At 70.5% G+C, this 41,281-nt stretch carries 42 protein-coding genes (1 of these 42 cut by a window edge); 17 read left to right on the top strand and 25 right to left on the bottom strand.

The window, feature by feature from the left end; translation table 11 throughout:
- Positions 1-353: 353 nt before the first annotated feature.
- The gene (locus tag ACWIHY_RS20095; protein ID WP_454376987.1) at positions 354-995 is read right to left on the bottom strand and encodes a DNA-3-methyladenine glycosylase; all 642 of its coding nucleotides are present in this window, start codon (positions 993-995) and stop codon (positions 354-356) included.
- A 143-nt stretch (positions 996-1,138) separates the two neighbouring features.
- On the opposite strand from ACWIHY_RS20095, the gene ACWIHY_RS20090 reads away from it, so the two are divergent.
- From ACWIHY_RS20090 to ACWIHY_RS20080, 3 genes are all read left to right on the top strand, one after another.
- Positions 1,139-1,921 carry a sporulation protein gene (locus tag ACWIHY_RS20090; RefSeq protein WP_454376986.1) on the top strand — a complete coding sequence of 261 codons (783 nt, stop codon included), beginning with the start codon at positions 1,139-1,141 and terminating at the stop codon, positions 1,919-1,921.
- Between the two features lie 43 nt (positions 1,922-1,964).
- On the top strand, positions 1,965-2,501 hold the full coding sequence (locus ACWIHY_RS20085) for a YbhB/YbcL family Raf kinase inhibitor-like protein (RefSeq protein ID WP_454376985.1): 537 nt from the start codon (positions 1,965-1,967) through the stop codon (positions 2,499-2,501).
- Positions 2,502-2,645: 144 nt separating this feature from the next.
- Positions 2,646-3,149, top strand: coding sequence for an HNH endonuclease (locus ACWIHY_RS20080; RefSeq protein WP_454376984.1), 504 nt, complete (start codon positions 2,646-2,648; stop codon positions 3,147-3,149).
- 54 nt (positions 3,150-3,203) lie between these two features.
- Here ACWIHY_RS20080 and ACWIHY_RS20075 read toward each other — a convergent pair whose 3' ends face one another.
- The 4 genes from ACWIHY_RS20075 to ACWIHY_RS20060 form a co-directional block, all read right to left on the bottom strand.
- On the bottom strand, positions 3,204-3,971 hold the full coding sequence (locus ACWIHY_RS20075; RefSeq protein ID WP_454377002.1) for a sulfite exporter TauE/SafE family protein: 768 nt from the start codon (positions 3,969-3,971) through the stop codon (positions 3,204-3,206).
- A 74-nt stretch (positions 3,972-4,045) separates the two neighbouring features.
- Entirely contained in the window at positions 4,046-4,975 is a 930-nt protein-coding gene (locus tag ACWIHY_RS20070; RefSeq protein WP_138905376.1) for an SPFH domain-containing protein, read from the bottom strand.
- Between the two features lie 124 nt (positions 4,976-5,099).
- Positions 5,100-5,528 carry an NfeD family protein gene (locus tag ACWIHY_RS20065; RefSeq protein WP_454376983.1) on the bottom strand — a complete coding sequence of 143 codons (429 nt, stop codon included), beginning with the start codon at positions 5,526-5,528 and terminating at the stop codon, positions 5,100-5,102.
- Between the two features lie 55 nt (positions 5,529-5,583).
- Positions 5,584-6,381: an ABC transporter ATP-binding protein gene (locus ACWIHY_RS20060; RefSeq protein WP_454376982.1), complete on the bottom strand. Its 798-nt coding sequence runs from the start codon at positions 6,379-6,381 to the stop codon at positions 5,584-5,586.
- A 124-nt stretch (positions 6,382-6,505) separates the two neighbouring features.
- Here ACWIHY_RS20060 and ACWIHY_RS20055 point away from each other — a divergent pair, with 124 nt between their 5' ends.
- Positions 6,506-7,294 (top strand): hypothetical protein, encoded by a 789-nt coding sequence (locus tag ACWIHY_RS20055; protein ID WP_454376981.1) that lies wholly within the window; start codon positions 6,506-6,508, stop codon positions 7,292-7,294.
- A gap of 106 nt (positions 7,295-7,400) precedes the next feature.
- Here the strand turns inward: ACWIHY_RS20055 and ACWIHY_RS20050 are convergent, their stop codons facing one another.
- From ACWIHY_RS20050 to ACWIHY_RS20040, 3 genes are all read right to left on the bottom strand, one after another.
- Positions 7,401-7,649 (bottom strand): chaplin, encoded by a 249-nt coding sequence (locus tag ACWIHY_RS20050; RefSeq protein WP_454376980.1) that lies wholly within the window; start codon positions 7,647-7,649, stop codon positions 7,401-7,403.
- Positions 7,650-7,785: 136 nt separating this feature from the next.
- Positions 7,786-8,451, bottom strand: coding sequence for a response regulator (locus tag ACWIHY_RS20045; protein WP_454376979.1), 666 nt, complete (start codon positions 8,449-8,451; stop codon positions 7,786-7,788).
- Positions 8,444-9,607 (bottom strand): GAF domain-containing sensor histidine kinase, encoded by a 1,164-nt coding sequence (locus ACWIHY_RS20040; protein ID WP_454376978.1) that lies wholly within the window; start codon positions 9,605-9,607, stop codon positions 8,444-8,446. Before ACWIHY_RS20040 ends, ACWIHY_RS20045 begins: the two co-directional genes overlap by 8 nt.
- 211 nt (positions 9,608-9,818) lie before the next feature.
- On the opposite strand from ACWIHY_RS20040, the gene ACWIHY_RS20035 reads away from it, so the two are divergent.
- The 3 genes from ACWIHY_RS20035 to ACWIHY_RS20025 all read left to right on the top strand — a co-directional run bounded on the left by ACWIHY_RS20035 (position 9,819) and on the right by ACWIHY_RS20025 (position 12,821).
- A complete protein-coding gene (locus ACWIHY_RS20035; RefSeq protein ID WP_454376977.1) occupies positions 9,819-10,538 on the top strand; it encodes an SDR family NAD(P)-dependent oxidoreductase in 720 nt (239 codons plus the stop codon).
- On the top strand, positions 10,535-11,830 hold the full coding sequence (locus ACWIHY_RS20030; protein ID WP_454376976.1) for an S-adenosylmethionine:tRNA ribosyltransferase-isomerase: 1,296 nt from the start codon (positions 10,535-10,537) through the stop codon (positions 11,828-11,830). The genes ACWIHY_RS20035 and ACWIHY_RS20030 overlap by 4 nt, the downstream gene beginning before the upstream one ends.
- Positions 11,831-12,092: 262 nt before the next feature.
- Positions 12,093-12,821: a transglycosylase SLT domain-containing protein gene (locus tag ACWIHY_RS20025; RefSeq protein WP_454376975.1), complete on the top strand. Its 729-nt coding sequence runs from the start codon at positions 12,093-12,095 to the stop codon at positions 12,819-12,821.
- Between the two features lie 92 nt (positions 12,822-12,913).
- On the opposite strand, the gene ACWIHY_RS20020 is transcribed toward ACWIHY_RS20025, so the two are convergent.
- Positions 12,914-15,463: an FHA domain-containing protein gene (locus ACWIHY_RS20020; protein ID WP_454376974.1), complete on the bottom strand. Its 2,550-nt coding sequence runs from the start codon at positions 15,461-15,463 to the stop codon at positions 12,914-12,916.
- 244 nt (positions 15,464-15,707) lie between these two features.
- Between ACWIHY_RS20020 and ACWIHY_RS20015 the strand changes: the two genes are divergently transcribed.
- Positions 15,708-17,390 carry a streptophobe family protein gene (locus ACWIHY_RS20015; RefSeq protein WP_454377001.1) on the top strand — a complete coding sequence of 561 codons (1,683 nt, stop codon included), beginning with the start codon at positions 15,708-15,710 and terminating at the stop codon, positions 17,388-17,390.
- A 296-nt stretch (positions 17,391-17,686) separates the two neighbouring features.
- Complete coding sequence (gene serB, locus ACWIHY_RS20010) at positions 17,687-18,913, top strand: phosphoserine phosphatase SerB (RefSeq protein ID WP_454376973.1); 1,227 nt, start codon at positions 17,687-17,689, stop codon at positions 18,911-18,913.
- A gap of 88 nt (positions 18,914-19,001) precedes the next feature.
- Here serB and ACWIHY_RS20005 read toward each other — a convergent pair whose 3' ends face one another.
- The 4 genes from ACWIHY_RS20005 to ACWIHY_RS19990 all read right to left on the bottom strand — a co-directional run bounded on the left by ACWIHY_RS20005 (position 19,002) and on the right by ACWIHY_RS19990 (position 21,424).
- Positions 19,002-19,520: a SixA phosphatase family protein gene (locus ACWIHY_RS20005; protein WP_454376972.1), complete on the bottom strand. Its 519-nt coding sequence runs from the start codon at positions 19,518-19,520 to the stop codon at positions 19,002-19,004.
- 83 nt (positions 19,521-19,603) lie between these two features.
- Positions 19,604-19,807, bottom strand: coding sequence for a hypothetical protein (locus ACWIHY_RS20000; RefSeq protein WP_454376971.1), 204 nt, complete (start codon positions 19,805-19,807; stop codon positions 19,604-19,606).
- A 162-nt stretch (positions 19,808-19,969) separates the two neighbouring features.
- Positions 19,970-20,086: an SGM_5486 family transporter-associated protein gene (locus ACWIHY_RS19995; RefSeq protein WP_454376970.1), complete on the bottom strand. Its 117-nt coding sequence runs from the start codon at positions 20,084-20,086 to the stop codon at positions 19,970-19,972.
- A 42-nt stretch (positions 20,087-20,128) separates the two neighbouring features.
- Positions 20,129-21,424 carry a CynX/NimT family MFS transporter gene (locus tag ACWIHY_RS19990; RefSeq protein WP_454376969.1) on the bottom strand — a complete coding sequence of 432 codons (1,296 nt, stop codon included), beginning with the start codon at positions 21,422-21,424 and terminating at the stop codon, positions 20,129-20,131.
- Between the two features lie 56 nt (positions 21,425-21,480).
- On the opposite strand from ACWIHY_RS19990, the gene ACWIHY_RS19985 reads away from it, so the two are divergent.
- Positions 21,481-22,155: a FadR/GntR family transcriptional regulator gene (locus tag ACWIHY_RS19985; protein ID WP_454376968.1), complete on the top strand. Its 675-nt coding sequence runs from the start codon at positions 21,481-21,483 to the stop codon at positions 22,153-22,155.
- A gap of 45 nt (positions 22,156-22,200) precedes the next feature.
- Here the strand turns inward: ACWIHY_RS19985 and ACWIHY_RS19980 are convergent, their stop codons facing one another.
- From ACWIHY_RS19980 to fabG, 3 genes are all read right to left on the bottom strand, one after another.
- Positions 22,201-22,581 (bottom strand): hypothetical protein, encoded by a 381-nt coding sequence (locus tag ACWIHY_RS19980; protein WP_454376967.1) that lies wholly within the window; start codon positions 22,579-22,581, stop codon positions 22,201-22,203.
- Positions 22,582-22,756: 175 nt separating this feature from the next.
- Positions 22,757-23,524 carry an enoyl-ACP reductase FabI gene (fabI, locus tag ACWIHY_RS19975; protein ID WP_454376966.1) on the bottom strand — a complete coding sequence of 256 codons (768 nt, stop codon included), beginning with the start codon at positions 23,522-23,524 and terminating at the stop codon, positions 22,757-22,759.
- 4 nt (positions 23,525-23,528) lie between these two features.
- Positions 23,529-24,248 (bottom strand): 3-oxoacyl-[acyl-carrier-protein] reductase, encoded by a 720-nt coding sequence (gene fabG, locus ACWIHY_RS19970; RefSeq protein WP_454376965.1) that lies wholly within the window; start codon positions 24,246-24,248, stop codon positions 23,529-23,531.
- 183 nt (positions 24,249-24,431) lie between these two features.
- Here fabG and ACWIHY_RS19965 point away from each other — a divergent pair, with 183 nt between their 5' ends.
- From ACWIHY_RS19965 to tyrS, 3 genes are all read left to right on the top strand, one after another.
- Positions 24,432-25,955 carry a TldD/PmbA family protein gene (locus tag ACWIHY_RS19965; protein ID WP_454376964.1) on the top strand — a complete coding sequence of 508 codons (1,524 nt, stop codon included), beginning with the start codon at positions 24,432-24,434 and terminating at the stop codon, positions 25,953-25,955.
- Positions 25,952-27,343, top strand: coding sequence for a metallopeptidase TldD-related protein (locus ACWIHY_RS19960; RefSeq protein WP_454376963.1), 1,392 nt, complete (start codon positions 25,952-25,954; stop codon positions 27,341-27,343). The genes ACWIHY_RS19965 and ACWIHY_RS19960 overlap by 4 nt, the downstream gene beginning before the upstream one ends.
- A gap of 72 nt (positions 27,344-27,415) precedes the next feature.
- The gene (gene tyrS, locus ACWIHY_RS19955) at positions 27,416-28,684 is read left to right on the top strand and encodes a tyrosine--tRNA ligase (RefSeq protein ID WP_454376962.1); all 1,269 of its coding nucleotides are present in this window, start codon (positions 27,416-27,418) and stop codon (positions 28,682-28,684) included.
- Positions 28,685-28,789: 105 nt separating this feature from the next.
- Here the strand turns inward: tyrS and ACWIHY_RS19950 are convergent, their stop codons facing one another.
- Positions 28,790-29,065, bottom strand: a complete 276-nt coding sequence (locus ACWIHY_RS19950; protein WP_454376961.1) for a GlsB/YeaQ/YmgE family stress response membrane protein — start codon at positions 29,063-29,065, stop codon at positions 28,790-28,792.
- Positions 29,066-29,272: 207 nt separating this feature from the next.
- Between ACWIHY_RS19950 and ACWIHY_RS19945 the strand changes: the two genes are divergently transcribed.
- Positions 29,273-29,650 (top strand): DUF3099 domain-containing protein, encoded by a 378-nt coding sequence (locus tag ACWIHY_RS19945; RefSeq protein WP_454376960.1) that lies wholly within the window; start codon positions 29,273-29,275, stop codon positions 29,648-29,650.
- 184 nt (positions 29,651-29,834) lie between these two features.
- Entirely contained in the window at positions 29,835-30,095 is a 261-nt protein-coding gene (locus ACWIHY_RS19940) for a hypothetical protein (RefSeq protein ID WP_454376959.1), read from the top strand.
- Here the strand turns inward: ACWIHY_RS19940 and moaA are convergent.
- The 3 genes from moaA to ACWIHY_RS19925 form a co-directional block, all read right to left on the bottom strand.
- A complete protein-coding gene (gene moaA, locus ACWIHY_RS19935; protein ID WP_454376958.1) occupies positions 30,078-31,067 on the bottom strand; it encodes a GTP 3',8-cyclase MoaA in 990 nt (329 codons plus the stop codon). The two genes, ACWIHY_RS19940 and moaA, sit on opposite strands and share 18 nt — an antisense overlap.
- Positions 31,068-31,247: 180 nt before the next feature.
- Positions 31,248-32,891 carry a solute symporter family protein gene (locus ACWIHY_RS19930; RefSeq protein ID WP_454376957.1) on the bottom strand — a complete coding sequence of 548 codons (1,644 nt, stop codon included), beginning with the start codon at positions 32,889-32,891 and terminating at the stop codon, positions 31,248-31,250.
- Positions 32,888-33,253: a DUF485 domain-containing protein gene (locus ACWIHY_RS19925; RefSeq protein ID WP_454376956.1), complete on the bottom strand. Its 366-nt coding sequence runs from the start codon at positions 33,251-33,253 to the stop codon at positions 32,888-32,890. Before ACWIHY_RS19925 ends, ACWIHY_RS19930 begins: the two co-directional genes overlap by 4 nt.
- Before the next feature lie 240 nt (positions 33,254-33,493).
- Here ACWIHY_RS19925 and ACWIHY_RS19920 point away from each other — a divergent pair, with 240 nt between their 5' ends.
- Together ACWIHY_RS19920 and ACWIHY_RS19915 are read left to right on the top strand one after the other, a co-directional pair.
- Entirely contained in the window at positions 33,494-35,032 is a 1,539-nt protein-coding gene (locus ACWIHY_RS19920) for a S8 family peptidase (protein ID WP_454376955.1), read from the top strand.
- Positions 35,033-35,072: 40 nt separating this feature from the next.
- Entirely contained in the window at positions 35,073-36,626 is a 1,554-nt protein-coding gene (locus tag ACWIHY_RS19915) for a S8 family peptidase (RefSeq protein WP_454376954.1), read from the top strand.
- A 63-nt stretch (positions 36,627-36,689) separates the two neighbouring features.
- Here the strand turns inward: ACWIHY_RS19915 and ACWIHY_RS19910 are convergent, their stop codons facing one another.
- The 5 genes from ACWIHY_RS19910 to ACWIHY_RS19890 all read right to left on the bottom strand — a co-directional run.
- A complete protein-coding gene (locus tag ACWIHY_RS19910; protein WP_454376953.1) occupies positions 36,690-37,733 on the bottom strand; it encodes a zinc-dependent alcohol dehydrogenase family protein in 1,044 nt (347 codons plus the stop codon).
- A gap of 18 nt (positions 37,734-37,751) precedes the next feature.
- On the bottom strand, positions 37,752-38,471 hold the full coding sequence (locus ACWIHY_RS19905; RefSeq protein WP_454376952.1) for a lysoplasmalogenase: 720 nt from the start codon (positions 38,469-38,471) through the stop codon (positions 37,752-37,754).
- Complete coding sequence (locus ACWIHY_RS19900; protein WP_454376951.1) at positions 38,468-39,355, bottom strand: sterol desaturase family protein; 888 nt, start codon at positions 39,353-39,355, stop codon at positions 38,468-38,470. Before ACWIHY_RS19900 ends, ACWIHY_RS19905 begins: the two co-directional genes overlap by 4 nt.
- Positions 39,356-39,484: 129 nt before the next feature.
- Positions 39,485-40,195 (bottom strand): VIT1/CCC1 transporter family protein, encoded by a 711-nt coding sequence (locus ACWIHY_RS19895; protein WP_454376950.1) that lies wholly within the window; start codon positions 40,193-40,195, stop codon positions 39,485-39,487.
- 24 nt (positions 40,196-40,219) lie between these two features.
- On the bottom strand, positions 40,220-41,281 hold the 3' portion of the coding sequence (locus ACWIHY_RS19890; RefSeq protein WP_454376949.1) for an amidohydrolase family protein. It continues 174 nt past the right edge of the window; 1,062 of the gene's 1,236 nt are visible here — the last part of the coding sequence; its start codon lies off the right edge, out of view; the stop codon is at positions 40,220-40,222.

Genomic DNA, 41,281 nt, shown 5'->3' with positions numbered 1-41,281 from the left:
CGGACGCTTCCTTTGTACTCACCCTCGCGGGCTTTCCTCCGGGCTTTCGTTCGGCATTTCGTGTTTCCGACTCTATCAGACTCTTTCGTGTCCGATTCCCCGTCGGCGGGGTTGCTTTCAGGTTTTCGCTTTCGCGTTTCCCTTTCGGCGTGGTCACTACTTTAGCGGATTTCCCTTGCGGCTCATAATCGAGCCGGTGGGCAAGAATTCGGGCATGCCGAAATCGAACCCGTCAGGGAAATCGTAATAGTGGTTGGCCGCCTCGAGGTGCTCCGGTTGGCTCGAAAGCCCGTACCGACAGCAGTGCCCGTGTCAAGCGGCTCGGGCTACATTAGGCGTCCGCCGGGGCCACGTCAACTTCGTCGGCGGCGTGGCGTGTGGGCCCTGAAAGGGCTGACCGTGGGGTCCCCGTCGATCCAGAAACGCCAGGGGTGGTCCGCGCCCTCGCCGCCCACGCCGGTGCGTGGACCGTTCTGCACCAGGTCAGCGGGGGCGGGGGCGCCGTGCAGTACAGCGAGAGGGGAGTCGGGGCCGGCGCAGAGGTCGGTGCCGTCGAGGGTGCGGTCGATGGCGAGGCCGGTGGCGAGGCGTGCGGGGCCTTTGGCCAGTTCCTTGTCACTTCGGGCCGAGAGTCGACGTTCGCGCACCAGCTCCTGGCCCCGCGTTACCTCTCCCCCGCGCAGGAGGACTCCGCTCGCGGTGCGCTCCTGGCCGCAGACCAGGTTGAGGCTGAACCACATGCCGTAGATGAAGTAGACGTACGCATGCCCGGGCGGGCCGAACATCGATGCGTTGCGCTGAGTCCTTCCCCGGTACGCATGCGACCCGGGGTCGCCTGCGCCGTCGTAGGCCTCGACCTCGGTGATGCGGAGTTCGATCGGTCCCTCGTCGGTCAGTCGTACGAGGGTGCGCCCGAGCAGGTCGGGGGCGACCTCCAGTACGGGGCGGTCGAAGAACATCCTGGGGAGCGGCGTACGGTCGGGGTCCGTGATCATGCCCTCCGAGCGTAGTGGAAGTCGCCCGTTCGGGTAGCTGGCCTTGAGGCGCGTGCTTTGCCAGGGTGGGGGCCGCGGAACCGGGCGTGGTCCTTCCGCGTTCGTACTGGTCAGAGTCAGAACCAAAAGATCTGGGAGAAGTCATGGGCTTCAAGAAGTTGCTTGCGAGCTTGGGTGCCGGTGGCGCGTCGGTGGAGACGGTGCTGACCGAGGCGAACGTCGTGCCCGGCGGTGTAGTGCAGGGCGAGGTGCGTATCCAGGGCGGCTCGGTCGACCAGCAGATCGAGGGGCTTTCCGTCGGTCTGCAGGCACGCGTCGAGGTCGAGGGCGGTGACCAGGAGGTCAAGCAGGACATCGAATTCACGAAGCAGCGGCTCGGTGGTGCCTTCGAGGTGAAGGCGGGCGCGGTGCACGTGGTGCCGTTCGGGCTGGAGATTCCCTGGGAGACGCCGATCACCAGCATCGCCGGTCAGCAGCTGCGCGGCATGAACATCGGTGTCACGACCGAGCTGGAGATCGCGCGCGCCGTGGACTCCGGCGACCTCGACCCGATCAACGTGCACCCGCTGCCGGCGCAGCAGGCGATTCTGGATGCCTTCGTACAGCTGGGCTTCCGGTTCAAGAGCGCCGACATGGAGCGCGGCCACATCCGGGGGACGCGTCAGCGGCTGCCGTTCTACCAGGAGATCGAGTTCCTGCCGCCGCAGCAGTACCGCGGGCTGAACCAGGTCGAGCTGACCTTCGTCGCGGACGACCGCGAGATGGATGTCGTGCTGGAGATGGACAAGAAGCCGGGGCTCTTCAGTGAGAGCAGCGACTCGTACCGGGCCTTCAAGGTCGGGCTGAACGACTTCCAGGGAACCGACTGGGTGGCTTACCTCAACCAGTGGCTCGCCCAGGTCGGCGGCCAGCGCAACTGGCTCTAGGCTCGGCAGCCGTCAAGTAGCAAGTCCAATCGGAGGTTCAGACGTGTCCGAGGCGAAGAGGCCGCCGCTTCCTCATGACTTCCATCCGCCGGTGCCCTCGTTCACTGTGGTGAGCGAGGACATCGCGGACGGCGCGGTGTTGCGGGACGCTCAGGTGTACGCGGCCGGCAATACCTCGCCGCACTTGCGGTGGGAAGGATTTCCCGCCGGGACGAAGAGCTTTGCCGTGACGTGCTTCGATCCCGACGCGCCGACCGGCAGTGGGTTCTGGCACTGGACCGTGTTCGACATTCCCGCGTCGGTGACGGAGTTGCCGGCCGGAGCGGGCAGCGGGAAGTTCGAGGGGTTGCCGCAGGGCGCGATTCAGGCCCGTAACGACTACGGGTCGAAGGACTTCGGCGGGGCGGCGCCCCCTGCGGGCGAGAAGCACCGGTATGTCTTCACCGTGTACGCGGTGGACACGGAGAAGCTCGGGCCCGACGCCGACACCTCCCCCGCCGCGGTGGGATTCAACCTGCGGTTCCACACGCTCGGGCGTGCGCAGCTGGTCGCCGAATACGAGGCTCCTGCGGCGAGTTGACCGTTCACTTTCTGTTTGCCCGTCCCTGGTCTTGGAAGAGATCAGGGACGGGCATCTTTTTATTGCGTTGTCCATCTCGGTGTGCCCGGTCAGAGTTGATCCAAGCCCGCCACGGGGTGGGCCGGCGCAGGGAGGGTGGGCGGGATGCGGGACACGCTGGTACTGAACGCGAGCTTCGAGCCGCTGTCTACGGTGACGTTGAACCGGGCGGTGGTGCTCGTCCTGACGGACAAGGCCGTCGTCGAACAGGCCCACCCCGGACTGCGGATGCGGGCGGCCGCCGTGGAGCTTCCGGTGCCGCAGGTGATCAGGCTGTGCCGCTATGTCCGGGTGCCTTTCCGAAGACAGGCACCGTGGTCGCGGCGCGGTGTGCTGATACGGGACCAGCACCGGTGCGCGTACTGCGGGCGGCGGGCCACCACCGTCGACCACGTGGTGCCCAAGGCCCAGGGTGGCGGGGACGGCTGGCTGAATACGGTGGCGTCCTGCGCGGAGGACAACCACCGCAAAGCCGACCGTACGCCGGACGAGGCGGGGATGCCGCTGCTGCGCCGGCCGTTCGTGCCGTCGCCCGCCGACGCGATGCTGCTGGCGCTCGGAGCGGACGAGCGGTCGGCGCTGCCGGAGTGGCTGGCGCAGTCCGCCTAGCCCGCATCACGCGTGAGCCCGCCTTCGTGGGGAGGCGGGCTTCTGCGCGTCGCGTCAGCGCAGCAGCAGTTGGACGATCGCGACCGTGCCGACGGCCACGATCAGGGCGCGCAGGGCGGTGGGGGGCAGGCGGCGGCCGATCTTGGCGCCGAGCTGGCCGCCGAGGGTCGAGCCGACTGCGATGAGGGCTACGGCCGTCCAGTCGAATTCCGCGGCGAAGAGGAAGAAGGTCGCGGCGACGGTGTTGACGATCGCGGCGAGGACGTTCTTGGTGGCGTTCAGTCGTTGCAGGGTGTCGGTGAGCAGCATGCCCATGAGCGCGACGTAGATGATTCCCTGCGCCGCGGTGAAGTAGCCGCCGTACACGCTGGCAAGCAGCAGGCCGGTGATGAGGAGCGGGCCGCCGTCGGCGTCGGTGCGGGTGCCGTTTCGCTCGCGGCGGGCCTGGACGGCCTTGGTGATGCGGGGTTGCAGCACCACCAGGACGAGGGCGAGGGCGACAAGCACCGGGACGATCGTCTCGAAGGCGGTCGGTGGGAGTGCGAGGAGCAGTGCGGCTCCGCAGATGCCTCCGGCGGCGGCGGCCGCACCCAGGCGCAGGATACGGCGGCGCTGGCCGGTGAGTTCCTTGCGGTAGCCGATGGCGCCGCTGATCGAGCCGGGGATCAGCCCGAGGGCGTTGGAGACGGTCGCGGTCACCGGCGGCAGGCCGGTGGCGAGCAGGACCGGGAAGGTGATGAGGGTGCCGGAACCGACGATGGTGTTGATGGTCCCGGCGCCCACGCCCGCGGCGAAGACGGCGAGCATCTCCCAGATGGTCACGGTGTGCCCTTCGTGCATGATCGTTGCTTGATGCACCGATCATGCACGACGGTGGGCCCGCTTCGGTCGGCAGGTCAGTCGATGGGGGGTTCCTGGCGGCGTTCCTGGCCCGTGTTGAAGCCGGGGCCACCGCCGCTGAAATTGCCGAAGGCGCCGCTGAGGCCCTTGAGTGCGTCGCCGATCTCGCTGGGGACGATCCAGAGCTTGTTGGCGTCGCCCTCGGCGATCTTGGGGAGCATCTGGAGGTACTGGTACGAGAGGAGCTTCTGGTCCGGGTCGCCCGCGTGGATGGACTCGAAGACCGTACGGATGGCCTGCGCCTCGCCCTCGGCGCGCAGTGCGGACGCCTTGGCCTCACCTTCGGCGCGCAGGATCGCGGACTGCTTCTCGCCTTCGGCGGTGAGGATCGCGGACTGCCTGATTCCCTCGGCCGTGAGGATGGCGGCGCGCTTGTCGCGGTCGGCGCGCATCTGCTTCTCCATCGAGTCCTGGATGGAGGTGGGCGGCTCGATCGCCTTGAGCTCGACGCGGTTGACGCGGATGCCCCACTTGCCCGTGGCCTCGTCGAGGACGCCGCGCAGCGCCGCGTTGATCTCCTCGCGGGAGGTCAGGGTCCGCTCCAGGTCCATGCCGCCGATGATGTTGCGGAGCGTAGTGACCGTGAGCTGCTCGATCGCCTGGATGTAGCTGGCGACTTCGTACGTCGCGGCCCGGGCGTCGGTGACCTGGTAGTAGATGACCGTGTCGATGTTGACGACCAGGTTGTCCTGGGTGATCACCGGCTGGGGCGGGAAGGGCACGACCTGTTCGCGGAGGTCGATCCGGTTGCGGATCGAGTCGATGAACGGGACGACGATGTTCAGGCCGGCGTTGAGCGTGCGGGTGTAGCGGCCGAAGCGCTCCACGATGGCGGCGCTGGCCTGCGGGATGACCTGGATCGTCTTGATCAGGGCGATGAATACCAGCACCACCAGAATGATCAGGACGATGATGACGGATGACATCGCGTTTCCCGTGCCCTTCGTGTCGTGCTTCTCGGGAGACCGGCCAGGCCGTGCGCGGACGATCTGATGATCAATCTTCCCAGAACGCGGGCCGGTGTGCGGGGTGTTCGGCTTACCTGGCCGGTCACATCACTACGGCCGTGGCTCCGTCGATCTCGACAACGTCGACCTGCCGGCCGGGTTCGAAGCTCTGTTCCGCGTCGAGGGAGCGTGCGGACCACACCTCGCCGGCGAGTTTGATCCGGCCGCCGCTGCCGTCGACCCGTTCGAGCACCACTGCCTGACGCCCTCTCAGCGCGTCGATGCCGGTGGCGTGTTGGGGCCGTTCGGAGCGGTGGCGGGCGGCTATCGGACGTACGACCGCGATCAGGGCGACCGAGACGGCGGCGAAGACCAGCACCTGGGCGACCATCCCGCCGCCCAGGCTCGCGGTCACGGCGCCGGCGACCGCTCCTGCCGACAGCATTCCGAACTCGGGCATCGCGGTCACCACGAGCGGAATTCCCAGCCCGACGGCGCCGATCAGCCACCACACCCATGCGTCGATGTCCACATGGTCATGGTAGGTGCGGGCGGTCTTCGCGGACAGGGTGCGGGCATGGCCCCGGTCAGGTGAGCGGCAGGCCCTGGGCGGTCCAGCGGTCGGCCCGGCGCTCGACGACGAGCGGGAGGCCGAAGCACAAGGAGAGGTTGCGGGAGGTCAGTTCGGTCTCCACGGGGCCCGCGGCGAGGACCTTGCCCTGCCGGATCATCAGGACGTGGGTGAAGCCGGGAGCGATCTCCTCGACGTGGTGGGTCACCATGATCATCGAGGGGGCGTACGGGTCGCGGGCCAGGCGGCCGAGGCGGCGGACGAGGTCTTCGCGGCCCCCGAGGTCCAGCCCGGCGGCGGGCTCGTCGAGGAGCAGCAGCTCGGGGTCGGTCATCATCGCGCGGGCGATCATCGTGCGCTTGCGCTCGCCCTCGGAGAGCGTGCCGAACTTGCGGTCCAGGTACTCCGTCATACCGAGGCGGTCGAGGAAGGCGCGGGCGCGCTGCTCGTCGACCTCGTCGTAGTTCTCGTGCCAGGTGGCGGTCATGCCGTACGCCGCGGTGAGCACCGTCTGGAGGACGGTCTGGCGCCGGGGCAGCTTGTCGGCCAGCGCGATGCCGGCCATGCCGATGCGCGGGCGGAGCTCGAACACGTCGGTGCCGGGGCTGCCGAGCGTCTCGCCGAGGATCTTGGTGCTGCCGGTGGACGGGAAGAGGTAGCTGGAGGCGACGTTCAGCAGGGTGGTCTTGCCGGCGCCGTTCGGGCCGAGGATCACCCAGCGCTCGCCCTCCTTGACCGACCAGGAGACGTCGTCCACCAGAGCGCGTCCGTCGCGGACCACGGATACGTCCACCAGCTCCAGTACATCGCTCATGAGCGCGTTGTCTCCCCATGCAGTCTCGAGAATGTCGGGTGTGCCTGTGGGCACAGCTCCAGGGGAAAACCTACGCCACCGCTCGAGTGGTCCGGCTGCTAGGTCCATTCCCTAGGCTGGGGCCATGCTTTCCGAACCTCGCTCAGGACGACTGGCCGCATGGGGAAATGCCCTTTTGGCCGGACTTGCTTCGCCGGATCACGTAGCGCTCGCCATTGTCGGGGAGGACGCGGTGCACCGGGTGGACGGTGTACCCGGGGAGGTGGGGCCCGTCGGGCTCACGCTGGCCCTGGGGCGGTTGCGGGCGCTCGGGGCCACCGGATTCCGGGTGGCGCTGCCTGCGTCGGGTCATCCGCTGGGCCTCAGCGGACCGCCGGAGTTCAACGCGCGGGCACTGGAGGCGGAGGAGGCGGTGGTCTGCTCGGGAGCGGCGCTGGGGCTGGTGCCGGAGGTGTACGAGGTGGGGCCGGCCGGAGATGTGCGGGTCGAGGTGACGTGGCACTGCCTGACCGTGCGGGAGGCTCCGCCCGCCGATGTGCCCTCGCTCGGGGAGGCCGAGCGGGAGCTCGCGGAGGCACTGCGCGATGCGACGGCGGTCCTGTCGCGGCTCGATGTGGCGGGGTCGGGTCCGGTGGCCGAGGCGGCGATCGACGCGTACCGGGCTCGGGTGGAGGTTGGCGGCGGTGAGGTGCTCGCTCCCGGCTATCCGCCGCGGGCGGTACGCGTGCTTGAGCTGGCGCAGCGGGTGGGGCTGCTCATCTCGGTGGCGTGCGAGAACGGGCACGGCGGCGCGGTGAGCGCTTCGGAGATGGCGGCGCGCGGGGAGGCGCTGCGGCCGGTGGAGCGGGTCGCGCGGCGGGCCCAGGTGGCGGCGTACAACGCGTGGGTGGAGGAGCGGGAGCGGGGGCGCTGAGGGATGCGGGCCGGGGGCCCGGCCCGGGTCGGTGCGGGCCCCCGGCACGCGACCGGCCCCAGGCGTGTGTGCCTGGGGGCCGGTGGCACCGCTCGACCGGGGTGGGTCAGCGGTTGATGCCGTCGTTCCCGAAGGCCGGGTTGAGGGCGCCGATGACGTTGACGGTGTTGCCGACGGCGTTCACCGGGACGTGGACCGGGACCTGGACCAGGTTGCCGGAACCGACGCCCGGCGAGTGGACGGCCTTGCCCTGGGCCTGCGCACCGCTGTCGGTGGCGGAGGCAGCACCGGCTCCGGCGGCGATGAGGCCACCCGCGACCATGGTGACGGCAGCGGCCTTCTTCAGGTTCTTCACTTCAGGATCCTCCTAGACGTCGCTGCGGCCAGCGCCGCAGCACGCCATGAAGAACGGTCCCCGGCCGATCTGGATGCGCCATTCGGGGGACATACACCCGACGGTATGAATCTCGGACTGGATGTAGACCGTCCGATTAACCCGTAATCCCATGCCGGACGGCCCACAGCGCCGCCTGGGTGCGGTCGGACAGATCCAGCTTCATCAGGATGTTCGAAACATGTGTCTTGACGGTCTTCTCCGAGAGGACCAGGGCGCGGGCGATCTCCCGATTGGAGCGGCCGTCGGCGATCAGTGTCAGCACTTCCCGCTCGCGTTCGGTGAGCGTGGTCCCCCGGCCCGTGCCGCCGTTGCCCTCGTCCTGGGCGAGCAGGGCGCCCGCGACCTCCGGCTGGAGGAGGACATGGCCCGCGTGTACGGAGCGGATCGCGCCGGCCAGGGCATCCGGGTCCACGTCCTTGTAGACGTAGCCCGAGGCGCCGGCCCGCAGGGCGGGGACCACGGTCCGCTGCTCGGTGAAGCTGGTGACGATGAGCACCTTGGCCGGGTTGGCCAGTTCACGGAGTTTGCGCAGGGCGTCGATGCCGTCCGTGCCCGGCATCTTGATGTCCATCAGTACGACGTCGGGGCGCAGCTCCTCGGCGCGGGCGACTCCCTCCGCCCCGTCCGCGGCCTCCCCGACGACTTCGATGTCGTCCTGGACCTCCAGGAACGTGCGCAGGCCTCGGCGCACCACCTGGTGGTCGTCGACCAGCAGGACGCGGATCCCGTTCTCCGTCGGTCGTGCTTGGGCCTCAGCCACCGGGGACCTCCATCTCGATCATGGTGCCCTTGCCGGGCGCCGATTCCACGGTGAGCCTGCCGCCCGCGCCGCCCGCGCGGTCGCGCATCGAGACCAGGCCGAGGTGGCGGCCCGCTCTGCGTACGGTCTTCGGATCGAAGCCGCTGCCGTCGTCCGTGACCCGCAGCCGGGCGCCCTGGCCGTGCTTTTCGAGTACGACGTCGACGTGGGCGGCGCCGGAGTGGCGCAGCGCGTTGTGCAGTGCCTCCTGGGCGACCCGCAGGAGGGCTTCCTCCTGGGCGGCGGGGAGGGCCCGTACACCGATGCTGTGGAAGGTGACCCGGGCGGCGTGGGCGCGGTCCATGACCTGGATCTGGGTGCGCAGGGTGGCGATCAGGCCGTCCTCGTCGAGGGCGGCGGGGCGCAGCTCGACGACTGCGGCGCGCAGTTCGTCGGCCGCCTCGGCGGCCAGCGCGGCCACCTGCTGGAGCTCGCCCTTGGCGCGGGCCGGGTCGCGGTCGACGAGGGCGGCGGCGGCCTGGGCGGTGAGGCGCAGGGAGAAGAGCTTCTGACTCACGGCGTCGTGGAGCTCGTGTGCAAGGCGGGAGCGTTCCTCGGCGATGGTCAGCTCACGGCTGCGCTCGTAGAGGCGGGCGTTGGTGAGGGCGATCGCGGCGTGCTGGGCGAGCATGCCGAGCAGTTCCTCGTCGTCCTCGGTGAAACCGCAGGCTCCGTCGGGCTTGTCGCAGCGCTTGTTGGCGAGGAAGAGGGCGCCGATGACCTCGTCGCCGTCGCGGATGGGCAGGCCGAGGAAATCGGACATGTCCGGGTGTGCGGACGGCCAGCCCTCGAAGCGCGGGTCCTTGCGTACGTCGGCGAGACGCTCGGTCTCGGCGCCGTGCAGCATCGCGGCGAGGATGCCGTGCTGGCGGGGCAGCGGGCCGATGGCCTTCCACTGCTCGTCGCTGACGCCGTCGACCACGAACTGGGCGAAGCCGCCGTGGTCGTCGGGGACGCCCAGGGCGGCGTACTCGGCGTCGAGGAGCTCGCGTGCGGAGGCGACGATCGTCTTGAGAACGTCGCGCACTTCCAGGTGCCGGCTCATGGCGAGCAGTGCGGTGCTCACGGCGGTGAGGCCGGAGCGGGGGGATGCGGTCTCCCCTGCTCGAAGGGTCATGTGGTCACCGTACCGGCGGGGTGCGGTGGCCGTATCGGACCTGCGGAGGCCCGAACCCAGGGCGCAGGACGTAGGTCGAAATGCCTGGTGCGGTGGGCGTAGGCCGAAGTGCCCCCGCGGGATGGGGCCCGAGCACGAGGCGCCGGGCGGGCGCCGGTTCCTACGGTGAAGGCACGGATGCGGTGAAGGTGCGACTAAGGGGACGGTTGTCATGCCGGTTGCGGTCGTCACGGGGGCTTCGAAGGGGCTGGGGAGGGCGCTGGCGACAGCGCTCGCCGAGCGGGGCTGGGACCTGGTGCTGGATGCCAGGACCGGCGCCGTACTGGAGGGCGCGGCGCGGGAGGCGCGCGGGTACGGGACGCGGGTGGTGGCCGTGGCCGGGGATGTCACCGACGCGGCGCACCGGGAGGAGCTGGTGGCCGCCGCGCGGGGGCTCGGCGGGCTGGATCTGCTGGTGAACAACGCGAGCGCGCTGGGTGCGGAGCCGCTCGTACGGCTGGAGGCGTTGCCGCTGGATGGGCTGCGGGCCGCGCTGGAGACGAATGTGGTGGCGGCGCTCGGGCTCGTGCGGGAAGCGCTGCCGCTGCTGCGGGCGGCGGCCGGCCGGGACGGGGAGGGCGGCGCGGTGATCTCGGTGAGTTCGGACGCCGCGGTGGAGGCGTACGAGACCTGGGGCGGGTACGGGGCTTCGAAGGCGGCGCTCGACCAGCTCTCGGCGGTACTGGCGGCGGAGGAGCCGGCGCTGCGGGTGTGGGTGGTCGATCCGGGCGACATGCGGACGGATCTGTACGCGGCCGCCGTACCGGACGACGACGGGTGGCGGCCGGAGCCGGCGGCCGCCGTTCCGGCGTTGCTTCGACTGCTCGACGGGCGGCCTCGGCCGGCCAGTGGGCGGTATGCGGCTTCGGCGCTCGGGGAGGAGGACCGATGAGGGACGCGACCGGCCCACGTGGGGAGGGGGAAGGCGGCGGCATACGGGAGGCGGGGGCGGGCGGGGGGTTCGGTGACGCCCCGGGCTTCACCCGTCGGCGGCGCCCGGGCGGCCGCCCGGCCTCCGACGGTACGGGCGCGACGTCGGGGAAGGCCCCGCTGCCGGAGGGCGGCGGGAAACGGGTGGGGGCGCGGTGGGGGGAGGAGTTGCCCGAGGAGCTTTCCGCCCGGGTGCCCGCCGAGGAGCGTGGCGCGGGGCGTGACGATGTGCGGCTGCTGGTGTCGCGGGGTACCGAGATCTCGCACCACGCGTTCCGGGAGCTGGCCGGGCTGCTGCGGGCGGGAGACGTGCTGGTGGTGAATACGTCGCCGACGCTGGCGGCGGCGGTGGACGGCTGGGTGGAGGCGGCGGCCGACGGGCCGGTCGAACGGGTGGTCGTGCACTTCTCCACCGAGGGCGACGACCGGCGCTGGGCCGTCGAGCTGCGCACTCCCCTGGGCTCCGGGGCCACCCGGCCGCGCCTCGGCGGGCCCGCGGGGACCGTGGTGCGGCTGCCCGGGGGCGGGTGGCTCGGGCTGGAGGAGCCCGTCGCGCCGGGTGGGGAGCGGTTGTGGTGGGCCCGGGTGGCCGGCGGTGAGGTGCCGGGGCTGCTGCGCCGGTACGGGCGGCCCATCCGGTACGGGTACACCGAGCGGGACCAGCCCCTGGCGGCGTACCAGACGGTCTTCGCCGTGCGGTCCGCCGACGGTTCGGGCTCGGCGGAGATGCCGAGCGCCGGGCGGCCCTTCACTCCGTCGACGGTGGCGGAGCTGGTGCGCCGGGGCGTCCGGTTCGCGCCGCTCACCCTTCATACGGGGGTCGCTTCGGCCGAGGCGCACGAGCCGCCGTACCCGGAGCGCTTCGCGGTGCCGGCCGCGACGGCGCGGCTGGTGAACGCTGCCCGGGCCGACGGCGGGAGGATCGTCGCGGTCGGGACGACGGCCGTGCGGGCGCTGGAGTCGGCGGCCGGGCCCGACGGCGTGGTGCGGGAGGCCGCGGGCTGGACCGGGCTCGTGGTCACGCCGGAGCGCGGCGTACGTGTGGTCGACGGTCTGCTGACCGGGCTGCACGAGCCGCAGGCGTCGCACCTGCTGATGCTCGAGGCGATCGCGGGGCGGGCCGCCCTGCGCCGCGGATACGCCGAGGCGCTGAGGCAGCGCTACCTCTGGCACGAGTTCGGCGACGTACACCTGCTCCTGCCCGGGGAGGCCAAGGGAGGTGCGCACGCCGAGCCGGGAGGGTGCTCACGCTGAGCATCGCATGAGCAACTATTGGTGAGTTCGGTACGTGCCCGATGTGAGCCCGCGCATAGGACACACGTCACTTACGAAGGCCCGTAGTTGATGCATAAGGGGCGTTTGGACTGGGTATCGCCCCGGGCCAGGCAGGTAGGCGGCGGTCGTCGTCCACTACCGGGGATCGTACGTCACACCTTTGCCACAGGATTTTGCGGACGCTAACAATGGCTGCCGTCGCGGACTCCGCGGCTTCCGCTATTCGAAGAGGTACGTCTGCATGTCCGCGTCTCGCACCCCTGGCTATAGCCGCCTGAACAAGAACCACAAGTTCTCGATCGCAGGTGTCGCCGCCCTCGGCGCCGCCGCCCTCACGTTCTCGCTCGTCCCCGGCAACGCGTCCGCCGAGGCCGACACGCAGTCCGTGGCCGCCGTAGCCCCGGTGGCCTGGACCGCAGCCGCCGACAGCGCCCAGGCCAAGACAGTGCACACGAGCATCACGCAGCAGCAGGTCGGCGCCGACAAGGTCGCCAAGGCCGTGGCCGAGGCTCGCGCCAAGGCCGACGCCAAGGCCGTGGCGGCCGCCAAGGCGAAGGCAGCTGCCGAAGCCAAGGTCAAGGCCGAGGCCAAGAAGCGCGCCGACGAGCGCGCGGCCGCGAGCCGCGCCGCCGCGCGCAAGCCGGTCTACGCCAACAACCTCGACGGCTGGATCCGTGAGGCCCTGGCCATCATGAAGGAGAAGGGCATCCCCGGTACGTACGAGGGGCTGCACCGCAACATCATCCGCGAGTCCTCCGGTGACCCGCGCGCGATCAACAACTGGGACATCAACGCCCAGAACGGCATCCCGTCGAAGGGTCTGCTGCAGGTCATCAAGCCGACCTTCGACACGTACCACGTCGCCGGTACGCCGCACGACCAGTACCACCCGGTCGCCAACATCACGGCTGCCGCCAACTACGCGGCCGACCGTTACGGCTCGATCGACAACGTGGACAGCGCCTACTAGGACAGGCGAAGGTCCGGCACAGGCTGAGCATGCGAGAAGGGCGGCACCCGCACGGGTGCCGCCCTTCTCGCTGCGCGTTTCCGGCCACGAGGCTACTTGCGCATGACTTCCGGCTCGTGGCGCCGCAGCAGGCGCACCACGACGAAGCCGCAGAGGACGCCGATGCCGAGCAGCACGCCCATGTCGAGGATCCACTGACCCGCGCTGTGGTCCCACAGCCCGTCGAGGTTCAGCGGGTCCCACGGCATGGTGACGTTGAGCTGCGCGGTGGTGCCGAGCGCGGCGACCGCCCAGCGTGAGGGCATCAGCCAGGCGACCTGCTCGATGCCCGGGCTGTCGTGGAGCTGGAAGAGCACACCGGTGAAGACGACCTGGACGATCGCGAACATCACCAGCAGCGGCATCGTCTTCTCGGCGGTCTTCACCAGCGCGGAGATGATCAGGCCGAACATCATCGAGGTGAAGCCGAGCGCGCTGATGACGATCGTCATCTCGATGACCGGGGTGTCCTCGAAGATGACGCCCTCGGCCGGCAGCTTGGAGCGGGCGCCGAAGCCGATCGCCGCGATGATCACGCCCTGGAGGGCGGTGATGAATCCGAGGACGATGACCTTGGACATCAGGTACGCCGAGCGGGACAGGCCGGTGGCCCGTTCGCGCTCGTAGATGACCCGTTCCTTGATCAGCTCACGGACGGAGTTGGCGGCGCCGGAGAAGCACGCGCCGACCGCGAGGATCAGCAGGATCGTGCCGACGTCCTTGTTGATCAGCCTGTTCTTCTCCGGGCCGAAGCCCAGGCCGCTGTCCGCCGGGATCACGGTACTGACGATGCCGAGCACCGCCGGAAGGATCAGCATCAGGCCGATGAAGCCCTTGTCGGACACGATCACCGACACATAGCGGCGGATCAGGGTCCACAGCTGCGAGCCCCAGCTCTGCGGCTTGGGCGGGCGCATCTGCTGCGCGGGCGGCATGTGTACGGACTGCGGGGCGACGGCGTCGATGTCGGCGGCGTACATCTGGTAGTGCTGGGAGCCGCGCCAGCGGCCCGCCCAGTCGTAGTCGCGGTAGTTCTCGAAGGCGGAGAACACATCGGCCCAGGTGCTGTAGCCGAAGAAGTTCAGCGCTTCCTCCGGCGGACCGAAGTAGGCGACGGACCCGCCGGGCGCCATGACGAGAAGCTTGTCGCAGATCGCGAGCTCGGCCACGGAGTGCGTGACGACCAGGACCGTACGACCGTCGTCGGCGAGGCCGCGCAGCAGCTGCATGACGTCGCGGTCCATGCCCGGGTCGAGGCCGGAGGTCGGCTCGTCCAGGAAGATCAGCGACGGCTTGGTCAGCAGCTCCAGGGCGACCGAGACGCGCTTGCGCTGGCCACCGGAGAGGGAGGTGACCTTCTTCTCCTTGTGGATGTCCAGCTTGAGCTCGCCGAGGACCTCGTTGATGCGCTGCTCGCGCTCGGCCTCCGTGGTGTCCGCGGGGAAGCGGAGCTTGGCGGCGTACTTGAGGGCCTTCTTGACGGTCAGTTCCTTGTGCAGGATGTCGTCCTGCGGGACCAGACCGATACGCTGGCGGAGCTCGGCGAACTGCTTGTACAGGTTCCGGTTGTCGTAGAGGACGTCGCCCTGGTTGGCGGGCCGGTAGCCGGTGAGCGCCTTGAGCAGGGTGGACTTTCCGGAGCCGGACGGGCCGATGACCGCGACGAGCGACTTCTCCGGTACGCCGAAGGAGACGTCCTTGAGGATCTGCTTGCCGCCGTCGACCGTCACCGTGAGGTGCCGGGCGGAGAAGGAGACCTCACCGGTGTCGACGAACTCCTCGAGCCGGTCCCCGACCAGGCGGAACGTCGAGTGCCCGACGCCGACGATGTCGCTGGGGCCGAGCAGCGCGGTGCCGGACTTCGGGATCGGCTGACCGTTGACGTACGTGCCGTTGTGGCTGCCGAGGTCGCGGATCTGGAACCGGCCGTCGGGCGTCGCGGTGAACTCGGCGTGCAGCCGGGAGACCTGGAGGTCGGAGACGACCAGCTCGTTCTCCAGCGCACGGCCGATCCGCATCACGCGGCCCATGGACACTTGGTGGAACGTCGTCGGGCTGCGGTCGCCGTACACCGGCGGAGCCCCCGCGACACCGCCGGCCGGGCCGCCCTGCTGGTGGGGCACGTGCGCCTGGGGCGCCTGCTGCCACGCCTGCTGGGGCTGCTGCTTGTGTGCGTCCTGCGGCTGGGGCTGGTGTGGTGCCTGGGCTGCCCAGCCCGGAGCGCCCTGCTGCTGAGGTGCCTGCTGGGGCTGCGGTGCCTGCTGGTGAGGCGCCTGCTGCTGGGCCACGGCGCCCTGCCCGCTGGGCACGCCCGCGCCGGACAGGCTCAGCCGCGGGCCGTCGGTGGCATTGCCGAGGTGCACGGCGGAGCCGGGGCCGATCTCCATCTGGTGGATCCGCTGGCCCTGCACGTACGTGCCGTTGGTGCTGCCGTGGTCCTCGATGACCCAACTGCGGCCGCCCCAGCTGACGGTGGCATGCCGCCACGAGACCCTGGCGTCGTCGATCACCAGATCACCCTGCGGGTCACGCCCGAGGGTGTACGACCTGGACGGATCGAGCGTCCAGGTCCTTCCATTCAATTCCAGTACGAGTTCCGGCACTCCGCGCCCCACTAGTTGTCCCCCGAGTTACCCCCGTCGCAGGGAGTCTAGGGATGCTGAACATCGGGAGGAACTATTTCAGGCCCAGTCCCGAATTAGAAAGTCGAGCCCGTGAACACCGTGCACGGGCCGGGCGTTGACGCGGGAGAAATACCTCCGGAGAGTGGTAAGCACGCATGAGTGCATACGGATCATGCGCGAACTGAACAACTTAGGACAGTTCGGCACGGATCGGGGGGCCCTGATGAGTGCGAGCGGCAACAGCGGTGTGCGGTGGGGCGATGTACTGCTTGCCTCTGTTGCCGCGGTGAGCTGGGCGTTGGTGGGCATGGCGGGCGTCGCGGCCCTCGGGCTTCATCTGCTGGGCGCGGATGCGGCGGGGTCGCTCGGGCCGATGACCGCGGCTGTGGTGGTTCTGGGGGCGGGTGGTTCGGTCAGCCCGTCGGGCGACGTCTCGGCGTTCGGTCTCGAGGGCGCGGAGGCGACGACCGCCGTCGACATCACGCCACTTGGAGTGGGGCTGGCCGGCGCTCTTTTCCTCTCGTACTTCTTCCTGCGGTCCCTGCGCGCCGCGGGGAAGGTGATCTCCGTGGGTGAACTGGCCGCCAGGGCGGGAGCGGTGGCCGTGCTGTTCGTCGCCACGATGGGCGGGCTCGCCTGGGCGGGGCACGACGTCATCACGATCGACGGGGACACGCTCGGACGCGGGCTCGGGCTCGACGAGGGGCCGGGCAGCGATCTGCCCGGGGAGGCCGCGGATCTGCTGCCCGACGGTCTCGGTGACATCGGCGGGCTGCTGCCCGACCGGCTGGCCGGTCTCGCGGACGCGAAGGCGTCGGTCGGCTTCACGGTCAACACCGGTGAGTCGCTGGTGGGCGCGTCCTGCTGGGTGCTCGGGGTGCTCGTCGTCGCGCTGCTCGCGTCGCGTCGTACGCCACTGCCGCGCGGGTGGGACGCGGTGCACAGGGTCGTACGGCCGGCCGCTTCCGCCGTGGTCACGGTGCTCGTGGTCGCGGTTCTCGCGGGGCTCGCGGCGGCGGCGTACGCGGCGGCCGGCGACGGCGACCCCCAGCGGATCGCGGGGGCGGCGCTGCTCGGGGCACCCAATGGCGTGTGGCTGGGAATCCCGCTCGGGCTGCTCGTGCCGTGGAAGGGCGAGGCGACGGGCGAGCTGGCGAAGCTGCTCCCGGACCCGTTGGACGCGCTGCTGCGGGTGAACGCCGATGAGCCGATGACGCTGGCGAGGCTCGCGGAGCTGGACGGGCGGGTGTGGCTGCTGGGCGTGGCTGCCGCTCTGGCGATGCTGTACGCCGGGGTGCTCACGGCGGCGCGGACGCCCCGCGCCGGCGGCGAGGTGTCGGTGGTGGGGTTCGCGGGGCGGTGCGCGGTGCGGCTGGGGGTGGCGGCGGGGGTCGCGCTGCCACTGCTGGTGTGGCTGACGGGTGTGTCCGCCGACGCTTCGCTGTCGGTGCTCGGGTTCGACGCGTTCGGCGCGGGGATCGAGCTGCAAGGAAGTGTGCCGATGGCGCTGGTGCTGGGTGTGGTGTGGGGAGCGGCGGCGGGGGGCGCGGGGGCACTGCTGACGTGCGCGGCGGGGGCGGCGGGCAGTCGCGTGGCCCCGATGGCTTCGGGGCGGGGGGTGGGTGCGGGTGGGCGGACGTACCCGGATCTGGCGTACGTGCCGGGGCCGTACCGGCCGTCCCCCGCGTACCGGCCCTCGCACCAGGACACGAATCCGTATCTGCGGGCGCCGGAGGATGTGCATGGGGCGCCGACCGTGGTGGGGCCGGTGGTTCCGCCTCCGGGGCCGCGGCCCGGGGCTCCGCCGCCTGGTGCGCCAGGGGCTGGGAGCCGGCCTGTGTCGCCGCCTCCGCCTCCACCGGAGGAGGGGCCGCCACCGCCGCGGCCGCCGGGGCGGTGGCGCTGAGCCCTGCGGGGCATTTTTCCTGTCCGCCCCCCTTCCCGAACCCGGGCTCCGCCCCGGACCCCGCCCCTCAAAACGCCGGAGGGGCTGGAGGGTGCCCGGCGGGGTGGTGGGGTCGGGCGGGGTGGTGGGGTCGGGCGGGGTGGTGGGGTCGGGCGGGGCCTCCGGGGCGGCCCAAGGCCTGCGGCCTGTCCCTGTCCCCGTCCCCGTCGGTGTCCGGTCCTCGGGGCGGGAGCCGGTGTCCGGTCCTCGGGACGGGAGGTGAGCGGGGAAGAGGGGCCCGATACGGTAGAGACATCATGAGCGCACCTGAGCCGAGTCAGCCCAGTCAGTCCACTGACGCTGCCCCCACCCTTCTCGTGAAGATCTTCGGGAAGGACCGCCCCGGCATCACCGCCGGGCTCTTCGACACGCTTGCCGCCTACTCCGTCGACGTCGTCGACATCGAGCAGGTCGTCACCCGTGGCCGCATCGTCCTGTGTGCCCTGGTCACCGAGCCGACCGTGAGCACCTCCGGTGAGCTGCGGGCCACCGTGCACGGCTGGGCCGACTCCCTCAGGCTCCAGGCCGAGATCATCTCGGGTACGGGCGACAACCGGCCACGCGGCAGCGGCCGTTCGCACGTCACTGTGCTCGGGCACCCCCTCACCGCGGAGTCGACCGCCGCCATAGCGGCCACCATCACCGGGACCGGCGGCAACATCGACCGCATCTTCCGGCTCGCCAAGTACCCCGTCACCGCCGTGGAGTTCGCGGTGTCCGGTACGGAGACCGAGGCCCTGCGCACCGCGCTGGCGCTGGAGGCCGCCGAGCTCGGCATCGATGTGGCCGTGGTGTCGGCCGGGCTGCACCGGCGAGCCCAGCGCCTGGTCGTGATGGACGTGGACTCCACGCTCATCCAGGACGAGGTCATCGAGCTCTTCGCGGCGCACGCCGGGTGTGAGGACAAGGTAGCCGAGGTGACCTCCCAGGCGATGCGCGGCGAGCTGGACTTCGAGCAGTCGCTGCACGCCCGCGTGGCACTGCTCGCCGGGCTCGACGCCGATGTCGTCGACAAGGTGCGGCAGGAAGTACGGCTCACGCCCGGCGCCCGCACCCTGATCCGTACGCTCAAGCGGCTCGGCTACCAAGTGGGCGTCGTCTCCGGCGGGTTCACACAGGTCACCGATGACCTGAAGGAGCGGCTGGGGCTGGACTTCGCGTCCGCCAACACGCTGGAGATCGTGGACGGAAAGCTGACGGGCCGCGTCGTCGGCGAGATCGTGGACCGGGCGGGCAAGGCCCGGCTGCTGCGCCGCTTCGCCGCCGAGGCGGGCGTACCACTCGCCCAGACCGTCGCGATCGGCGACGGCGCGAACGATCTCGACATGCTGAACGCCGCGGGGCTGGGTGTCGCCTTCAATGCCAAGCCCGTCGTGCGCAGGGCCGCCGACACCGCCGTGAATGTGCCCTTCCTGGACACCGTCCTGTATCTGCTCGGCATCACCCGTGAAGAGGTCGAGGCCGCCGACGGCCTGGCCGAGTGAGCGCGGGTACCTGAGCGGACAGGTCTGAGGCCCCGGCGAGGATGCGCGCCGGGGCCTACGTTCGTACGTACGGATGAGGGAGTCGGCCTCAGTCGTGCGGAGCCCAGTAGTCCAGCAGCTTGCCCACGCCGTGTTCCACGGACTTCCACGAGCCGGTGAAGCCGACAATCGCGAACGACGAGGTCGGGAAGCCGCTCTTGGTCATCCGGGCCATCGCATCGCCCTCGCTGCCGCCGACGAGCGCGTCGGCCGCCGCGTGCATGCTGGGGTTGTGCCCGATGATCAGGAGGTCGTTCACCTCGTCCGGGGTCTCGTTCAGGAGCGCGAGCAGATCGCCGAGGGTGGCTTCGTACAGCCGCTCCTCGTAGACGGTCCTGGGACGCCGCGGCAGTTCCTGCACGGCCAGCTTCCAGGTCTCGCGGGTCCTGGTGGCGGTCGAGCACAGAGCCAGGTCGAAGGTGATGCCCGTGTCCGCCAGCCGGTGGCCGGCGACGGGGGCGTCCATGCGGCCGCGGTCGGCGAGCGGCCGATCGTGGTCGGACACCTGCGGCCAGTCGGCCTTCGCATGCCGGAGTAGGACGATCCTGCGGGGTGTATCGACGCTCATGCATCCCAGCTTCGCACGAATCGCGCCACGGGGCGCAGGGTGTTGACGGGCTGCCCCAGCACGGGTGAACGAGGTTCCCACGACTAGTGGGACAAGGTCTGCTGGATGCGCTCCACGAGGTGCGCGACCGCCGGATCGCCGGTCGCCGCCTGCGCCTCACCCGGCCCAACGATCAGGAGCAGCAGGACGGCGAAAGCGAGGGCGGGAAGGGCGACGGCCCACCAGGGCAGCCGGATGTCGATGCCGGAGGCCGGGGGGTTGGCCGGGGTGTGCGCGCGGGCCGCCATGACCGCCTCCGTTTTCGCTGTTCGGCTGATGTACGTCGAACCTACGGAGTACGCGCGGGGGAACCCATCCGGTGACCCACCCACTTCACCCTGACCCTGGCCCCCTAAGGGATGGTGGTGCCAGCCCCACCATCGGGCCGCCGGGCGCGTGCGGCGTCCGGGCTACGGTGAGGCCACCGAGGCGATGATCCCGATGATCACCGTGATGCCGAGCATCGCGCCGAGCACGAGCAGCAGCTTCTTCTGGCCGTTCTGGGGATGGGGGTCGAGTACAGGCATACGGTCAGTCTCGCACCCTTTGTACGCCCGGACCCGGCGGGGTCAGCCGAGCTCGGCCTCGATCGTACGGTCGCGTCCGGCCAGCGCGCCGACCACGATCTGCGGCACCATCAGGCCCGCCATGAGCCCGATGGGCAGGCCCCAGCTGCCGCTGTGCTGGTAGAGCACGCCTACCAGCAGCGGTCCGGGGATCGAGATCAGGTAGCCGGTGCTCTGGGCGAAGGCGGAGAGCCGTACGACGCCGGCGCCGCTCTTCGCCCGCATGCCGATCATGGTGAGGGCGAGCGGGAAGGCACAGTTGGAGACGCCGAGCAGCAGGGCCCACACCCAGGCGCCCGAGGCGGGGGCGAGGTAGAGGCCGGCGTACCCCAGAAGGCCGCAGAGGCCGAGGGCGACGACGATCGGACCCTGGGTGCGCATACGCGAGGCGAGGCGGGGGATGACGAACGCCAGCGGTATGCCCATGGCCATGGTCACGGCGAGCAGCACACCGGCCGTGCCGGGCGAGACCCCCGCGTCGCGGAAGATCTGCGGCATCCAGCCCATGGTGATGTACGCGGCGGTGGCCTGGAGGCCGAAGAAGCAGGCGAGCGCCCACGCCGTACGGCTGCGGGTGATGCTCAGGGTGGGGACGGGGTCGCTGCCCCGCTCCCGGGTGGCGGCGTCCGCCTTCGGTGCCCGGGTACTGGGGTGGCGCGTCAGGACCAGCCAGGGCAGTACGGCGACGGCGGCCAGGGTGCCCCACACCGCGAGGCCGGTCTGCCAACTGCCGCCCAGCGCCGCGGTCATGGGGACGGTGGCGGCCGCGGCGAGCGCGGTGCCGAGCGCGAGTGCCATCGAGTAGAGGCCGGTCATCTGGCCGACGCGGTCGGGGAACCAGCGCTTGACGATGACGGGCATGAGGATGTTGCTCACCGCGATGCCCATGAGGGCGAGCGCGCTGGCCGCCAGGAATCCGGCCGTACCGCCCAGGTAGGGGCGGATCAGCAGGCCCGCCGCGATGGCCGCCATGCCCGCGCAGACGATCGCGCCGGGGCCGAAGCGGCGGGCGAGCCGCGGCGCGGTGAGTCCGAAGACGGCGAAGCAGAGCGGCGGTACGGAGGTCAGCAGGCCGGCGACGGTGCCGCTCATGCCGAGACCGGCGCGTACCTCTTCGAGGAGCGGGCCGAGGCTGGTGATGGCCGGGCGGAGGTTGAGCGCGGCGAGTACGAGGCCGAGGACGACGAGCCGGGTCACCCAGACCGACCGCGGCCGCGGACGTAGCTGCTCCTGCGCCGGCTCCCGCTGGGGGGAGGCTGCTGGTGCGGGGTGCAGGGTTCGGGTCTCGTCGCTGGCCATGGAGCCATCATAGAATCATGGGATGATTGGTTGTCCAATCCTGAACTAGGAGCACCATGGCGCTGACCTCACCCCGGCGTTCGGCCCTCGCCGACCAGGTGATCACCGAGCTTCGCAATCAGATCACCTCGGGCGAGTGGCCGGTGGGCTCACGCATCCCGACCGAACCCGAGCTGGTCGAGCAGCTCGGCGTGGCCCGCAACACCGTCCGCGAGGCGGTGCGCGCACTGGCACACAACGGGCTGCTGGACATCCGGCAGGGCTCCGGTACGTACGTCATCGCCACCAGCGAGCTGGCCGGCGTCATGCACCGCCGGTTCGCGGACGCCGATCCACGTCACATCGCGGAGCTGCGCTCGACCCTGGAGTCCTCGGCGGCGCGGCTGGCGGCGGAGCGGCGTACCGAGCGTGACATGCGGCAGCTGGACGCGGTGCTGGCCCGCCGGGAGGAGGCGTGGGCCTCCGGCGACGCGGAGCTTTTCGTGCGGGCGGACGCGACGCTGCACCTGGCCGTGGTCGCCGCCTCCCACAACGACGTACTCATCGGGCTGTACGCGGACCTCGGCGACCTGCTGCGCGACTGGCTGCGGGACGACGTGGGGCACGAGCTGCGCCCGGAGGACCACATGGACCACGGGCGGCTGATCGAGGCGATCCGTGCGCGGGACGCGGAGACGGCGGCCACCGAGGCCGCCGGCTACTCGCTCAAGTGCCTCGGGGACCGGGGGTAGGCATCTGCCGGCGCGCACCCGCCGTCGCATCCGGTGGTGGACCGGCTACATCCGGTGGTGGCTGACCCAGGCCGTGCGGACTTCCTTCCAGCAGCGGTCGGTGAGCCGCACCGTCTGCGCGGGGCCGACCTCGACGGGTGAGCCGTCGGCGTCGATGTCCCACCAGCGGTCGCACTCGGTGTGCAGCCGGACCAGGTCGGACACGGGGTAGGGGTTGTGGCAGTACGCGACGACACGTGAGCCCTCGACGGTCGTCCGGCAGGTGGAGCCGAACAGCGGGACGTCCCCGGCGGCCTTCCGGGCCGCCTTGTTCGCGGGCTCCCGCCCGGGGTCCGCCGCGCGCTCGGCGACGGCTGGGGCAGCCAGTCCGGCCACGGCGACCACGGCCAGCAGGCCTGCTGCCGCTCGACGGTTCGACGGGCGCACATGCGCCACCTCCTCCCCACAGGGCGCCGGGTATGTCCCGGTTTGCCTAGTCTGCGGGGAGTCGCCCGTCTTTTCGACTCGGGGGACGGGATCGCGCGTGGAGACGGCGTACGCGCACAGAAGCCGCGGGACCGTCCGGTGGACGGTCCCGCGGCTTCCTGGAGCAGCTGCGCGCTTACGCGCCGATCGCGTGCAAACCGCCGTCGACGTGGACGATCTCGCCGGTGGTCATCGGGAACCAGTCCGAGAGCAGCGCGACGACGCCGCGGCCGGCCGGCTCCGGGTCGCCCATGTCCCACTTCAGCGGGGAGCGGTCGTCCCAGACGCCCGCCAGCTCCGCGAAGCCGGGGATGGACTTGGCGGCCATGGAGCCGATCGGTCCCGCCGAGATCAGGTTGCAGCGGATGTTGTCCTTGCCCAGGTCACGGGCGAGGTAGCGGGAGGTGGCCTCCAGCGCGGCCTTGGCCGGGCCCATCCAGTCGTACTGCGGCCAGGCGAACTGGGCGTCGAAGGTGAGGCCGACGACCGAGCTGCCGCTGCCCATCAGCGGGCGGCAGGCCATGGTGAGCGACTTCAGCGAGAACGCCGAGACGTGCATCGCGGTGGCGACGGACTCGAAGGGCGTGTTGAGGAAGTTGCCGCCGAGCGCGTCCTGCGGCGCGAAGCCGATGGAGTGGACGACGCCGTCCAGGCCGCCGAGCTCCGCGCGGACCAGGCCTTCGAGGCGGTCCAGGTGCTCGGTGTTCGTGACGTCCAGCTCGATGACCTTGGCCGGCTTCGGCAGCTTCTTCGCGATGCGCTCGGTCAGCGTGGGCCGGGGGAAGGCGGTCAGGATGACTTCGGCACCCTGCTCCTGGGCCACCTTGGCGGTGTGGAAGGCGATGGAGGACTCCATCAGCACACCCGTGATGAGGATGCGCTTGCCGTCGAGGATTCCACTCATGTGATCAGTGACCCATGCCCAATCCGCCGTCAACCGGGATGACGGCTCCAGTGATGTACGACGCGTCGTCGGAGGCGAGGAAGCGCACGGTGGCGGCGATCTCCTCCGGCTGCGCGTAACGGCCGAGCGGCACCTGGGCGACGATGCCCTTGCGCTGCTCGTCCGTGAGCACCCCGGTCATGTCGGTGTCGACAAACCCGGGCGCCACGACGTTGAAGGTGATGTTGCGCGAGCCCAGCTCACGGGCGAGCGAGCGCGCGAAGCCGACCAGACCGGCCTTGGAGGCGGCGTAGTTCGCCTGCCCCGCCGAGCCGAGGAGCCCGACGACCGAGGAGATCAGTACGACCCTCCCCTTCTTGGCGCGCAGCATGCCGCGGTTGGCGCGCTTGACCACGCGGAAGGTGCCGGTGAGGTTGGTGTCGAGGACGGACGTGAAGTCCTCCTCGGACATGCGCATCAGGAGCTGGTCCTTGGTGACGCCGGCGTTGGCCACCAGCACCTCGACGGGACCGTGCTTCTCCTCGATCTCCTTGTAGGCCTGCTCCACCTGCTCGGTGTCGGTGATGTCGCACCTGACAGCGAGGCAGCCGATTTCGGTGAGGGCGGCCGGCGGTTCGCCGGAGCGGTACGTGAACGCGACCTTGTCGCCGGCGTCGGCGAAAGCGCGGGCGATGGCGAGGCCGATGCCCCGGTTTCCTCCGGTGACGAGAACCGAGCGGCTCAACGGATCACCCTTTCGATAGCGGTCTGGTACCGACCGAAACTATCGGTACCGGAGCACGTACGGAGAATCGGGCCCTGACAGTGCCGCCGAGAAGTCGCTGTCGGGTCCCTACAGAAAGTGGTGGGCAAGGCAGCCGTGGGCGCGACATGATCTGGGGGACCGGTCTCGACGACAGGAGTCTCCGTGCCTCATTCCATCGACGAAGCGTTCACGGCGCTGCCGCTGCGCGCGCTCGCCGACGCGGCGCTCGCGCGTGCCCGTGCGCTGGGTGCCGATCATGCCGATTTCCGCTTCGAGCGGGTGCGCAGCGCGTCCTGGCGGCTGCGTGACGCCAAGCCGTCGGGTTCCTCCGACACCACGGACCTCGGGTACGCGGTACGCGTGGTGCACGGCGGCAGCTGGGGCTTCGCGTCCGGCGTGGACCTGTCCATGGACGCCGCCGCGCGGGTCGCGGGACAGGCGGTGGCGATGGCGAAGCTGTCGGCGAAGGTGATCAAGGCGGCCGGATCCGACGAGCGGGTCGAGCTGGCGGACGAGCCGGTGCACGCGGACCGGACGTGGGTCTCGTCGTACGACATCAATCCGTTCGACGTGGCGGACGAGGAGAAGTCGGGGCTGCTCGCCGACTGGAGCGCGCGGCTCCTGGCGGCCGACGGGGTCGCGCACGTGGACGCCTCGCTGCTGACCGTTCAGGAGAACAAGTTCTACGCGGACACGGCCGGCACCGTCACCACCCAGCAGCGGGTGCGGCTGCATCCGCACCTGACGGCGGTCGCGGTGGACGCGACGACCGGCGAGTTCGACTCGATGCGCACCATCGCGCCGCCGGTCGGGCGTGGCTGGGAGTACCTGCTGGGGACCGGCTGGGACTGGGACGGCGAGCTGGAGCGGATTCCGTCGCTGCTCGCCGAGAAGATGCGCGCGCCGAGTGTGGATGCGGGGACGTACGACCTGGTGGTCGACCCCTCGAACCTCTGGCTGACCATCCACGAGTCGATCGGCCACGCGACCGAGCTGGACCGCGCGCTGGGGTACGAGGCGGCGTACGCCGGGACCTCCTTCGCCACCTTCGACCAGCTGGGGAAGCTGGCGTACGGGTCGCCGGTCATGAATGTGACGGGCGACAGGACCGCCGAGCACGGGCTCGCCACGGTCGGGTACGACGACGAGGGTGTCGAGGCACAGTCCTGGGACCTGATCAAGGACGGGACGCTCACCGGCTACCAGCTGGACCGGCGCATCGCGAAGCTGACGGGCCTCGGGCGGTCGAACGGCTGCGCCTTCGCCGACTCCCCCGCGCACGTGCCGGTGCAGCGGATGGCGAACGTGTCGCTCCAGCCGGATCCGGGCGGCCTCTCGACCGAGGATCTGATCGGGGGCGTCGAGCGCGGGATCTACGTCGTCGGGGACCGGTCGTGGTCCATCGACATGCAGCGGTACAACTTTCAATTTACGGGCCAGCGCTTCTTCCGGATCGAGAACGGGCGGCTCGCGGGCCAGCTGCGAGATGTGGCGTACCAGGCGACGACCACCGACTTCTGGGGTTCGATGACCGCGGTCGGCGGCCCGCAGACGTACGTGCTGGGCGGCGCCTTCAACTGCGGCAAGGCCCAGCCGGGGCAGGTCGCGGCCGTCTCGCACGGGTGCCCTTCGGCCCTGTTCCGCGGTGTCAACATCCTCAATACGACGCAGGAGGCGGGCCGATGAGCCGCACAGCCAAGCCGTACGAGATCGTCGAGCGGGCTCTGGAGCTGTCCACGGCCGACGGCTGCGTGGTCATCGCCGACGAGAGCTCCTCCGCCAATCTGCGCTGGGCCGGCAACGCGCTCACCACCAACGGCGTCACGCGCGGGCGCACCCTCACCGTCATCGCGACCGTCGACGGCGCCGAGGGAACGGCGTCCGGGGTCGTGTCGCGGTCGGCCGTCACCGCCGACGAGCTGGAGCCGCTGGTACGGGCCGCCGAGGCGGCAGCACGCGGCGCCGGGCCCGCCGAGGACGCCCAGCCGCTGGTCACCGGGGTGCCCGCCTCGCCGGACTTCCGCGACGCCCCCGCCGAGACATCGTCCGGTGTCTTCGCCGACTTCGCGCCCGCGCTCGGTGAGGCCTTCGCCCGCGCCAGGGCCGGCGGCCGCGAACTGTACGGCTTCGCGAACCACGAGATGACGTCCACCTACCTCGGTACGTCGACGGGTCTGCGCCTGCGTCACGACCAGCCCAACGGCACACTGGAGATCAACGCCAAGTCGCCGGACCGTACACGCTCCGCCTGGGCCGGGTACTCCACGCGGGACTTCAAGGACGTCGACCCGGCGGCCGTCGACGTCGAACTGGCCACCCGCCTCGGCTGGGCCGAGCGCCGGATCGACCTCCCGGCCGGGCGGTATGAGACGCTGCTGCCGCCCACCGCCGTCGCCGACCTGCTGATCTACCAGCTGTGGTCGTCGGCGGCCAGGGACGCGGCGGAGGGCCGCACGGTGTTCAGCAAGCCGGGCGGGGGGACCAGGGTCGGCGAGACGTTGTCCGAGCTGCCCCTTACGCTACGCAGCGACCCGAACGAGCCCGGCCTGGAGTCGGCACCTTTCGTCGTCGCGCACGCCTCGGGTGACGACTCCTCGGTCTTCGACAACGGCCTGCCGCTGGCCCCGACCGACTGGGTACGGGACGGCAGGCTCGAGCACCTGGTCTCCACCCGGCACAGCGCGGGGCTGACCCAGCTGCCGGTGGCGCCGGCGATCAGCAATCTCGTCCTGGACGGCGGCGGGGAGCGTTCGCTGGAGGAGATGGTCGCCTCGACCGAGCGCGGGCTGCTGCTGACCTGCCTCTGGTACATCCGCGAGGTCGACCCGGCGACGCTGCTGCTGACCGGCCTGACCCGGGACGGCGTCTATCTCGTCGAGAACGGCGAGGTGGTCGGAGAGGTGAACAACTTCCGGTTCAACGAGTCGCCGGTCGACCTGCTGTCGCGGGCCGCCGAGGCCGGGCGCACCGAGAAGACACTGCCGCGCGAGTGGGGCGACTGGTTCACCCGGGCCGCGATGCCGGCGCTGCGCATCGGAGACTTCAACATGAGCTCGGTCAGCCAGGGCGTGTGACGCCCATAGACTGGCCGGGAGCAATCCACAGCGTCAAACCGAGTCAAGCACCGTTCAAGGAGAGTCAAGACCGTGACGGACATCGTCGACGAGCTGAAGTGGCGCGGGCTGTTCGCCCAGTCCACTGACGAGGACGCACTGCGCAAGGCGCTCGCGGACGGTCCGGTCACGTTCTATTGCGGCTTCGACCCGACGGCGGCCAGCCTGCATGTGGGGCACCTGGTGCAGGTCCTCACCGTTCGCAGGCTCCAGCAGGCCGGGCACCGGCCGCTCGCCCTGGTGGGCGGGGCCACCGGCCAGATCGGTGACCCGCGCCCGACCGCCGAGCGCACGCTGAACGACCCGGAGACGATCGCGAACTGGGTGGCGCGGCTGCGCGCCCAGATCGAGCCCTTCCTGTCCTTCGAGGGCCCGAACGCGGCCACCATGGTCAACAACCTGGACTGGACCGCGGGCATGTCCGCGATCGAGTTCCTGCGGGACATCGGCAAGCACTTCCGGGTCAGCAAGATGCTCGCGAAGGACTCCGTCGCCCGGCGGCTGGAGTCCGACCAGGGCATCAGCTACACGGAGTTCAGCTACCAGCTGCTCCAGGGCATGGACTTCCTGGAGCTGTACCGGCGCTACGGCTGCACCCTCCAGCAGGGCGGCAGCGACCAGTGGGGCAACCTCACAGCGGGGCTCGACCTGATCCACCGCCTGGAGCCGCATGCGAATGTGCACGCGCTGGCCACGCCGCTGATGGTCAAGGCGGACGGCACCAAGTTCGGCAAGTCCGAGAGCGGCGCCGTCTGGCTCGACCCGGAGATGACCACGCCGTACGCGTTCTACCAGTTCTGGCTGAACGTGGACGACCGGGACATCTCGCCGTACATGCGCATCCTCAGCTTCAAGAGCCGCACCGAGCTCGAAGAGCTGGAGCAGCTCACGCAGGAGCGTCCGCAGGCCCGTGCCGCGCAGCGCGCGCTGGCCGAGGAGCTGACGACGCTCGTGCACGGCGCCGATCAGTGCGCGGCGGTCGTCGCGGCGTCCAAGGCGCTGTTCGGGCAGGGCGAACTCACCGGACTCGACGAGGCCACGCTGGCCGCTTCGCTGTCCGAGCTGCCGCACGCGAAGGTCGCGGAGCTGGGGTCCGTCGTCGACCTGTTCGTCGAGGTCGGCCTCGCGCAGAGCAAGTCGGCCGCCCGCCGTACGGTCAAGGAGGGCGGGGCCTACGTGAACAACGTCAAGGTCACCGACGAGGACGCCGTCCCGGCGCCCGAGGACCTGCTGCACGGCCGCTGGCTGGTGCTGCGGCGCGGAAAGAAGAACCTGGCGGCGATCGAGGTCGCGGCCAACTGAATTCACTCGCGCGAAGCGACGCGAAGCCACGCACAGAGGAGCGGCCGGGAGCGTGAAGTCACACTCCCGGCCGTTCCCCTGTTCGCGCAAGCGACCGCGCCTCGCTCAGGCCCGGCGTTTCTTGCCCTTGACCGATGCCCAGAGCATGTCGCCGAGTGCGACGATCACCACCGCGCCGATCAGCTGGAGCACGTGTCGGATCCAGTCGATGCCCTTGGTGTCCTCGACGCCGATCCCGGCGGCGACGGCGTTGCCCGCGATGCTTCCGAGGATGCCGCACACGACCGTCAGCCACAGCGGGATCTGCTGCTTGCCCGGGATGATCGCCTTGGCGATCAGACCGAGGACCAGGCCCACGATGATTGCCCACAACCAGCTCATGTCGCCTCCTCATCGGCGCGGTGCGCGCATGTGCGCCCAGTCTCGGACCGTCGCCCGTACGCCGCATGCCGGACAGCGCCATACGTGCTCCGCCGGTGGGCGGACGGACGCACTGGGGACGCCCCGCTCTCGAAGGCGGCGGAGCGGCGGCGTACCGTGGAAGGCGTCCGGACAGGGAGCGTCCGGCATGGAATCGGGTGGTGCGACATGGTGCGGAAGAAGAGCGACAGCGAGGTCTTCCGGATCACCGGGGCCCGGCCGGCCCTGGCCGACGATGTGCGCGGGCGGCAGCGCCGGTATGTGATCTCGATGTCGGTACGGACGCTGGCCGTGATCCTTGCAGCGGTCCTGTGGAACGTGGAGCGGCACGTCGCGATTGTGGCCCTGGCGCTGGGGCTTCTCCTCCCCTACATCGCCGTGGTCATCGCCAACGGGGGGCGCGAGAACGCCTCGACGCTGCCCTCGGCACACATCCCGACGCCCGTCCGGCCGGCCCTGGAAAGCAGGAGCGAACAGGCCGCCGAGGAACCGGAGCGGGACGTGTCCGGGCCGGGCCATGAGCAGCGGCCGCATGAACAGAGTTGATCCTGTGCGGTCTGCAAAGCTCAATAAAAGCTCAGATCAATCATGAAGTTCCGGTGCACCTCACCCCGTGTCGCGTGACATACTTCGTAGGCGCTCCGCATCCCCCGTCGGAGCGACAGACCGACGCCGGGCAGCTCCCCCCGTGGCTGCTCGGCGTCGCCTTTTTTGACCTAGGGTTGAGTGCGTGAACTCCCCTGATCCCCTTCTTTTCCCCGGTTCGGCAGACGCCGGCGCCACAGTCTGCTCCGCCAAGGGCTGCCGCTCCGCCGCCGTGTGGGTTCTCGCCTGGAACAACCCGAAGCTGCACACTCCGGAGCGCCGCAAGACGTGGCTCGCGTGCGACGAGCACCGTGAGCACCTGTCCCAATTCCTCGGCGTACGCGGCTTCCTGAAGGATGTCGTGACGCTGGAGGCGTGGGAAAAGCGGTCAGCCTCCAATGGCTGACATGGGGCGGTCGGGCTGCAGGAAGGACGGGTCGTCCAGACCGGAGCCCGCCTTCTTGCCCCACATCGCCAGCTTCCAGAGGCGGGCGATCTCCTCGTCGGGGGCACCGGAGCGCAGGGCCCCGCGCAGGTCCGACTCCTCGCGCGCGAACAGGCACGTTCGTACCTGACCGTCGGCAGTGAGCCTGGTCCGGTCGCAGGCCCGGCAGAACGGGCGCGTGACGGAGGCAATGACGCCGACGCGGTGCGGGCCGCCGTCGACGACCCAGCGCTCGGCGGGGGCCGAGCCGCGCTCGTCCTCGCCCTCGGGCGTGAGCGTGAAGCGCGTGCGCAGGGATTCCAGGATGTCGCCGGCCGTGATCATGCCGTCGCGCTTCCAGCCGTGCTGGGCGTCGAGCGGCATCTGCTCGATGAACCGCATCTCGTACGCGTTCTCGACGGCCCAGGCGAGCAGGTCGGGCGCCTCGTCGTCGTTGAGCCCCGGCATGAGTACGGCATTGACCTTGACCGGCGTCAGTCCGGCGTCGCGGGCGGCGGCCATGCCGTCGATGACGTCGTGGTGGCGGTCGCGGCGGGTGAGCGTCTTGAAGACCTCGGGGCGCAGCGTGTCGAGCGAGACGTTCACCCTGTCCAGGCCGGCCGCCTTGAGGGCGGCCGAGGTCCGCTTCAGGCCGATCCCATTGGTGGTGAGGGACATCTTGGGACGCGGTGAGAGTGCGGCGCAGCGCTCGACTATGCCGACGAGACCGGGGCGCAGCAGTGGCTCGCCGCCGGTGAAGCGCACCTCGGTCACGCCGAGGTCGGTGACGGCGATGCCGATCAGCCGCACTATCTCGTCGTCCGTGAGCAGATCCGGCTTGGCCAGCCACTGCAGGCCCTCTTCCGGCATGCAGTACGTACAGCGCAGATTGCAGCGGTCGGTGAGTGAAACGCGCAGGTCAGTGGCAACTCGGCCATAAGTGTCGATAAGCATCCTCGGCCCCCTCCCCGATCCGGATTCGTCTTTGTTGAACGCTGTCGAGCCTACGCGACGTCACTGACAGGACCGGGGGCTCCGATACCACGAGGTGCGGTGTGGCCGCGTCGTACGACTCTACGACGCGGCCACGGGGGCACAGCTGTGGGAAAGGCGGCAATCGTGCGGCCGTTACGCTCAGTGCGCGCCGATGCCCGTGAGTGACTTGACCTCCAGCTCCGCGTACTTCCCCTTGTCCGGCTCGTCCTTGGACAGTACGGAGCCCACCCAGCCGAGCAGGAAGCCGAGCGGGATCGAGATCAGCCCGGGGTTCTCCAGCGGGAACCACGCGAAGTCCGCACTGGGGAACATCGACGTGGGCTTGCCGGAGACGACCGGCGAGAACAGCACGAGGCCCACGGACGCGGTCAGGCCACCGTAGATGGACCACAGGGCGCCCTGGGTCGTGAACTTCTTCCAGAAGAGGCTGTAGAGGATCGTCGGCAGGTTGGCGGACGCGGCCACCGCGAAGGCGAGGGCGACCAGACCGGCCACGTTCAGGTCGCGGGCCATCGCGCCCAGTGCGATGGAGACGACGCCGATGGCCACGGTCGCCCAGCGGGCGGCACGTACCTCTTCCTTCTCGGTGGCCTTGCCGCGCCTGATGACGTTGGCGTAGATGTCGTGCGCGAACGACGACGAGGATGCCAGGGTGAGTCCCGCGACCACCGCGAGGATGGTGGCGAAGGCGACCGCGGAGATCACGGCGAGCAGGATCGCGCCGCCCGGGGAGTCGGCGCCGCCGCCGATCTCCAGTGCGGCGAGCGGCGCCGCCGTGTTGCCCGCCTTGTTGGAGGCGATGATGTCGCCGGGCTTGAGCAGCGCCGCGGCGCCGAAGCCGAGCACGATGGTCATCAGGTAGAAGGCGCCGATGATGCCGATCGCCCAGTTCACGGACTTACGGGCGGCCTTCGCTGTGGGGACGGTGTAGAAGCGGATCAGGATGTGCGGCAGGCCCGCGGTGCCGAGCACCAGGGCGATGCCGAGCGAGATGAAGTCGAGCTTCGAGGTCCCGGTGGCGCCGTACTTCAGGCCGGGCTCCAGGAACGCCGAGCCCTTGCCGCTGTTGGAGGCCGCCGTACCGAGCAGGTCGGACAGGTTGAAGTTGAACTTCAGCAGGATCAGGAAAGTGATCAGCAGGGTGCCCGCGATGAGCAGGACGGCTTTCACCATCTGGACCCAGGTGGTGCCCTTCATGCCGCCGATGGTGACGTACACGATCATCAGGACGCCGACGAGGGCGACGATCAGGATTTTGCCGGCGTCGCTCGTGATGCCGAGGAGCAGCGAGACCAGTACCCCCGCGCCCGCCATCTGCGCGAGCAGGTAGAAGATCGAGACCACGATGGTGGAGGTACCGGCGGCCGTACGGACCGGGCGCTGGCGCATCCGGTAGGCGAGGACGTCACCCATCGTGTAGCGGCCGGAGTTGCGCAGCGGTTCGGCGACGAGAAGCAGCGCGACGAGCCAGGCGACCAGGAAACCGATGGAGTAGAGGAAGCCGTCGTAACCGAAGAGGGCGATGGCGCCGGCGATGCCGAGGAAGGACGCGGCGGACATGTAGTCGCCGGAGATGGCGAGGCCGTTCTGGAAGCCGGTGAACTGGCGGCCGCCGGCGTAGAAGTCGGAGGCGCTCTTGGTCTGCCGGCCCGCCCAGACCGTGATGAACAGGGTGGCGACCACGAAAAGGCCGAAGAGGGTGATGATCAGCGGCCGGTGCTCACTGGCGTCGCCGGCGGCGGCGAACTGGAGCGTGGTCGCCGTGGTCAGCGCGGGGCTCATGCGTCGCCCTCCAGACGGGACTTGATGGCCTCGGACTTCGGGTCGAGCTGCGTGGCGGCATGACGCGAGTAGAACCAGGCGATGAGGAAGGTGGTCGCGAACTGGCCGATGCCGAGGACGAGGGCCACGTTGATGTTGCCGAAGAGTTTGGTGCCCATGAAGCCGCCCGCGTAGTTGGACAGCATGACGTACAGCAGGTACCAGGCGATGAACGCGATGGTCAGGGGGAAGGCGAACGACCGGTGGGACCGGCGCAGTTCGCCGAATTCGGCGCTCGCCTGGACCTCGACGAACTCCTCTGTCGTGTGCCCTGTTCGGATCAGGCCCGTGCCGCCCTGGGGCGGTGGTGCATCGGTTGCCACGGAATCTCCTCGCGACGCGGGTGCGGTGGGTGGAGTGGACAAAGTGACCTCACTGGTGGGGGGGTGGTGGTGCTCGTCCCCCTGACAACGGCACGGATCGCATCACGACTCGGTTCGGCATCCGCCATTTCTTTTCCCAACACGTTGATACGAACGCATGATCGGCGCTAGCTTCACTCGTCATGTACCCGCTCATGTGCACCCGCGCAGGGCGGCTCTCACGGATGATGTGGAGAACCCATGGCTCATCTGGGATCCAGACGGCAGCGCACCCTTGCCCTGCCCGTCGGACTGGCTCTCACGGCTTCGCTCGGCTTCCTGCCCGGAGCGGCCGCCTCGGCCGCGCCGCTCGACGGCCCCGCCGTCGCGGCGTCCGACTCCGCCACAGGCCCGAAGCTGTCGTACGTGGTCAACACCAAGGGTGGCCACGGTACGAGCGCTTCGGTGAAGCGGGCGATCGCCAGGGCCGGCGGCACGGTGGTGAAGGCGTACGACCAGATCGGTGTCATCGTCGTCCACTCGCAGAACCCGGACTTCGGCAAGCAGATACGCAAGGCCAAGGGTGTCTCTTCGGCGGGCGCGACCCGCACCGCCCCGCTCACCCCGGTCGGCATCACCGAGGAAGGCACCACCCAGAAGCTGTCCGCGGCCGAGGCCGCGAAGGCGGAGGCGGCCGCGGCGCCCGGTCAGGAGCCGCTGGAGGCCAACCAGTGGGACATCCGGGCCATTGGCGCGGACAAGGCCGCGAAGGTCAACGACGGCAGCAGCAAGGTCACCGTCGGCGTGATCGACACCGGTGTCGACGACACCCACCCGGACCTCGCGCCGAACTTCTCCAAGTCCCAGTCGGCCAACTGCGTCGGCGGCGTCGCGGACTCCTCGGAGGGCGCCTGGCGTCCGTACACCGACGGCAGTGACCACGGCACGCACGTCGCCGGTACGATCGCCGCTCCGCGCAACGGACTCGGCGTCGCCGGTGTCGCGCCGGGCGTCAAGCTCGCGGGCATCAAGGTCAGCGAGCCGGGCACCAGCCTCTTCTTCACCGAGGCGGTCGTCTGCGGCTTCGTGTGGGCCGCCGAGCACGACATCGACGTGACGAACAACAGCTATTACGTCGACCCGTGGATGTTCAACTGCAAGGACGACCCGGACCAGAAGGCCCTCCTGGACGCCCTGACGCGCGCCACCAAGTACGCCGAGCGCAAGGGCGCCCTGAACGTCGCCGCGGCCGGCAACTCGGACTTCGACCTGGCGGCCGACGAGATCCTCGACGACTCCAGCCCGAACGACACCACCCCCGGCGACCGGGTCATCGACCCGTCCGAGTGCTTCGACATCCCGACCCAGCTGCCGGGCGTCATGACGGTCACCGCCACGGGCGACAAGAACGTCAAGTCCTACTACTCCAGCTACGGGTACGGCGTCGCGGACGTCGCGGCCCCGGGTGGCGACAAGTGGCAGATCCCGGCCACGCCCGACGCCAACGGCCGTGTCCTGTCGACCGTCCTCGGCGGCGCCTACGGCTACAAGCAGGGCACCTCGATGGCCACCCCGCACGTCGCGGGCGTCGCCGCGCTGCTCAAGAGCGCGCACCCGAAGGCGAGCCCGGCCGAACTCCAGCGGCTGCTCAAGAAGCAGGCCGACAACCCGGGCTGCCCGAGCCACGTGTACGACGCGGCGGGCAACTGGGTCGAGGCCACCACCTGTGAGGGCGGCGCGAACTACAACGGCTACTACGGCGCCGGTGTCGTCGACGCCCTCGACGCCGTCAAGAAGTGATCGTCAAAGGTCCCGCCCACCCACGCGAACCGGAGATCTCATGACGCCGCACCGCACCCAGCGGTCCCGCCGCACCGTGGCCATATCCGCGGGCATGGCCGTCACGGCCGCCCTCGCGTTCCTGCCGGGGACCGCGTCGGCCACCTCGGCCGACGCGCTCGGCGCGGTCGACGCCAGGTCGGCCGTCACCGAGGCCGTGGGGACGCCGCTGAGTTACGTCGTCAACGTACGGCCGGGCAAGGGCAATGCGGCCCGGGTGAAGAAGGCCGTCGGCGAGGCCGGCGGCACGATCGTCCAGGCGTACGACCAGATCGGTGTGATCGTCGTCCACTCGTCGAACGACGCGTTCGCGAAGACGATGCGGGGCGTCAAGGGCGTGCAGTCGGCGGGTGCGACCCGTACGGCGCCGCTGCCCGCCCAGTCGACGAAGGACATCGGCACGCCGAAGGCGCTCACCGGCGCCCAGGCCGAGGCGGCGTCCGCGGACGCCGTCGCCGGTGAGGACCCGTTGCAGCCGCTGCAGTGGGACCTGCCCGCCATCAAGGCGGACAAGGCCCACGAGAAGACGCTCGGCAGCAGGAAGGTCACGGTCGCCGTCCTCGATACGGGTGTCGACGACACGCACCCGGACCTCGCGCCGAACTTCGACCGCGAGGCGTCGGTCAACTGCGTGACGGGCAAGCCCGATACGTCGGACGGCGCCTGGCGCCCGTCGGCCGAGGAGAGCCCGCACGGCACGCACGTGGCCGGCGAGATCGCCGCCGCGAAGAACGGCGTCGGTGTCACCGGTGTCGCGCCGGGCGTCAAGGTCTCCGGCATCAAGGTGTCCACGACGGCCGGGTTCTTCTACACGGAGTCCGTCGTCTGCGGCTTCGTGTGGGCGGCCGAGCACGGCGTCGATGTGACGAACAACAGCTATTACACCGACCCGTGGATGTTCAACTGCAAGGACGACCCGGACCAGAAGGCGCTCGTCGACGCCATCGTCCGGGCCTCGCGGTACGCCGAGAAGAAGGGCGCGGTGAACGTCGCCGCGTCCGGAAACTCGAACTACGATCTCGCGGCGGACTCGATCCATGACACGACGAGCCCGAACGACACCACCCCGGTGCCGCGCGACATCGACCCGGGCGAGTGCCTCGACGCCCCGACGCAGCTGCCGGGCGTCGTCACCGTCGCCTCGACCGGTGCGAAGGGCCTGAAGTCGTCGTTCTCCAACTACGGTCACGGTGTCATCGACATCGCGGCCCCGGGCGGCGACAGCACGGCGTACCAGAAGCCCGCGCCCCCTGCGACGAGCGGCCTGATCCTGGGCCCGGTTCCCGGCGGCAAGTGGGGCTACATGGCCGGTACTTCGATGGCCTCCCCGCACGTGGCGGGCGTCGTGGCGCTCATCAAGAGCACGCACCCGCACGCCTCGCCGAAGCGCGTCAAGTCCCTCCTGGCGAGCCAGGCTGACGCGGCGCCGTGCACCGACCCGTACGACATCAACGGCGACGGCAAGATCGACGCAGTCTGCGAGGGCGGTAGGAACTACAACGGCTTCTACGGAGTCGGCATCGCCGACGCGCTGGACGCCGTGACCAAGAAGTAGGCAGCACGCGTGAACGGGCCGCCCGGAATCCATCCGGGCGGCCCGTTTCCGTGCATCAGGACGTCACGGCTTGACGAGGACCTTGAGCGCGGTGCGCTCGTCCATCGCCTTGTAGCCTCCGGGCACGCCGTCGAGGCCGACGCTCACGTCGAAGACCGGCGACGGGTCGATCGTCCCGTCCAGCACGTCCGGCAGCAGTTCCGGAATGTAGGCGCGCACGGGCGCCACTCCCCCGCGCAGGGCGATGTTGCGGTCGAACATCACGCTCAGGTCGAGGCCGGTACCGCTGCCGTGCGGGACGCCGACGTAACCGATCGAACCGCCGTCGCGGACGATGCCGACGGCCGTGCGCATCGACTGCTCGGTGCCGACGGCCTCGATCACGCCGTGCGCGCCCTGGCCGCCGGTGAGTTCCCGTACGGCCGCGATCGCCGCGTCGCCGCGCTCGGCCACGATGTCCGTGGCGCCGAAGGTCTTCGCGATGTCGGTGCGTGCCAGGTGGCGGCCCAGCGCGATGACGCGTTCGGCGCCGAGGCGCTTGGCGGCCAGCACACCGCACAGTCCGACCGCGCCGTCACCGACGACCGCGACCGTCGAGCCGCGCCGCACACCCGCGCCGACGGCCGCGTGGTGTCCGGTGCCCAGCACGTCGGAGAGGGCGAGGAGTCCGGTCAGCAGCCGGTCGTCGGAGGCAGCGGCGGCCGGGAGCTTGACCAGCGTGCCGTCGGCGAAGGGCACGCGGACGGCCTCGCCCTGTCCGCCGTCGAAGCCGACCGAGCCCCAGAAGCCGCCCTGCGGGCAGGAGGTCTGGAGCCCTTCGGCGCAGTACTCGCACGTGCCGTCGGACCACACGAAGGGCGCGACGACGAGATCGCCGGGCGCGAACCCGGCCACGCGGGACCCGGCCTCCTCGACGACGCCGAGGAACTCGTGCCCGATGCGCTGCCCGGGCTGCCGGGCCGACTCCCCCCGGTACGCCCAGAGGTCGCTGCCGCAGATGCAGGCGCGCAGCACCCGTACGACCACATCGGTGGGTTCCTGGACCCGGGGGTCCGGCACCTCCTCCACGCGGATGTCGTGCGGGGCATGGATGACGGTGGCGCGCATGGGGCGGATCCTCGGTGCTCAGACGGTGGTGCGGCCTTCACCGTACGCCGCCGGGCCGGGCGGGGCCTCCTGCCGCCTCAGCACGCCCTTGACCAGCAGGTATTGCGCGGCCAGGTAGGTGAGCATGATCCAGAAGTCGGGGGCGGGCAGCTGGGGCCACCCGGCGACGCCGGTGGCGATGAGGGTGTCGGAGAGCAGGAAGAGCGCGCCGCCGAGTCCGGCGTACAGGCCGAGGCCGCTCGCGCGGTACGCCATCGCCGTGAGCAGCAGGCTGTACCCGGCGACGGGGACCCGCAGGTCGGCGGGGAGGTCGGGCCACAGGAGCGCGACGGTGGCGAGGAGGGCGACGGCGTACCCGGCGCCGAGGATCGGCGACGTACGGCCGCGTCCGAACAGCACGAGGTAGCAGACGTGACCGGCGGCGAAGGAGCCCATGCCGGCCATGAAGGCCGCTTCGGCGTCGGAGAGCAGGAGGACGTCGCCGCCCCAGCCGAAGAGCAGCGCCGCGATCAGGAGACGGGGGCCGCCGCGGGCTGCGGCGTACGCGGCCAGCAGGGGCATCAGGAGCGGCTTGGCGATCTGGTGGCCGAGGTCCGCGCCCGCGACGAGCGAGCCGAGGTCGGCGAGGGCCGCGACGCCGAAGGCGACCAGGAGCCCCCGGGCCCACACGGCACGCCGGACGGTGTCCGCTCCGGCGCCCGCACGCGGGGCGGCGGGGGTGGCTTCGGCGGCGCTCACGCGGCGCGTCCCGCGGCGGCTTCCTGCGCCTGCCCGGTGACCTTCGGCTCCGCCGGCCGTGGCTGCCAGCCCGGGCCTCCGAAGATCCGGCCCGCGCGCTCGCGCCAGGTGGTGGCGGCCCGTACGTCGCGGGCGATGGCGGCGTACTCGTGGGTGGCCACGCGCAGCGGGTTGTACGTCTCGATGTTCTTGGTCAGGCCGTAGACGGGCCGCTCGGTCTCGGCCGCGAAGGAACGGAAGAGCCGGTCCCAGACGATCAGGATGCCGCCGAAGTTCCGGTCCAGGTAGCCGCCCTGGGAGGCGTGGTGGACGCGGTGGTGGGACGGCGTGTTCAGGACGTACTCGAATGGGCGCGGCAGCTTGCCGACCCGCTCGGTGTGCACCCAGAACTGGTAGACGAGGTTGGCGGACGAGCAGAACGCGAGGGCTGCCGGGTGCACGCCGCACACGATCAGTGGCAGGTAGAACGGCCAGACGGTGAGGCTCGTCCAGGGCTGGCGCAGGGCGGTGGTGAGGTTGAACTTGCGGCTGGAGTGGTGGACGACGTGGCAGGCCCACAGGATGCGGATGACGTGGTGGCCGCGATGCGACCAGTAGTAGAAGAAGTCCTGCGCGAGCAGCATCAGCGGGATCGTCCACCACAGGAGGGGGACGCGGGCGGGCGTCAGCTCGTACACCGCCATGTAGATCGCGACAATCGGGATCTTCCAGAGGAAGTCGAAGCCGATGCTGCCGAGCCCCATGCCGACGCTGGTGACGGCGTCCTTGGTCTCGTACCCGGCGGCGTCCTCGTCGGGATGCAGGCGGTAGCTCACGATCTCCAGGACGGTGAGCAGGACAAAGGCCGGTATCGACCACAGCACGACATCGGGCAGGTTCGGCATGCCCGCACGATAGAGGCGCAGATGAGCGCTCGGCTAGGGGTTGTTACCGACAAGTATGTGAGACGGCCTGTCAGCGCGGCGCGCGATGCGGAATTCGCCCCCATTCGCGGAGCGGTTGATCCGCCACCGCTAAACCCCCGCCGCCCCCAGCGCCGACCCCGCCCCGTACGTAACCGCCATCGCCAGCGCCCCGCCCGCCATGTTCCGCAGCACCGCCGGTCGCGGTGGAGCGGCGCCCAGCCGGGCGCTGCTCCAGCCCGCCAGGGCCAGGGCGACCAGGACCGAGACGACCGTGACCGGGAGCCGCCAGGAGGGGGGCGGGAGAGTGATCGCGAAGAGCGGGAGCAGTGCGCCGACCGTGAAGGCGACGAAGCTCGCGACGGCCGCGTGCCACGGGTTGGTGAGGTCCTCGGGGTCGATGCCGAGCTCCACGCGCGCGTGCGCGCGCAGCGCGTCGCGTTCGGTGAGCTGCTGGGCGGCCTCGCGGGCCACGTCCTCGGACAGTCCGCGCGCCGCCAGCAGCTCGGTCAGCTCCGCCAGTTCGGCCTCCGGCTCCTCCCGCAGCTCGCGCCGTTCCTGCGCCAGCGCCGCCTCCTGCGAGTCGCGCTGCGTCGACACCGATACGTACTCCCCCGCCGCCATCGACATGGACCCGGCCAGCAGTCCGGCGAGGCCCGCCGTCAGGAGCGCGGAGCGCTCGTCGGTCGCCCCGGCGACGCCGACGACGATGCCGGCCGTCGAGACGATGCCGTCGTTGGCTCCGAGCACCCCGGCGCGCAGCCAGTTCAGGCGCGCGCCGAGGGCTCCGCCGTGGGCCTCGCCATCAGTCTGCTCAGTCACCCGGGGAGGGTCTCACCCGTGCTGTCACCAGACACGGACCGACCCGCCCGGCGCGAAGGCCGGACTCGTCGCGTCGGGCGGGATCTCCGTGAGCGGGAGCGGCTCGGCCGTCTCCGTCACCCGCGGGCCGGCCTTCGCCGCGATCGGGTCGAGCAGGCCGAGGTCGAAGCCGTACACGCGGGCCGCGTTCCCGCCCACCATGGCCGCGATCTCCTCGCGCGGCAGACCGGCGTACGCGATCCGCAGGCCCTCGCGGGAGTACGGCGCCGTACCTTCGTCGTGGGGATAGTCGCTGCCCCACATGATCTTGTCGAGCCCGATCCGGTCGCGCAGCGGCACCTCGTGCGGGCGCATGAAGCTCGCGCCGACGTAGCAGTTGTCGCGCCAGACCTCACTCGGGCTGCTGCCCATCGAGCCCGCCAGGCCCGCGCCGAACTTCGACTCCGCGGTGGACGCGCGGGTCGCCGCCGCCACCAGACGGGAGTGGTAGTAGTCCAGCATGCCGAGCACGCCGGGGATCCAGCCCGAGCCCTGTTCGGTGAGGACGAGCCTCAGGCCGGGGTGGCGGCGGAACGCCCCGCCGAACATCAGATGCCACAGGGCCCGGTGCGAGAACCACGTCGTCTCCACCATGAAGACGGCGCGCGCGGCCGGTTCGTCGCCCAGCGGCGGGGACGCGGACCCGCCGTGGTGGTTGACGGGTACGTCCAGCTCCTCGCAGACGGCCCAGAGCGGGTCGTACGTCCGCGAGTAGAGCTCGGGTAGGCCCGAACCCGGCGGCGCGCCCGGCAGCAGTATGCCTCCGGTGAGGCCCGCGTCCTTGGTGCGGCGGATTTCGCGCACCGCCTCGCCGACGTCGTTGAGGAGGATCTGCGCCACGCCGGCGCGGCGCCCGGGTGCGGCGTCGCAGAAGTCGGCCAGCCAGCGGTTGTGGGCTCGCAGACCGGCCCATCGCTGCTCGTACTCCGCCTTCGAGGGGGCGGGGGCCATCAGCGAGGCGCTGGGGAAGAAGGGCGGGATGGTGTTCGGGAAGACCACTTCCGCCACAATGCCGTCCGCCTCCAGCTCGGCGAGGCGGCGCGCGGA

The organism is Streptomyces sp. NPDC055287, assembly GCF_053646035.1.
The sequence above is the reverse complement of the archived record's forward strand: the minus strand, read 5'-3'. Positions and strand labels throughout refer to the sequence as shown.

Excerpts from the sequence above, each read along its gene's own strand:
- ACWIHY_RS19915 (WP_454376954.1), top strand. The coding sequence starts at position 35,073 with ATGACGCCGCACCGCACCCAGCGGTCCCGCCGCACCGTGGCCATATCC.
- ACWIHY_RS20025 (WP_454376975.1), top strand. The coding sequence starts at position 12,093 with ATGTCCGCGTCTCGCACCCCTGGCTATAGCCGCCTGAACAAGAACCAC.
- serB (WP_454376973.1), top strand. The coding sequence starts at position 17,687 with ATGAGCGCACCTGAGCCGAGTCAGCCCAGTCAGTCCACTGACGCTGCC.
- moaA (WP_454376958.1), bottom strand. The coding sequence starts at position 31,067 with ATGCTTATCGACACTTATGGCCGAGTTGCCACTGACCTGCGCGTTTCA.
- ACWIHY_RS20000 (WP_454376971.1), bottom strand. The coding sequence starts at position 19,807 with ATGGCGGCCCGCGCGCACACCCCGGCCAACCCCCCGGCCTCCGGCATC.
- ACWIHY_RS19910 (WP_454376953.1), bottom strand. The coding sequence starts at position 37,733 with ATGCGCGCCACCGTCATCCATGCCCCGCACGACATCCGCGTGGAGGAG.
- ACWIHY_RS19990 (WP_454376969.1), bottom strand. The coding sequence starts at position 21,424 with ATGGCCAGCGACGAGACCCGAACCCTGCACCCCGCACCAGCAGCCTCC.
- ACWIHY_RS19950 (WP_454376961.1), bottom strand. The coding sequence starts at position 29,065 with ATGAGCTGGTTGTGGGCAATCATCGTGGGCCTGGTCCTCGGTCTGATC.
- ACWIHY_RS19960 (WP_454376963.1), top strand. The coding sequence starts at position 25,952 with ATGAGCCGCACAGCCAAGCCGTACGAGATCGTCGAGCGGGCTCTGGAG.
- fabI (WP_454376966.1), bottom strand. The coding sequence starts at position 23,524 with ATGAGTGGAATCCTCGACGGCAAGCGCATCCTCATCACGGGTGTGCTG.
- ACWIHY_RS19945 (WP_454376960.1), top strand. The coding sequence starts at position 29,273 with ATGGTGCGGAAGAAGAGCGACAGCGAGGTCTTCCGGATCACCGGGGCC.
- ACWIHY_RS19920 (WP_454376955.1), top strand. The coding sequence starts at position 33,494 with ATGGCTCATCTGGGATCCAGACGGCAGCGCACCCTTGCCCTGCCCGTC.
- ACWIHY_RS20080 (WP_454376984.1), top strand. The coding sequence starts at position 2,646 with ATGCGGGACACGCTGGTACTGAACGCGAGCTTCGAGCCGCTGTCTACG.
- ACWIHY_RS20015 (WP_454377001.1), top strand. The coding sequence starts at position 15,708 with ATGAGTGCGAGCGGCAACAGCGGTGTGCGGTGGGGCGATGTACTGCTT.
- ACWIHY_RS19930 (WP_454376957.1), bottom strand. The coding sequence starts at position 32,891 with ATGAGCCCCGCGCTGACCACGGCGACCACGCTCCAGTTCGCCGCCGCC.
- ACWIHY_RS20040 (WP_454376978.1), bottom strand. The coding sequence starts at position 9,607 with ATGACCCTTCGAGCAGGGGAGACCGCATCCCCCCGCTCCGGCCTCACC.
- ACWIHY_RS20095 (WP_454376987.1), bottom strand. The coding sequence starts at position 995 with ATGATCACGGACCCCGACCGTACGCCGCTCCCCAGGATGTTCTTCGAC.
- ACWIHY_RS20090 (WP_454376986.1), top strand. The coding sequence starts at position 1,139 with ATGGGCTTCAAGAAGTTGCTTGCGAGCTTGGGTGCCGGTGGCGCGTCG.
- ACWIHY_RS20005 (WP_454376972.1), bottom strand. The coding sequence starts at position 19,520 with ATGAGCGTCGATACACCCCGCAGGATCGTCCTACTCCGGCATGCGAAG.
- ACWIHY_RS20055 (WP_454376981.1), top strand. The coding sequence starts at position 6,506 with ATGCTTTCCGAACCTCGCTCAGGACGACTGGCCGCATGGGGAAATGCC.
- ACWIHY_RS19985 (WP_454376968.1), top strand. The coding sequence starts at position 21,481 with ATGGCGCTGACCTCACCCCGGCGTTCGGCCCTCGCCGACCAGGTGATC.
- ACWIHY_RS20060 (WP_454376982.1), bottom strand. The coding sequence starts at position 6,381 with ATGAGCGATGTACTGGAGCTGGTGGACGTATCCGTGGTCCGCGACGGA.
- ACWIHY_RS20035 (WP_454376977.1), top strand. The coding sequence starts at position 9,819 with ATGCCGGTTGCGGTCGTCACGGGGGCTTCGAAGGGGCTGGGGAGGGCG.
- ACWIHY_RS20030 (WP_454376976.1), top strand. The coding sequence starts at position 10,535 with ATGAGGGACGCGACCGGCCCACGTGGGGAGGGGGAAGGCGGCGGCATA.
- ACWIHY_RS20070 (WP_138905376.1), bottom strand. The coding sequence starts at position 4,975 with ATGTCATCCGTCATCATCGTCCTGATCATTCTGGTGGTGCTGGTATTC.
- ACWIHY_RS19900 (WP_454376951.1), bottom strand. The coding sequence starts at position 39,355 with ATGCCGAACCTGCCCGATGTCGTGCTGTGGTCGATACCGGCCTTTGTC.
- ACWIHY_RS19995 (WP_454376970.1), bottom strand. The coding sequence starts at position 20,086 with ATGCCTGTACTCGACCCCCATCCCCAGAACGGCCAGAAGAAGCTGCTG.